Source organism: Alcanivorax hongdengensis A-11-3 (assembly GCF_000300995.1).
Classification (GTDB): Bacteria; Pseudomonadota; Gammaproteobacteria; order Pseudomonadales; family Alcanivoracaceae; genus Alcanivorax; species Alcanivorax hongdengensis.
The window spans coordinates 1-44,506 of sequence record NZ_AMRJ01000026.1 but is presented as its reverse complement, the minus strand read 5'-3'; the positions used below and the strand labels follow the sequence as shown (position 1 = coordinate 44,506).

Annotated in this window: 53 protein-coding genes; 26 read left to right on the top strand and 27 right to left on the bottom strand. The window is 61.5% G+C overall.

What is annotated here, in order from left to right; all coding sequences use genetic code 11:
- The first annotated feature begins 420 nt into the window (after positions 1-420).
- The 8 genes from A11A3_RS13865 to A11A3_RS13840 all read left to right on the top strand — a co-directional run bounded on the left by A11A3_RS13865 (position 421) and on the right by A11A3_RS13840 (position 4,722).
- Positions 421-795 carry a hypothetical protein gene (locus A11A3_RS13865; protein ID WP_008929946.1) on the top strand — a complete coding sequence of 125 codons (375 nt, stop codon included), beginning with the start codon at positions 421-423 and terminating at the stop codon, positions 793-795.
- A gap of 102 nt (positions 796-897) precedes the next feature.
- On the top strand, positions 898-1,545 hold the full coding sequence (locus A11A3_RS13860; RefSeq protein WP_008929945.1) for a hypothetical protein: 648 nt from the start codon (positions 898-900) through the stop codon (positions 1,543-1,545).
- 78 nt (positions 1,546-1,623) lie between these two features.
- The gene (locus A11A3_RS17525; RefSeq protein WP_083851772.1) at positions 1,624-1,854 is read left to right on the top strand and encodes a hypothetical protein; all 231 of its coding nucleotides are present in this window, start codon (positions 1,624-1,626) and stop codon (positions 1,852-1,854) included.
- A gap of 96 nt (positions 1,855-1,950) precedes the next feature.
- Positions 1,951-2,613 carry a hypothetical protein gene (locus A11A3_RS17800; protein WP_157375721.1) on the top strand — a complete coding sequence of 221 codons (663 nt, stop codon included), beginning with the start codon at positions 1,951-1,953 and terminating at the stop codon, positions 2,611-2,613.
- Positions 2,614-2,665: 52 nt separating this feature from the next.
- A complete protein-coding gene (locus A11A3_RS13850) occupies positions 2,666-3,172 on the top strand; it encodes a hypothetical protein (protein ID WP_008929943.1) in 507 nt (168 codons plus the stop codon).
- A gap of 352 nt (positions 3,173-3,524) precedes the next feature.
- Complete coding sequence (locus tag A11A3_RS17795) at positions 3,525-3,983, top strand: hypothetical protein (protein ID WP_157375719.1); 459 nt, start codon at positions 3,525-3,527, stop codon at positions 3,981-3,983.
- Positions 3,984-4,060: 77 nt separating this feature from the next.
- The gene (locus tag A11A3_RS13845; protein ID WP_008929942.1) at positions 4,061-4,414 is read left to right on the top strand and encodes a hypothetical protein; all 354 of its coding nucleotides are present in this window, start codon (positions 4,061-4,063) and stop codon (positions 4,412-4,414) included.
- Positions 4,415-4,455: 41 nt separating this feature from the next.
- Positions 4,456-4,722 (top strand): hypothetical protein, encoded by a 267-nt coding sequence (locus A11A3_RS13840; RefSeq protein WP_008929941.1) that lies wholly within the window; start codon positions 4,456-4,458, stop codon positions 4,720-4,722.
- A 210-nt stretch (positions 4,723-4,932) separates the two neighbouring features.
- On the opposite strand, the gene A11A3_RS13835 is transcribed toward A11A3_RS13840, so the two are convergent.
- From A11A3_RS13835 to A11A3_RS13820, 4 genes are all read right to left on the bottom strand, one after another.
- Positions 4,933-5,829: an MBL fold metallo-hydrolase gene (locus tag A11A3_RS13835; RefSeq protein ID WP_083851771.1), complete on the bottom strand. Its 897-nt coding sequence runs from the start codon at positions 5,827-5,829 to the stop codon at positions 4,933-4,935.
- A gap of 42 nt (positions 5,830-5,871) precedes the next feature.
- Positions 5,872-6,801, bottom strand: coding sequence for a 3-hydroxyisobutyrate dehydrogenase (mmsB, locus tag A11A3_RS13830; RefSeq protein ID WP_008929939.1), 930 nt, complete (start codon positions 6,799-6,801; stop codon positions 5,872-5,874).
- Positions 6,802-6,993: 192 nt separating this feature from the next.
- A complete protein-coding gene (locus tag A11A3_RS13825) occupies positions 6,994-8,145 on the bottom strand; it encodes an acyl-CoA dehydrogenase family protein (RefSeq protein WP_008929938.1) in 1,152 nt (383 codons plus the stop codon).
- A gap of 161 nt (positions 8,146-8,306) precedes the next feature.
- A complete protein-coding gene (locus A11A3_RS13820) occupies positions 8,307-9,803 on the bottom strand; it encodes a CoA-acylating methylmalonate-semialdehyde dehydrogenase (RefSeq protein WP_008929937.1) in 1,497 nt (498 codons plus the stop codon).
- 99 nt (positions 9,804-9,902) lie between these two features.
- Here A11A3_RS13820 and A11A3_RS13815 point away from each other — a divergent pair, with 99 nt between their 5' ends.
- Positions 9,903-10,805, top strand: a complete 903-nt coding sequence (locus A11A3_RS13815; protein WP_008929936.1) for an AraC family transcriptional regulator — start codon at positions 9,903-9,905, stop codon at positions 10,803-10,805.
- 4 nt (positions 10,806-10,809) lie between these two features.
- Here the strand turns inward: A11A3_RS13815 and A11A3_RS13810 are convergent, their stop codons facing one another.
- The 6 genes from A11A3_RS13810 to A11A3_RS13785 all read right to left on the bottom strand — a co-directional run bounded on the left by A11A3_RS13810 (position 10,810) and on the right by A11A3_RS13785 (position 16,058).
- Positions 10,810-11,517 (bottom strand): DUF1963 domain-containing protein, encoded by a 708-nt coding sequence (locus A11A3_RS13810; protein ID WP_008929935.1) that lies wholly within the window; start codon positions 11,515-11,517, stop codon positions 10,810-10,812.
- A gap of 162 nt (positions 11,518-11,679) precedes the next feature.
- Positions 11,680-12,663 carry an HlyD family secretion protein gene (locus A11A3_RS13805; protein WP_008929934.1) on the bottom strand — a complete coding sequence of 328 codons (984 nt, stop codon included), beginning with the start codon at positions 12,661-12,663 and terminating at the stop codon, positions 11,680-11,682.
- A 59-nt stretch (positions 12,664-12,722) separates the two neighbouring features.
- Entirely contained in the window at positions 12,723-12,923 is a 201-nt protein-coding gene (locus A11A3_RS13800; RefSeq protein ID WP_008929933.1) for a DUF1656 domain-containing protein, read from the bottom strand.
- Positions 12,913-15,000 (bottom strand): FUSC family protein, encoded by a 2,088-nt coding sequence (locus tag A11A3_RS13795; RefSeq protein ID WP_008929932.1) that lies wholly within the window; start codon positions 14,998-15,000, stop codon positions 12,913-12,915. The genes A11A3_RS13800 and A11A3_RS13795 overlap by 11 nt, the downstream gene beginning before the upstream one ends.
- The gene (locus A11A3_RS13790; protein ID WP_008929931.1) at positions 14,997-15,503 is read right to left on the bottom strand and encodes a MarR family winged helix-turn-helix transcriptional regulator; all 507 of its coding nucleotides are present in this window, start codon (positions 15,501-15,503) and stop codon (positions 14,997-14,999) included. Before A11A3_RS13790 ends, A11A3_RS13795 begins: the two co-directional genes overlap by 4 nt.
- A 216-nt stretch (positions 15,504-15,719) precedes the next feature.
- On the bottom strand, positions 15,720-16,058 hold the full coding sequence (locus A11A3_RS13785) for a hypothetical protein (protein ID WP_008929930.1): 339 nt from the start codon (positions 16,056-16,058) through the stop codon (positions 15,720-15,722).
- A gap of 120 nt (positions 16,059-16,178) precedes the next feature.
- Here A11A3_RS13785 and A11A3_RS13780 point away from each other — a divergent pair, with 120 nt between their 5' ends.
- A complete protein-coding gene (locus tag A11A3_RS13780) occupies positions 16,179-16,961 on the top strand; it encodes an ATP-binding protein (protein ID WP_008929929.1) in 783 nt (260 codons plus the stop codon).
- On the opposite strand, the gene A11A3_RS13775 is transcribed toward A11A3_RS13780, so the two are convergent.
- On the bottom strand, positions 16,958-17,983 hold the full coding sequence (locus A11A3_RS13775) for an alpha/beta hydrolase (RefSeq protein WP_008929928.1): 1,026 nt from the start codon (positions 17,981-17,983) through the stop codon (positions 16,958-16,960). The two genes, A11A3_RS13780 and A11A3_RS13775, sit on opposite strands and share 4 nt — an antisense overlap.
- Before the next feature lie 13 nt (positions 17,984-17,996).
- Complete coding sequence (locus A11A3_RS13770; RefSeq protein WP_008929927.1) at positions 17,997-18,587, bottom strand: outer membrane beta-barrel protein; 591 nt, start codon at positions 18,585-18,587, stop codon at positions 17,997-17,999.
- 115 nt (positions 18,588-18,702) lie between these two features.
- On the opposite strand from A11A3_RS13770, the gene A11A3_RS13765 reads away from it, so the two are divergent.
- Positions 18,703-19,638: a homoserine kinase gene (locus A11A3_RS13765; RefSeq protein WP_008929926.1), complete on the top strand. Its 936-nt coding sequence runs from the start codon at positions 18,703-18,705 to the stop codon at positions 19,636-19,638.
- Here the strand turns inward: A11A3_RS13765 and A11A3_RS13760 are convergent.
- Positions 19,635-20,735 carry a cellulase-like family protein gene (locus A11A3_RS13760; protein WP_008929925.1) on the bottom strand — a complete coding sequence of 367 codons (1,101 nt, stop codon included), beginning with the start codon at positions 20,733-20,735 and terminating at the stop codon, positions 19,635-19,637. The genes A11A3_RS13765 and A11A3_RS13760 overlap by 4 nt on opposite strands.
- A 133-nt stretch (positions 20,736-20,868) precedes the next feature.
- Here A11A3_RS13760 and A11A3_RS13755 point away from each other — a divergent pair, with 133 nt between their 5' ends.
- A complete protein-coding gene (locus A11A3_RS13755; protein WP_157375717.1) occupies positions 20,869-21,228 on the top strand; it encodes a hypothetical protein in 360 nt (119 codons plus the stop codon).
- Positions 21,229-21,239: 11 nt separating this feature from the next.
- Here A11A3_RS13755 and A11A3_RS13750 read toward each other — a convergent pair whose 3' ends face one another.
- Positions 21,240-22,109 (bottom strand): metal ABC transporter solute-binding protein, Zn/Mn family, encoded by an 870-nt coding sequence (locus tag A11A3_RS13750; RefSeq protein WP_008929923.1) that lies wholly within the window; start codon positions 22,107-22,109, stop codon positions 21,240-21,242.
- A gap of 67 nt (positions 22,110-22,176) precedes the next feature.
- On the opposite strand from A11A3_RS13750, the gene znuC reads away from it, so the two are divergent.
- Genes znuC through A11A3_RS13735 form a run of 3 tightly spaced genes read left to right on the top strand, consistent with a single transcriptional unit; the run spans position 22,177 to position 25,040 of the window.
- On the top strand, positions 22,177-22,944 hold the full coding sequence (gene znuC, locus A11A3_RS13745; RefSeq protein WP_008929922.1) for a zinc ABC transporter ATP-binding protein ZnuC: 768 nt from the start codon (positions 22,177-22,179) through the stop codon (positions 22,942-22,944).
- The gene (gene znuB / locus A11A3_RS13740) at positions 22,937-23,719 is read left to right on the top strand and encodes a zinc ABC transporter permease subunit ZnuB (protein ID WP_008929921.1); all 783 of its coding nucleotides are present in this window, start codon (positions 22,937-22,939) and stop codon (positions 23,717-23,719) included. The genes znuC and znuB overlap by 8 nt, the downstream gene beginning before the upstream one ends.
- Before the next feature lie 37 nt (positions 23,720-23,756).
- Complete coding sequence (locus A11A3_RS13735) at positions 23,757-25,040, top strand: MATE family efflux transporter (RefSeq protein WP_008929920.1); 1,284 nt, start codon at positions 23,757-23,759, stop codon at positions 25,038-25,040.
- Here A11A3_RS13735 and A11A3_RS13730 read toward each other — a convergent pair.
- The 6 genes from A11A3_RS13730 to rd form a co-directional block, all read right to left on the bottom strand.
- Positions 25,014-26,111 carry a GGDEF domain-containing protein gene (locus A11A3_RS13730; protein WP_008929919.1) on the bottom strand — a complete coding sequence of 366 codons (1,098 nt, stop codon included), beginning with the start codon at positions 26,109-26,111 and terminating at the stop codon, positions 25,014-25,016. The genes A11A3_RS13735 and A11A3_RS13730 overlap by 27 nt on opposite strands.
- A gap of 227 nt (positions 26,112-26,338) precedes the next feature.
- Positions 26,339-26,749 (bottom strand): VOC family protein, encoded by a 411-nt coding sequence (locus A11A3_RS13725; RefSeq protein ID WP_008929918.1) that lies wholly within the window; start codon positions 26,747-26,749, stop codon positions 26,339-26,341.
- Positions 26,750-26,851: 102 nt separating this feature from the next.
- Entirely contained in the window at positions 26,852-27,499 is a 648-nt protein-coding gene (locus A11A3_RS13720; protein WP_008929917.1) for a hypothetical protein, read from the bottom strand.
- Positions 27,500-27,663: 164 nt separating this feature from the next.
- Positions 27,664-28,041: a hypothetical protein gene (locus A11A3_RS13715; RefSeq protein ID WP_008929916.1), complete on the bottom strand. Its 378-nt coding sequence runs from the start codon at positions 28,039-28,041 to the stop codon at positions 27,664-27,666.
- Between the two features lie 99 nt (positions 28,042-28,140).
- A complete protein-coding gene (locus A11A3_RS13710; protein ID WP_008929915.1) occupies positions 28,141-29,289 on the bottom strand; it encodes an NAD(P)/FAD-dependent oxidoreductase in 1,149 nt (382 codons plus the stop codon).
- Positions 29,290-29,355: 66 nt separating this feature from the next.
- Positions 29,356-29,520, bottom strand: a complete 165-nt coding sequence (gene rd / locus A11A3_RS13705) for a rubredoxin (RefSeq protein WP_008929914.1) — start codon at positions 29,518-29,520, stop codon at positions 29,356-29,358.
- 207 nt (positions 29,521-29,727) lie between these two features.
- Between rd and A11A3_RS13700 the strand changes: the two genes are divergently transcribed.
- The 6 genes from A11A3_RS13700 (at position 29,728) to A11A3_RS13675 (ending at position 34,307) form a co-directional block, all read left to right on the top strand.
- A complete protein-coding gene (locus A11A3_RS13700) occupies positions 29,728-30,258 on the top strand; it encodes a chorismate--pyruvate lyase family protein (RefSeq protein ID WP_008929913.1) in 531 nt (176 codons plus the stop codon).
- Positions 30,259-30,311: 53 nt separating this feature from the next.
- Entirely contained in the window at positions 30,312-31,187 is an 876-nt protein-coding gene (gene ubiA, locus A11A3_RS13695; protein ID WP_008929912.1) for a 4-hydroxybenzoate octaprenyltransferase, read from the top strand.
- A gap of 169 nt (positions 31,188-31,356) precedes the next feature.
- Entirely contained in the window at positions 31,357-32,061 is a 705-nt protein-coding gene (gene phoB, locus A11A3_RS13690) for a phosphate regulon transcriptional regulator PhoB (RefSeq protein WP_008929911.1), read from the top strand.
- A 67-nt stretch (positions 32,062-32,128) separates the two neighbouring features.
- A complete protein-coding gene (phoR, locus tag A11A3_RS13685; protein WP_008929910.1) occupies positions 32,129-33,439 on the top strand; it encodes a phosphate regulon sensor histidine kinase PhoR in 1,311 nt (436 codons plus the stop codon).
- Between the two features lie 6 nt (positions 33,440-33,445).
- Complete coding sequence (locus A11A3_RS13680; protein ID WP_008929909.1) at positions 33,446-34,030, top strand: LOG family protein; 585 nt, start codon at positions 33,446-33,448, stop codon at positions 34,028-34,030.
- Positions 34,031-34,130: 100 nt separating this feature from the next.
- Positions 34,131-34,307: a DUF1328 family protein gene (locus tag A11A3_RS13675; protein WP_008929908.1), complete on the top strand. Its 177-nt coding sequence runs from the start codon at positions 34,131-34,133 to the stop codon at positions 34,305-34,307.
- Positions 34,308-34,349: 42 nt separating this feature from the next.
- On the opposite strand, the gene A11A3_RS13670 is transcribed toward A11A3_RS13675, so the two are convergent.
- The 4 genes from A11A3_RS13670 to A11A3_RS13655 all read right to left on the bottom strand — a co-directional run bounded on the left by A11A3_RS13670 (position 34,350) and on the right by A11A3_RS13655 (position 37,873).
- Positions 34,350-34,892: an NADPH-dependent FMN reductase gene (locus A11A3_RS13670; protein ID WP_008929907.1), complete on the bottom strand. Its 543-nt coding sequence runs from the start codon at positions 34,890-34,892 to the stop codon at positions 34,350-34,352.
- A 453-nt stretch (positions 34,893-35,345) separates the two neighbouring features.
- Positions 35,346-36,206 carry a pirin family protein gene (locus tag A11A3_RS13665; protein ID WP_008929906.1) on the bottom strand — a complete coding sequence of 287 codons (861 nt, stop codon included), beginning with the start codon at positions 36,204-36,206 and terminating at the stop codon, positions 35,346-35,348.
- Between the two features lie 51 nt (positions 36,207-36,257).
- On the bottom strand, positions 36,258-37,259 hold the full coding sequence (locus A11A3_RS13660) for a glutathione S-transferase family protein (RefSeq protein WP_008929905.1): 1,002 nt from the start codon (positions 37,257-37,259) through the stop codon (positions 36,258-36,260).
- A 26-nt stretch (positions 37,260-37,285) separates the two neighbouring features.
- Positions 37,286-37,873, bottom strand: a complete 588-nt coding sequence (locus tag A11A3_RS13655; RefSeq protein ID WP_008929904.1) for an FMN-dependent NADH-azoreductase — start codon at positions 37,871-37,873, stop codon at positions 37,286-37,288.
- 119 nt (positions 37,874-37,992) lie between these two features.
- On the opposite strand from A11A3_RS13655, the gene A11A3_RS13650 reads away from it, so the two are divergent.
- The 3 genes from A11A3_RS13650 to dsbG all read left to right on the top strand — a co-directional run bounded on the left by A11A3_RS13650 (position 37,993) and on the right by dsbG (position 40,085).
- Positions 37,993-38,895, top strand: coding sequence for a LysR family transcriptional regulator (locus A11A3_RS13650; RefSeq protein WP_008929903.1), 903 nt, complete (start codon positions 37,993-37,995; stop codon positions 38,893-38,895).
- A 95-nt stretch (positions 38,896-38,990) separates the two neighbouring features.
- Entirely contained in the window at positions 38,991-39,509 is a 519-nt protein-coding gene (locus tag A11A3_RS13645) for a DUF4136 domain-containing protein (protein WP_008929902.1), read from the top strand.
- A 12-nt stretch (positions 39,510-39,521) separates the two neighbouring features.
- The gene (gene dsbG, locus A11A3_RS13640) at positions 39,522-40,085 is read left to right on the top strand and encodes a thiol:disulfide interchange protein DsbG (protein ID WP_008929901.1); all 564 of its coding nucleotides are present in this window, start codon (positions 39,522-39,524) and stop codon (positions 40,083-40,085) included.
- A gap of 181 nt (positions 40,086-40,266) precedes the next feature.
- Here the strand turns inward: dsbG and A11A3_RS13635 are convergent, their stop codons facing one another.
- The 3 genes from A11A3_RS13635 to pyrR are packed head-to-tail and all read right to left on the bottom strand — an operon-like array spanning position 40,267 to position 43,068.
- Entirely contained in the window at positions 40,267-41,556 is a 1,290-nt protein-coding gene (locus tag A11A3_RS13635; protein ID WP_008929900.1) for a dihydroorotase, read from the bottom strand.
- Complete coding sequence (locus A11A3_RS13630) at positions 41,549-42,562, bottom strand: aspartate carbamoyltransferase catalytic subunit (protein ID WP_040297225.1); 1,014 nt, start codon at positions 42,560-42,562, stop codon at positions 41,549-41,551. The genes A11A3_RS13635 and A11A3_RS13630 overlap by 8 nt, the downstream gene beginning before the upstream one ends.
- On the bottom strand, positions 42,559-43,068 hold the full coding sequence (pyrR, locus tag A11A3_RS13625) for a bifunctional pyr operon transcriptional regulator/uracil phosphoribosyltransferase PyrR (RefSeq protein WP_008929898.1): 510 nt from the start codon (positions 43,066-43,068) through the stop codon (positions 42,559-42,561). The genes A11A3_RS13630 and pyrR overlap by 4 nt, the downstream gene beginning before the upstream one ends.
- Positions 43,069-43,174: 106 nt before the next feature.
- On the opposite strand from pyrR, the gene A11A3_RS13620 reads away from it, so the two are divergent.
- Positions 43,175-43,720, top strand: a complete 546-nt coding sequence (locus A11A3_RS13620) for a hypothetical protein (RefSeq protein ID WP_157375715.1) — start codon at positions 43,175-43,177, stop codon at positions 43,718-43,720.
- Positions 43,717-44,310 (top strand): transglutaminase-like domain-containing protein, encoded by a 594-nt coding sequence (locus tag A11A3_RS13615; protein ID WP_008929896.1) that lies wholly within the window; start codon positions 43,717-43,719, stop codon positions 44,308-44,310. The genes A11A3_RS13620 and A11A3_RS13615 overlap by 4 nt, the downstream gene beginning before the upstream one ends.
- Positions 44,311-44,506 lie beyond the last annotated feature (196 nt).

Here is a 44,506-nt window from a genome sequence, read left to right as displayed (position 1 = left end):
GAAATGAGGTCTTTTCGATCATACAAGGCCAAGCAAGCGGGGACGCCTTAACAGGCGCCCCTGTTGGCAACGTTAAAAATTGAGGGGCCAGGGCGCTTCAATGCAATTTACTCGAGGAGATAAGTTGAGGCTCATTTCTATCGGTGAGGTAGGAGTAGTAGTTCATACATGGAGAAACAAGGACCTAGATTGCGTGGATTGTCATGTCGCTTTCTATGGTGATGAATTTCCCCTGCATGAGCCGGCGGAACCTCCGTATGTGTTGCGCTATTTGGAGTCCTCGCTCGAAAAAGTTGACGAATAAAGCTCCGGCGTTGGTTTTTTAACAAGTTGCTGTTGTCGGAAAATCTTTCCACCGCTTCGCGGTTCCAAAATTACTGCAAAGCTCTGCGTTAGCGAGATATTGATCGGGAGAATCGGTTGGAAGTTATTGCTCTGGAAAACCCTCTGTCCGGGGGCGAATCCATCGAAATTATCAACATAGATTTTGATGTAGAGCTATTGACGGTCACTGTCCGGATTGACGGTGATAAGCTGGACGTTACTTTCGATGCGCCGGCAGGTTTCAGAGTATTAGATGAAGGGGATCTGCTGGAGCACTGGCCCGACTGTTCCACCCCAAATGGGTGGTTGTACGAGATTGCCGGGCAAGGCTGGCTAGAACAAGAGCGCCATAGGGGTGGATTTCTCAGTGGTCACAATCCAGAGATTAAAGAGTACTTCATTGCTGGGGTGAATTATTGCATCAGTGTGTTTGCTTGGGAGAAGCCTGATGTTCAGGAGAGCACTCGCTAACTAGTCGGTCAACCGGACGCCAAAATCGTGGCGTTTTTGATTCCCTTTGCTGGCGCTCCGGCGCCGGTTACCTCAGCGTTAGCTGTAATCGAGAGTAAATGCATGGACGAGAGAATTAACCCATTCAAAAAGGCAGGAATAATTCTTGTCGTAATAGGGATTTTGGATATCGGCTTTATGGCCTACTGCATATCCAATAATATGAGCTACTCCTCAAGCTTTAATATTTTCTCCATTATTGCGGGCATCTTCTTGATTCGTGGCGGTGTAAAAACAGCCAGAACGGTGCGCTGGCTTAGCGTATTTTTTGCCACAGCTTTTATCGGGGTTTTATTGGCAACACCAATAACCACTCCCCTGGGTCTGCTGGCAACACAGATCAAGTTAAGTCCAGTAACAACAATAGGCACATATTTATTCTCTATAGCTTTTGTTGCTTTTCTAGTCTGGGTTTACCTTCAACTTTCCAGCGTGCAATCCTTGGAATTGATTTCGCAGGCAGGTTACAACGTGGGAAAGCCGAAATCTGCTTTTATCGCCGCAGTCGTGCTATTGGCCGCTTTCGGCGGTCTTATGTCAGCGTTAATGAACGGCGAATCGGCTGAAAGGGCCAAGTCACTTGCCAAAGAGCAACTTGGTTCTAAGTTCAATTATAAAATTTCAAGCATTACCACGTCCGGCAACTCTGGCAGTGCCATTGTAACTGCATATAACAGCATTGAAATTCGCAATGTCCAAGTTCAGTGGTAAATTACAGCTAACAAGTGCAGTCATTAGGCGTCCACTGCGTGGCCGCCCATGCTGCAAGCGTATGCGTGAGTAAGAGTCATGCATGTATTATATGAATTGCTGGAAGTTTTGGACTCTGAGCGGATCTTTTACTCCTTAGGGCGTTACAGAAGCGGTACTGTCACAGTTCATTTGGCTGTGCCGGGAGAGCGTATCGAGTTTGATGTGGAATCACATGGGAGCATTCTTGTTTCTAGATTTATAGGCAATGAGGGTGAAATTCTAACTTTAGAAGAAGCCCTGAATGTTATTGATTTATGCAAGGGCTAATACACATAACAAGCCGCTCAAAGGCCGCTGCGTGGCAAGGACCTTCGTTCCGGCGCTTGCGCCTCCAATGCGGTCCTTTAGCGGGGCGTTACTCCGGTGAAACGTAAAAAAATGAAACCTAGATTAAAAACAGAAGAGTCCCCGTTTTTGGTTTATGGCTGCGTAATGAGTTTTTTTGGGACTCTTTACGCATGCTTTGCACCGAATGGCATTTTATGGCCTAACTTAATCAGCAGGGCTTACTATTTGGTAATAGACAAAATTGACGGTCTTTTTTGGGCGCCGTTCGGGATTTATATTAGGTATTCAGATATTGGAGCCTACGCATTCCTTGAGAGAGCGGAAACTCAAAACCATCTAGTTTTTTCTGTAGGGATGCTCGCCGGACTAATTTTCTGCTGTGTATTAGATTACCTGTTCCGAACATCAGAAAGAAAAGTACTATTTCTATTGTCGATTGCGGTTATTTCTTTTGGATCAACTGCTTACGGAATTGCCGATGGATTTAGAGATGGCGTAAGATTGATGTCTTATAAAGTTGGTATTGGGCTTGCGAGTGAGCTGGATAGGTCAGCGGAGAAAATCTCCAAAGCCATCTCCGCGGGGAACTTGGATGAGGCGCGTAAAGAGATCGCTTATTACAGGAAAATGCTTTCATCGGTAACAGAAGAATTGGCGAAGGTGCCAGAACCGTTGACCATACAAATTATGATGTTAGAGGAAAAGCTGGAAGAACAACATAACAAGGCAAACCCGTAGCGGACGCTGACGCGCTACTGTTGCGACGTTATGTTGAAGGCGCTGTAGCCAGATGAACATGAAGCTGAAATATTTATCGACACTTGAAGAAGCCGTAGAAACACAAATACTATGGCTCAGAGATCTTAATACAGTCGCAAAGTGGCGGTTGTGGGGTGCCTTTTACTGGGCTCTAGTGGCTGCTTTGGTTTATGCATTTGCAACTGGCCCCACGATTAATAAGTTAGCGATCGGGCTTGTTCTTGGAAGCTTCCTCGGCGGAAACCTTGTTTTTAACGCTGAGGGCGCTTTGAGGAAGAAACTAAAGAAAATCATCCTGAAGAAATCTGGTGAATTTGAGCCCTCTCAGGTCACAGTAATTTTGTCTGACTCAAGTATTGAATATTCAGCAAGGGGCATAACGTTAGAGTTTGATCGTAGCAAGTTGACGAGTGTAGTGAGCTCAGAGATAGGCTTGGTCGCTACCTTCAATGACGGAAACCTTCTTTATATCCCTGAACTAGCACTCTCGAATGAAGATGATAAGGAGGGCTGGTTTGTCGCAATTAAGGCGAGGTAAGAAGCACATGACAATGTGGCGACAATCGGACTTGTAGTTCCCCCACTTAAATTGACATCTTGCATGCTCTGCGATGAAAGCCAAAGGCCAAAAATCCCTAAAATCAAAATCAGGAAACCAAACAGGAGCGCCCCCCCTTGCCTCAGATGGCAAAAGACAAGAGCGGACGCCAACTTTTCCGGCCACGATCATGTCTCTGCTCACCAATTCTATTTTGGTAAAATCTTTGTAAGACATTCGCCATTGTCAGAAAATGAATTGATAGGCAGTATTTAATGGTCATTAAGTCCATCATTCTCAGAAAATCGCCGGGATTTTTTATTTTCATAGCTTCCTCAACAATCACTAAATCATGAATGTTTTTCTTTGCCTTTACTACGTCACCGGGTCTACTCTTTGGCTAGCTGCACTCATCAACAATTATGACAAATTCATTAACCATGGCCCCTTCTTTATTTTTTCATTTTCACTGGGTCTTTCTTTTTTTATTCTTGGATTTTATGTCGCTTTCAAGGCGCTCAAAGGCCAAGGGGAAATGCTGGGCCTTTTTTACCAATTACCCCAGATTTTTTCCTTGGCAAATGGCCTTGTTTTCTTCCGGTTTTACTCAGGTGTATTTTTTACTATTGCACACTATCCTGGCATTACTTACACAACGAAAGGCGTTATGGGTTCGTGGCACCTTTATTTAATCCCACCCGAGAATTTTCATTACTGGCACATCAACGTTATTGCCGTTGCCCTGGCAGCACTACATTTTCTTCGGGCACGCAAAACGTCACTAAAGCATAGAGATCCCATACCAACATAGCTTTCATTTTTTACATATCAAGAATTCGGCTTCCCGACCCGCTCCACTGACAGCCGCATCAGAAGACAGGAACACCCATGAATCATGACGCCGACGAAATAGAAACCGCTGAAACATTCCTCACCGAGATGCTGGAAGCCGACCGAGTCGGTCATTATTCCTCGTTCATCCAGCATTTTGACCCTGCCGAGCTGGAAGGTTTTGACGAGAAAGCATTTCTTGACGATGTGGCACTTATGCGTGACGAGCTGGGTGCCTACCAATCCCGTCATTTTCTCGGTTCGTTGCAAGGCTTTCAGCATGAGGATCGGCCACAGAGCCGGCGCTTTGTGTGGCGCGCCGTCTACGAAAAGAATGAGGCGCTGATCATATTGGGCATGCACCGCAAGGATGGGGAATGGGTGGTTAACGAAAGCGTGGTTTCAAAGTAACCCCGGCCCTGACTGCCCACAACGGGAGGGAGTGCTCGCCCATGATGATTGCCCTGATTACGGTTTATCTGATTCTTTCCTGTCTGGCGTCCATCAGAGTCTGGAAGTCCGTTTATCATGGTAATGCACAAAAGGGGGTACAGCTGGCCCTTGTCTGGCTGCTCCCCATTATGGGCGCCATTATCGTGTGGCTCTTTCATGGTGCCCTGAAGGGGCCACAGACCACGCACCAGCATGAGGTTGGCGGCGGCGCCTCGGCGTCCCCACACCGCCTGGCGGCTGACAGCAGCACAGATACGACGCCCTAGTGCGACGCCCCCTTGACCATCAATGCAGACGGCAGAGGGGTTGAAACTCACGTTATAGCCCTTACCCTCACGCATCCCGGCGGTTCTGCCGGGGTTTTGACATAACGCCACGACATGCCTGTCACTGCCACGGCCTGGCCGATGGTGGCGATACGCCCTGCGTGCCTGCCACCCGCATGAGCCGGATCGACTATGGCAACCAGGAGATGATCAGTACTGACAGGGAAAATACAAGTCGCCCAGCATGGGCGTGAGTAAAGGCTCGGCCCCGGCCTGACGAATTTCTTCCATGAACCCGGGCAGATCAACGCCTGGAATCTGGTCCGGCTCGGCATGCAACGGGGTCAGCATGGTGTCCCAGTGGCAGGGCACCACCCAGCGCGGGCGCAGGCGCTGCACCGCATCGCGCACATAATGCGGACGCGCCTTGCGACCGATGGCGCACAGGCACAATACGTCGCACCGATGGCCATCCAGTTGCTCGTTGATAAAGTCAGCGCTGTCGATATGCGCCACCGTCAGACCGCCGGTGCGTACTATCCAGTTCAGCACCAGTCCGTGACGCAGGTGCCGCATCCGCGGCGGCCAGGGCGGTGGCGCCGTAATGTCGCCTGGGAAGGGAATACGCCCCATCAGGCGACCATGCCGTGAGGGCAGCCCATGCACAGACCAGTCACCACAGGCGATATCTTCATTGCCGGCGGTTTCCCGCAACTGTCGATCCGGCAGGCCCGCCGCATGCCCCACCATCATGGTTGAGCGCGAGCCGATAAGGCGGGCACCGGTCTGCAAACACAGGTCCGGTGCATCAAGAATATGATCATGGTGAGCATGGCCGATCAGCACCTCATCGGCATGGGGAATCACCCGACGGATCAGTGCGGTATCCGGAATCAGCCTGGCAGCCAGACTGCGCATGGCACCAGGCCGGCTCAGGTAGGGGTCAAGCACGACGGTACGCCGGGCATCGCTCAGCACAAAACCGGCGGTGCCCAGGTAGCGCAGCTGCAAATGCCCGGCTGCGCCGCTGCGAGCGGTGAGCACGCCCCGGTAGTACCAGTCCGCCGGCACCGGGCGCAGGCCCGCCAGACGCTTCAAGCCTGCCATGGCGGCAACGGGAATCGTAACTGAGTCATCATGGGCAGCATTTCACCCGGATTGTCGCTGAAAGCCTAGCGGCAGGGAGGAATTTGGCTCCTTATGACGGAAAAATATCTGAATGCTGGAAAAATCCTTTTCGGCATAGCCATGGTTGCCATGGGCGGCGTAGAGGCTCTTGGCCAGGTTGCCCATGGGGGTGGCGGACTGGGTGCTGAGCGCGGCCTGCAGGGCCAGGCCCAGGTCCTTGTTCATCAGCTTGACGGCGAAACCGCCTTCGTAGTCCTTGGAGGACGGCACGTTGTCCATGACGCCGGGCCAGGGGTTGTACTTGTCCAGCGACCAGTTGTCGCCGGAGCTGGCTTTCATGATGTCTGAGAGCACCGCCGGATCGAGACCATGGTCGACGCCCATCTGCAGGGCTTCGGCGGTGCCGATCATGTGGATGGCCAGTAGCATGTTGTTGCAGATTTTCGCCAGCTGGCCGGCGCCGTTGTCGCCGGCCCGGAATACCTGGGCACCCATGCACTCCAGTACCGGGCGGGCCCGGTCGATGGCATCTTCGTCACCACCACAGATGAAGGTGAGTGTGCCGGCCCTGGCGCCGCCAACCCCGCCGGAAACCGGCGCGTCGATCATCGCCCTGCCCTGCTCTCTGGCGATGGCGGCCACCTCACGGGCGGTATCCGCATCGATGGTGGAGCAATCGATGATCAGGGCACTTTGATCAATGTATTCCAACACCCCGTCATTACCGAGATAGAGACCTCGCACGGCGCCGGCGGACGGCAGCATGCTGATTACCACCTCGGCGCCCTGCACCGCTTCGGCGGCACTGGCGGCGGCTTTGGCGCCGTCCTTGACGGCGGTTTCCAGCAAGGCTGGCACCAGATCAAAGGCCACCACCTCATGGCCGGCCTTGACCAGATTGGCGGCCATGGGGCCACCCATGTGACCGACGCCGAAGAATCCGATTTTCATGGTTGTCTCTCCCTGCCGCTTTTCCAAGCGGATATTGTTGTGCGTTTAGAGACGGGTCGGACGTCTGAGGTCGGACGTCAGACGCTAAACCCAGTTACACATTGCTTTGTCGTCCGACGTCCGACCTCCGACGTCAGACTTTTACCTACCACAACCGGATCGCCTGCAGGCAGGCTCCTACGGTATGCACGTTCAAAGGAAGGAAAGGTCCTTCAAAACATTGCGCGCCACGATCACGCGCATGATTTCGTTGGTGCCTTCCAGGATCTGGTGCACCCGCGCATCGCGCAGGTAACGCTCCAGCGGGTATTCACGGATATAGCCATAGCCGCCGTGCAGTTGCAGCGCCTGGTTGCAGACGTTGAAACACAGGTCCGTGGCCAGTCGCTTGGCCATGGCGCAGAGCATGCTCTTGTCGCTGTGATTGTGATCCAGTTTCCAGGCCGCCAGGCGCACCATTTGTTGTGCGGCTACCAGCTCGGTGGCCATGTCCGCCAGGGTGAATTGCACGGTTTGAAAATCGGCAATCGCCTGGCCGAACTGCTTGCGCTCCTGCACGTATTGCTGGGCCTGTTTGAGCGCTGCCTGGGCAGCGCCCAGGGAACAGCTGGCGATGTTGATGCGCCCGCCATCCAGGCCGGCCATGGCGATCCTGAAGCCCTGCCCTTCTTCACCGATCAGGCAGTCAGCGGGGATGCGGGCGTCTTCCAGAATCACCGCGCGGGTGGGCTGGCTTTTCCAGCCCATCTTGTCTTCGTTGCGCCCGTAGCTGATGCCCGGCGTATCCGCCGGCACCGCAAAGCAGGAAATGCCACCGGCCCCCGCGCCGCCGGTGCGCGCCATCAACACCAGCACATCGGTATCGCCGGCGCCGGAGATAAACGCCTTGGCGCCGTTCAGCACGTACTCGTCGCCATCTCTTTTGGCGGTGGTGGCCAGCGATGCCGCATCGGAGCCGGCGCCGGGTTCGGTCAGGCAGTAGGACGCCAGTTTTTCGCCGCTCATCAACGCCTGCGCCCAGCGCGCCCGGGTGGCGTCGTTGCCGAAGCGGGTGAGCATCCAGGTGGCCATGTTGTGGATGGTGATAAAGGCGGTAGTGGACGTGCAGCCCTGGGACAACTGCTCAAAGATCAGCGCCGCATCCAGCCGGCTGAGGCCCATGCCGCCATGCTCTTCATCGCAATACAGGGAACAGAAACCCAGCTCGCCCGCTTCACGGATGACGGCCTTGGGAAACACACTTTTCGCGTCCCATTCGGCGGCAAACGGCGCCAGCGCTTTTTCAGAAAACTGCCGCGCCGTTTCACGAAAAGCCAGCTGTTCTTCAGTAAAAGAAAAATCCACTTTCCTATCCCTTTAAAGACGCTTTACCACAGAGGCACAGAGGGAAAACCTTCAAGGTTTTTCAGCGCTATTGTTACACCGAAAATCCATAGGATTTGCCAACACTTTTCCAAAAAATCAAACGCAAATCTCTGTGTCTCTGTGCCCTCTGTGGTGAAAAATCATTTCAGGTGAATACTCATGTTCGGGCCGCTGGCCGGGATATCGGCATCGAACCAGCGGCTGGTGACGGTCTTGGTCTCGGTGTAGAAGCGCACCGCCTGTTTGCCGTAGGCGTGCTGGTCGCCGTAGAAGGAGCCCTTCCAGCCGGTGAAGCTGAAGAACGGCAGTGGCACCGGAATGGGCACATTGATACCCACCTGCCCCACTTCCACTTCGTGCTGGTATTTACGTGCGGCGGCGCCGCTGGCGGTAAAGATGGAGGTGCCGTTGCCGTAGGGGCTGCTGTTGACCAGCGCCAGCGCCTCGTCCAGCGAATCCACGCACACGCAGCACAGCACCGGGCCGAAGATTTCTTCGCGATAAATACTCATGTCCGGGGTGACATCGGTGAACAGGGTCGGGCCGACCCAGTTGCCATCCGGCAGGCCGTCCACGGTGCAGTCGGAGCCATCCAGCAGGCAGGTGGCGCCCTCCTCCTTGCCCTGTTTGATCAGGGTCAGCACCCGCTGTTTGGCCTGGGGGCTGATCTGCGGGCCATAGGCGGCATCCGGGTCATTCCAGGCACCCGGGCGGATGCCGGCGAACTGTTCTTTCAGCTCGTCAATCCATTGCTTCGCATCGCCCACGAACACCGCCACGCTGATGGCCATGCAGCGCTGGCCGGCAGCTCCACAGGAGGCGCCCACCAGGCTGCTGATCACCTGATCCTTGTTGGCGTCGGGCATGATCACCATATGGTTCTTGGCACCGGCAAAACACTGGGCACGCTTGAGGTGTTCGGTGGCGGTGCGGTAAACGTGCTGGCCCACCGGCACGGAACCGACAAAGGACACCGCCTTGATATCCGGGTGAGTCAGCAGGGTATCCACCTGCTCCTTGCCACCGTGCACCACCTGCAACAGACCCGGCGCGGCGCCGGCTTCCAGGAACAGCTCGGCCAGCCGGTTGGGGGTCATGGGGTCCTGCTCGGAGGGCTTGAGCACGAAGGTGTTACCGGCGGCGATGGCCAGCGGGAACATCCACAGCGGGATCATGGCCGGGAAGTTGAACGGGGTGATGCCGGCGCATACGCCCAGCGGCTGGGTCCAGGAGTGGCTGTCGATGCTGCGCGCCACGTTTTCCACGGTTTCGCCCATCATCAAGGACGCAATATTGGCGGCCTGCTCGGCCACTTCGATACCGCGCCAGACATCGCCCTTGGCATCCTCGAAGGTCTTGCCGGTTTCCTGGCTGAGGATTTCGGCGATGTCGTCCTGGTGTTCCTTGAGCAGCGCCTGGTAGCGCAGAATCAAGCGGGCCCGCTCGGACACCGGCACCTCCTTCCAGCTCTGGAACGCGGTCTTGGCGGCGGCGATGGCCTGCTCCATTTCCTGCCCGGTGGCGGCCGGTGCCTCGCACAGCACCTCCTGGGTGGCCGGGTTGGTGACCGGAATCCAGGTTCCGGTCTGGCTGGCGACGAATTCGCCGTTGATCAGCAGGGGCAGTTGACGGGCCATGGGGCTCTCCACAATTGATTCCAATTGTCGCAGTTGTAGCACAGCCCGCCGCCGGTGCAGATGGTCACTTTTGCAACAGGATGGATTATATTGCGGTTTATGAGCTTACGTGCCGATGGCCCCGCCGAACCCTCCAGCTGGCCGCTGCCGGAAACCGGCCAGCGTACCCTGATTCCGCCACAGGTGCTGACCCAGATCAGCGACCACCCCCTGTGCCGTGGCTGCATGCCCCATGGTGTGGGCTTTTACCCCCACGCCCGGGGGCACCGTATGGCCCGCCAGGCGCCGGCGGACGACCTGCTGATCTACTGCGTGGCCGGGCGCGGCAGCGCCACCCTGCAGGGCCGGGAGGTGGCTGTCAGTGCCGGTGATCTATTGCTGTTTCCCGCCGGCGAGTCACACCGCTACCAGGCCGATGGCCGTGAGCCCTGGAGCATCTACTGGGTGCATTTGGGCGGCGCAGAGGTGCCCCGCTATTTCGCCGAGCTGGCCGGCCATGGTGGCCCGGCGCGGGTGACGGTGGGGGTGCATTCACGGCTGGCGGAAGAATTCCAGGCCCTGCTGGCGGCGGCCACCGGGGTCCAGAGCGAGCACCTGGTCTATGCTGCCAACCTGCTGCGCAGTCTGCTGGCCTATGCGGCACTGATGCGCCACCGCCAGCAGGTGCGCCATGCCAGCCTGGATGTGACACGGGTAAACAGCTACCTGCAGACCCGCATCAGCGAACGCCTGTCACTGGATACCCTGGCTGCCGCCACCAGCGCGCTGTCGCGCTATCACTTTATCCGCGAATACAAGCGCCAGACCGGCCAGACGCCGATGCAGGCGTTCCAGCGCATGAAGGTCAGCCGCGCCTGTTATCTGCTGGATATTTCCGACCTGACGCTGGGCGATATTGCCCAGCAACTGGGCTATGACGATCCCTATTATTTTTCCCGGCTGTTCAAGCGGGTGATGGGCGTGGCCCCGCAGCGTTATCGCCGGGAACGGGGCAAGGGGTAGGGGATTAGCGACTCTGCCAGAGAATGGTGGCGACCTGGGGGTGGCGCGGGCACTGGCAGATATGAGCGCAGCCGTCGTCGCCGAACATGAAGGGCAGGGTGCTGAGTGAGTCCAGCTGCAGCACAAAGCGCATGGGCCGGTCGCAGCAGGGGCAGGGCGGGCCGGCATCCGGACGCTGGCCCAGCGGCCAGCCAAGCAGCTTGTCACCACTGCGGGCGGCGCCAAAACGGCCCAGCAATTCCAGCTCGTCATCGGCCAGGGTCGGCAGCTGGGTCGGCCCGGGGTAGTCCACCTGGCGATCCCAGCCGGTCAGGGATTTCTCGATAAAGGCATCCGGGATCGCCGCCGGCAGGGCATCAAAGCCATGGCAGTGTTCGCGGGGGATCACCCGGCACAGGGTGGCCTCGGAAAACGGCAGGTTGGACTGCTCGACGATCTCGCACTCTTCATCCATGTTGGTGCAGTAGAACACCTGCAGCACACCGTCGCCGAAGGGCTGGCTGGCGGCCGCCGGCAGGTCACGGGAATCCAGTTGCACAAACAGCTGCATGGGCTGGTGACAGTGGCCACAGCAGGGCCAGCTTTCGCCCTCCATCAACAGGGGCGCGCCACCGAATTTGGACAGGGCACCGGGCACCGCCGGGCCGCTGCGGGGGCGCCAGCTGGGGCGTTGATAGAACGCCAGTTTGTGTCTCAGTTCTTCCGGCAACATGACCTTTCTCTTTACCCTTTTTCTGCAGCATGAAAGGGCGCTGCGAGCCCTGCAAACAAGGATTGGGACTTACGTCGCAGATTGCAGCCATGGCCCGCTATCAGGTGGGAAATCACCGCCGGACGGCATGCAAAATCATACTGCCTGCCCATTTTCAGGGCATCAGCGCAGCACCACCGTGGCGGTCATGCCGGCGGCCAGCACCGTGCCCGCGGGCAACGAATCGCTGTCGATCCGCACGCGCACCGGCACCCGCTGGGCCAGTCGCACCCAGTTGAAGGTGGGGTTCACATCCGCCAGCAGATCAGCGCCGGTGGGGTTGTCCCGGTCGGCGATACCGCGGGCAATGCTCTGCACCTGGCCATGGGCGTTGACGCCATTCATCAGGCGGATATCCACCCTGTCACCCACATGCACGCCGGGCAGTTTGGTTTCCTCGAAATAACCGTACACCCAGAACGAATCACTGCCGATCAGGGCCAGGCGCGCGGCACCGGCCTGCACATAATCCCCGGGGTAAATATCCAGGTTGGTGACATACCCATCCTGGGCGGCGCGCACCCGGGTGCGCGACAGGTTGAGCTCGGCCAGTTGCAGGGCGGCGCGGGCCTGCTCCAGAGTGGCCAGCGCCTGTTGCTGGCTGGCCGTGGCCCGTTGCCGAGAGGCCCGGGCGGCTTGTAGCTGGGCATTGGCCACCGCCGCATTGCTGCGGGCATTGGCCCGCGCCTCGCGGGAGATGGCATCCTGCATGCGCTGGCGGCGCTCGGACTCCGCCTGGCGCATGTCCAACTCCGCCGCCGCCCGGCGGGTACCGGCCTCGGCGGACGCGATATCGGCACCGGCGGCCCGGGCTGCCGCCTCAGCGGCATCCAGATCCGCGCGCGCCTGGTCCACCGCATTGCGGTAGCGGGACGGATCAATCACGAACAGCAGGTCACCCTTTTTCACCGCCTGGTTATCCTGCACTGCCACCTCGGTGACCAGCCCGGAGACATCCGGCGCCACCTTCACCACCTGGGCGCGCACCCGGCCATCACGGGTCCAGGGCGAATACATGTAATGACGCCACAGGGCCGCTGCCAGCAGGGCGGCGGCCAGCACCAGCACACCGGTGATGGCAAAACGCAGGGTCGATTCCTTGTTCATGCTTTTCTCTCCGTTACCTGGGTGTTGAAAAAGCCTCTTTGAGGTTTTTCAGCACCCTGTTACTGCATGGCCAACAGGCCAAGGCCACCGAAGCAGCAGACAAACAGGGCCAACCGGAACAGCGGCGGGTGCCAGACATAGCGGTACAGACCATAACGGCCAACCAGCCAGTCCAGCCCCCACTGCAGCAACAGGCTAAGCAAAAACACCAGCAGCAGACTGGGCATCAGGGCATCCAGTACGGCAATTTCACGGGGCAAGAGACACCTCCGGCAACACAACAACGTCGCTGGCGACGCAATCCGCCAGCACCGAATTTCGATCCAGTAACGCCAGGCGCAGCAGGTGCAGCTGGGCCAGCACGTACCTGTCATGACACGCGTCCAGGGCCCACGACAGCCGCTGCACGGCCAGCCGATAACGGCTGTCACTGGGCGCCTGGTAGAGCCGCGCCAGCGCCTGCACCGCCGCCTCCACGTCGGGCTGCGGGGCGGGCAGGGTAGCCAGGCGTTCGCGCACTTCGATCAGCGCCCGGCCGGTTTCATTAACGGCCAGCGCCCAGCCGAGAAAGCGCCGGTCGCCGGCCCCGCCATGCACCACCATCTGCATCATCAGGTCACGGCTGGCACTTTCGAAACGGGCCTTGAGCCCGGCCAGCGGCGCCGTGGCGGCGCGCACCACCTGCTCGCGCAACCGCCCCAGCAAACGCTCGCGCAACCACTGGTTGCTGGAGGCATTGCCAAACAGGCTGAACATCACGCCCACCACCAGCACACCGGCCATTTGCGACAGGGCCTCGTTGATGAAATACACCGGGTCGAAGCTCATGCCGTTGTGCAGATTGAGAATGTAGGTAAAGCCCAGCACCCAGCCCATGCCCAGCCCTGGCCGCCAGGGGCGCGCCATCAGGTACAGGCCCGGCAACAGAAAGGGCACGATGCCGGCCACCATCAGGCCGAAACCGTCCATGCGATTAAGCACGAAGAACAGGCAGACAAACGCCAGCGACATGCCCACCGCAAAACCGCCGGTGATATTGCGCACGATGGCCCCCGGGTTGGGTGCGCTGGCGAACAGGCCACTGAAAATCGCCGTCAGCAACATGGCGGTGCCGCCGTGGGGCCAGGCGCTGACAATCCAGAACACCCCCATGATCAGCAGCACGGTGGCCACCCGCACCCCGGACAACACCGCCCCCAGGGCATCATTGCCGGCGCTGAATACCACCTGCTCGTGGCGCTGCAACAGCGGCGGACGGCGATGCCCGGTGAGCACCGCGAAGGCCGCCACGTAATCGTGCAGCTCCAGGGTGACGCGCTCCAGCAGCTCGGCGCCGGTATCGAAATCCAGCCGCGTGGCGCGATCCTCGCCGGCCAGGCGCTGACGCAGGCGCGTCACGGCCTGGCCCAGCTCCGGGCGCAGCGCCGCCAGGCGAGCCTCCAGCGCGGCCACCTGCCCGGCATCGCTGCCGGTGTGTTCGCCAATGGCCCGAGCCAGCCTGTCGCACAGGCCCATCAGATGGTCACGCACTGGCCGACCGGCCTCACCCTGCAAGCGGTTCATCAAATGGTGCAGCGACTGGTAGCTGGTGGACACGGCCATGAAGTGCTGGTTGAGCCGCTGCAGGCGCGGGCTGTGCACACGGATGCCGCTATCTTCAAACACCACCGAGGCACGCAGGTTCTCCAGTTGCACGGTGTCGGCCACAAAGCGCATGTGCGCCTTTTCCAGCTGGCTGCGATCAAGCACGCCACCAAGACTGCCGCTGACGAAACCCATGAACCCACTGAACTGGCTGGCCACACTCTGGCGCAGCACCGTGCCCAGCCGCTGGGGGAACAGCACATCACTGATGATGCCCACCACCACAATGCCCAGCAGCACCTCGCTGCCGCGCATCATGGCGGACTCGAACAGCAGCTGCGGCTGGTTGACCACCGGCAGCACCACAATGCCCACGGTGTAGCCCGCCAGCACAAAGCCGTAGGACATGAAATTACGGTAAAACGCCGCGCCACCGGCGCACAGGCCGATCCACAGCGCCATGCCGGCCAGCAACAGCAAGCGCTGTTGGGGAAACAGGCTCACCAGCACCACCGCCGCCAGGCAGCCCACCAGGGTTCCCAGGGCCCGGTAAAACCCCTTGGCCAACACCATGCCACTGTGCGGATGGCTGAGAATCGCCACGGTCATCATGGCGGTGGCCGGCTGTTGCAGGTCCATGCGCATGGCCAGCCACACGGTGACAAACATGGCGAGCAGGGTTTTCGCCACAAACAGCCAGTCCAGCCCGGCCTCCCTGAGCACTGCCGCGTGCTGTTGGAGCGCGGCTTTCACGGCGCCTGTTCCAGGGTTTCCACCCGGGCCAGCAGCCGCTTGAGCAGCCGCTCCAGGGTGGCCATTTCCTCGTCGTTGTAGATACCGGCGTAGAAATCCAGCAGCCCGGCCATGGACGGCAGAAAGCGTTCGATCAGGGCCTCGCCCTCGGCGGTCAGCGACAGCATGACCTTGCGCCGGTCCTGGCCGTCCGGCACCCGCTGGATCCAGCCGCGCTCGCACAGGGCATTGCACACACGGGTGACATTGGCGGATTTTTCCGCCGCCGCATCACGCAGCTCGGTGGGGGTGATGACACCGTCGTCGCTGCCGTAGAGCATCATCAGCACGTTGTAGTCGGTGTGGTTAAGGCCGTACTCACGCAGGGCCGCGTTGGCGGCGCCATGGACCCCGGCGCCCAGCGCCTTGATCAGCCGCACCAGCTTGGCGGATTCGCGGGGAAAGGCCGGGTGGCGCTGGCAGGTACGATTGATGCGTTTTTCCGTGGCGGAGAAGCGGTCCATGGCTCACCTGAATCTGGTTCATTTCGAAATTCAGTCTAGCAATATATAGTTCATAAATGAAATACTTATTTATGAACAAATAATGATCCGCCACCGAAAATGGCTAATACATTGATATATAGGGGTTTTCAGGAAACAGCAGGCGGGTGGCCCGGGCCCGGCAACGCGAGCAGCGGCATAACGCCCCGGCTGGCCGGGGCGCAATTCTGACGGGGCTTAGTCGACGCTGGTGGCCGGCGCCGGGCGGGCAGGCGCTTCGGTATCCGGGCGCAGGTTCTTCATCGGCAGCTTGGAGGGCACGGTATATTCCACCCGGTCATCGGTGCAGGCGGTACAGGCGTTGGGGAAATCACCGAGGATGCCGCCATTTTCGTCATAGCCCATTACCGGGCGATATTCCTGGGTGCAGACCTGTTGGTTCTGATTGTCATCCTGGTCCCGGTCCGGACAGCTGCTGGCGTTATCCGGCAACGCCGGTGACACCGGATGGTGGTTGCTACAGGCGGCCAGCATCAGCGGCAACCCCAGTGCCAGCAAGGCAACGACAGGCTTCATGAAGGTTCTCCCTAACAGCATCGATATTAAAACCGCTAAAGACGGTACCTCATTGTTACCGCAAGCGTCACGGCTGCGCTACCATCGCCGCACTGCCACTTTTTGTTGTGAGGCGTTTTCATGCACGAAATCGACTGGCGATCCACGGCGGCGGCCATCTGGCGCAGCCGTTCGCGGACCCTTCGCCCGGTGCGTCACCCGGACCCGGTGCGTCTGGATGACCTGCTGGGTATCGACACCCAGAAAGGCAAACTGATCCAGAACACCGAGCGCTTTCTGGCCGGCCAGCCATGCAACCACGTGCTGCTGTGGGGCAGCCGCGGCACCGGCAAATCCTCCATCGTCAAGGCGCTGCTGAATGAGTACGCACCCCGTGGCCTGCGCGTGATCGAGGTGGACAAGGATGACCTGGTGGACCTGCCGGAGATCGTCGATGACATTCGCGAACGCAGCCAGCGCTTTATCGTTTATTGCGACGACCTGTCCTTCGAGGATGGCGAAAACCAGTACAAGCACCTGAAAACCGTACTGGAAGGGTCACTGGAGCTGCCGCCGGAAAACGTGCGCATCTATGCCACCAGCAACCGTCGCCACCTGGTGCCGGAATACATGAAGGACAACGAACAAACCCGCGTGGTAAACCGGGAGCTGCATCACGGTGATGCGGTGGAAGAGCGTATCTCCCTGTCCGACCGCTTTGGCCTGGGCCTGAGTTTTTACCCTATTGATGAAGCCCAGTACTTCGCCATTGTCGATCACCTGTTCGGGCCGGTGAGCGACCGGGAATACCTGCACGTACGGGCGCGGCGCTTTTCCATGGAAAAGGGCGTGCGCTCCGGACGGACCGCACGGCAGTTTTACAACCAGTTCGTGGGGGAATTCCAGGGCCTGGCGGGCGACTAAAGCAGCGCCGCGGTTTTCTCGCAGATCTCCAGCACCGCCCGGCGGGCGGCGGGAATGGCGCCGCCCATGGTGACAAAGCCGTGTACCAGCTGCGGGTAATCCAGCGCCATCACGGGAATGCCCGCGGCCCGCAGTTTTTCACCGTATTCCAGCCCCTCATCACGCAGCGGGTCGGTGGCGGTGACCAGGATGGCCGGGGGCAGGTCGGCCAGTTCCGGGTTGCGCAGTGGCGAGACCCGATAGTCCTCGATCAGCGCCAGATCCGGCAGAAAGTGGCTGCGGAACCAGGTCAGCAGGGCCCGGTCCAGACCGAAGCCCTCGCCCAGTGTCTGCACTGATTCATGGTCCAGTGCACCGTCGGTTGTCGGGTAAATCAGCACCTGCAAGGCCGGTATCGCAAGCCCCCGGGCGGCGGCCTGCTGGCAGACCACGGCACTGAGATTGCCGCCGGCGCTGTCGCCCATCACCGCCAGGCGCTTGCTGTCCAGACCCAGGCTCTCGGCGTTGTCACACAACCAGCGCCAGGCCGCCAGACTGTCATCGGCGGGCAACGGAGACGGGTGCTCCGGCGCCAGACGGTAATCCACACTGGCCACCACCGCGCCGGTACGGTTGGCAATAAAGCGGCACAGTCGGTCGTATTCACGCACGCCGCCCACGGTAAACCCGCCGCCATGGAAGAACATAATGGCCGGGGCCGGGGTACCGGCGCCGGCCGGGCGATAGGTGCGCACCAGGATATTGCCGTCGGCCACCGGCACCCGGTGGTCACTCACCTTGCGCACCTTCTGACGCGGCACATCCAGCAGATCGATCATCTCCCCGTAGGCGCTTCTGGCGCCGGCCACGGACAGCGTGTTAAGCGCCGGGCGGGCCCCGCTAAGCGCCATCAGCAAACGCATGCGGCCATCCAGTTGCGGGCGGCTGTGGCTTTCCACCGCCGCCGCCATGCCATGCAGCAGCCGGTCCGGCAGGGCCATCAGAGTGCGCACGGCCATGCGCTCGATACGGGCAAAGATCATGCTGTGTCCTCGTTCAGAAATACCACTCCAGGCCACCTTCCACGCTGGTAATATCGATATATTCCCGGGTGGTGTAATGCATATACTGCAAGGTCAGGCCGATATTGTATTCGGTACGCAACCCCGCACCCACGCCCCAGGCAAAAGTGGTGTCATCGTTGCGTTCCACATCGGAGCGACAAACACCAGCATTACAGTAACGGCGATCTGTCTTGACCTTGGTGTCGGCCAAACCGGCAAACCCCTGCACAAAAAGACTGTCTATCCGGGGCAAGGCGACCGGTGACTGGAAGGGCAAGCGGCCGGTCAGCAGAAGCGCCCCCACATGATCAAGGGTGTAGTCCACTTTGCGGCCGTTATTGCCGCGCCAGGTATCCGGGGAAGGGCCAACACCGGCCCGCAATTCCACGCCCCAGTGCTCATCAAGCATACCGCCCAGACGAACATTGACGCCGGCCGGATTCACAGCGCCATCGTCATACTCCAGCTTCATGGCCATCAGTGAACCGCCCACGTAGGCGTTGCGACGGTCCTGATAATGCGCAATGGAATCCGCCCACAGGGACGGGCTGATCAGCAACCCCACAAGAATCAGATAACGCATGGTGCTCTTCCTGTTGTTATTGTTGGAACAAAATTGTTGCGAGAAAGTGTTATACCATTGAGCGGTATGCCCGGTCCGCCCCGAGCGCCCCTTTTTGTGCAATCGAGCCACGTCCATGTCTGTCTACACACCGCTGAGCGCCGAGCAACTGAACGACGCCCTCCACCCCTACGGCCTGACACTTGAGCAGCACCGGGCCGCCAGCCATGGTATCGAAAACAGCACCTTCCTGATTGACGCTCGCGACAGCGGCGGCCGGCCCCGGGCGCTGGTGATGACCCTGTTCGAACAGCTCAGCGCCGAGCAGCTGCACCCCTACCTGGCCCTGCTGCTGGCACTGGACAGCCAGCAGCTGCCGGTGCCGGCACCGCTCACCCACGATGGCCGGCAACCGCTGATCACCGTGGCCGGCAAGCCGGCCATCGTCATGCCGCGCCTGCCCGGCCACCATGAATTTTCCGTGGATGCCGAGCAATGCCAACAGATCGGTGGCTGGCTGGCGCGGCTGCATGCCTGTGACTGCCAATCACTGCCGGCCCTGCCCACCGAGCGCCAGCGGCTGGCGCAGCTGGCCGGGCAACTGCCGGCGCTGCCGGAACACGAGCGCGCCCTGGCGACGGCACTGCTGGCTCGCTGGCAGGCGATTCCAGCCGGCCATACCCTGATCCACGGTGACCTGTTCCGCGACAACGTGCTGTGGCAGGACGGGCGCATCAGTGCCCTGCTGGATTTCTACAACGCCTGCCTGGACTGCCCGGAGTACGATCTGGCCGTTACCCTGAACGACTGGTGCGTGGACCCGGACAGCGGCCAGCCCATGCCGGAACGGCAACAGGCCCTGCTGAGCGGTTACCGGCAACAGGGAGGGCGCCATGACCCGGAGCGTCTGAGCCTGGCACTGGCGGTGGCGGCGCTGCGATTCTGGCTGTCACGGCTGGCCGGGCCGGTGTCGTCACACAGCGAAGGGCAGGGCAGCAAGGACCCGGAGGAGTTTGCACGGATTTTCCGCCAGCGCATTGAGGCGCTCCAGCAGGCTACTGGAGCGGACTAGGCGCCAGCCAGAATCATGTTGTTGAGGTGCGCCAGGTAATCCTGCTCCTGCCACAACCAGGGGTATTCCGGGCAGGCCGCCGAGGCCGGCGTCATCATCTGCACCCCCTGGGTGGTGGCGTTGACCACCATCATTTCATGCAGGTCGCCCCAGCCCGGTGGCATGCGCCGCAGGTCCGCCGGCACCTGCACGTAGCCGCCACCAATCACCGGCTGCAGACGACGCAGCCGGGTAAAGGCCATGCGCCGCTGCAGCTGCTCTTCCAGGCGCCGCTGCCAGTGGCTGCCACCGGCCTCCAGCAGCAGATGTTTGACCGGCCCGCTAAGGCGTGACAACAACCCGGGCATGGGCACCGACTCGCCACTGGCCAGCCGATAGCGCGGGTCATCGTCCAGCCACAGGCTGAAATCGAGAAAATCCAGTTCACTGGTATCCAGCTGACGCAGTGCCTCGCTGAGCACGGTGGTGGTACTCAGGCCGAACTGTACAGACGGAAACAGCGCCTTGAGCGCCCGCGGCACTTCCACCAGATAGGTTTCCACTTGTTCGCCGGCGCGCTCGGACCAGCGCCGCGGCAGCGGTTTTTCCGGGGAACGGCGAAACACGCGCCGGGCCACGCCATGGGCATAGGGTTGGGCGGGGAACTGGTAACAGAAATCCACCCCGGCCACGTCTTTCAGGTAACCCCATTGCTTGACCAGCCCCAGGGTTTCGCTCCATACCGCGACAAAATCCGAGGGCCGGCGCACAAAGGAACGGCGGGCCCGGCTGTCGTTAATGAAACGGCTGCTGAACCAGAGTTTCAGGCCACGCTCCCGGGCGGAGGTCAGCAACGATTGCAGCGCTTCACGAATGCGCACTTCCACCAGCTCACCGCTGTCGGTAATCAGTTCGCAGCGGTCGATGTGGATACCGTTTTCCGGGGTGGCGATCAGGTGCGGGCAGGGATCGATACGCAGGGCGTTGAAACCACGGTCGCAGGTTTCATCCAGCACCCGCTCCAGGGACCCGTACTCACCGTGGCGGCCACGGCGCAGCAGCCAGGATAAATCCCAGCCGGCCATCGCCAGGGGTTGTATGTCAGCGTCCCGCGCCATCCACGTTCCTCACCAGTCAAGCGGACCAGCATACCTGTTTCGGGCACTGTCTCAATGGCTGGCTGACCGCCACCGGGCGATTGACCCAGCCGGACACATTCCCTGGCACCGCCGGCGGCGCTATGATGACCTCATGAAACCAATAATAATGGCGTTGCTGCTCACCCCGTTACTGGCGTGGAGCGCAGAACAACTTCCGGACAATGCGCCACCGGACAGCGAAGCGCCCCAGCCGAAGAAAAAGCCCTCGGCACCAACCCTGGATGGCAAGGAAATGGATTCGTTCTACCTGCAATCACCGGTGGAACTGGATACCAGTGACGAGCGCAAGGGGCTCAATGCCATCAGCAAGGACAACCGCTACCCGGACAACGGCGCCAATGACATCAATCGCCAGCGCCAGGCCGAGTCGGTGACCCCGCCGCCGCTGCCCGCCGACAACGATGTCCCCAAGGCGCCGCCGCCCACATCCATGCCCATCCGCGGCATGTAATCAGTGGCCGCTCAGGCGTCCTCACCACTGAGACATTGCCGGAAGCCGTCCACCAGGGTGTCCAGCCAGGGCACGTAGGTGGCCGGCGTGTCACCGCGGCCCAGCGGGTCCAGCGGCGTCATGCGGCAGTCGCTACAGAGTTTCTTCAGCAGTGATTGACGCGCTTCCGGCTCGACAATGGCGCAGCGGATCTTTTCCTTTTCGATTTGCCCGGCCAGCGCCACGAATCGCTGGCTGCCCGGCCCGGCGCCCAGCTGCCGGGTGACCACCACCGGCTCCGCCAGCCCCAGCGGGCCAGTGAGATACCCCCAGGGATGGTGATAGGTGAGCCAGGCAGTGCTGGCCCAGGGCTCCAGGGCTTGCTGCCAGCGGGCCTGATGCTCGGCAAGCGCCGCGTCAAAGGCTGCGGGTTGCCCCTCGGCCAGGCCGTCCGGGTATTGCTCGGCCAGGGCGGTGGCCAGCAGTGTCATGTTGCGCGGCGACAGCCACAGGTGCGGGTTGAGGGTGGCATCATGATCGTCGTCCGCGTGCTCGCCGTGCGCCTGTTCGTCATGGCCATGGCCCTGCAATCGCGCCACGCCGGGCAACGACAGCAGCGCCAGAGAATGGCCGGAACGGCGGGCGATCAGGGGCACCAGGGCCGGGTCCGCCTGGCTGCCCAGCCACACCACCAGATCCGCCTGCTGCACCATCAATGCCTGGCGCGGCGACAGGGCCAGATGATGGGGATTCTGGTTGGCCTCAAGCAGGGTCTGCACCGTCACCGACGGCCCGTAAAGGCTGCGCAACAGCTTGGCCAGCGGCTCCACACTGGCAACCATGGTCTGGCTCCATGCGGCCGAACCGACCAGCAGCAGAGCGGAAAAAATCAGTGCACGCATCTCGCACCCCGTGAACCCGTGAAGGCGGCAGTATATCATTGCCCCTTTGATTTTCAGGGGTTATCCCATGTCAGAACCGCTGGTCAGTGTGAAATCGGTGTCCGTGAGCCTGGGTGGCAACCCGGTGCTGTCCGATGTCAGCCTGACACTGACAGCGGGGCGCATCACTACCCTGATCGGGCCCAACGGCGCCGGCAAGAGCACCCTGGCGCGGCTGGTGCTGGGCCTGATTCCGGCGGATACCGGCACCATTAGCCGTCGCAAGGGGTTGCGGGTGGGCTACATGCCCCAGCAGATCAAGATCGATGACAGCCTGCCGCTGACCGTGGACCGTTTCCTGTGGCTGGCGGCCTCCGGCCCCACCGCCGCCCGCCGTGAAGCCCTGCAACGGGCCGGCGTGGCCCACCTGCGCCGGCGCGCCGTGCAGCGACTGTCCGGTGGCGAGATGCAGCGCGTGCTGCTGGCCCGGGCGCTGCTGCGCAAGCCGGACCTGCTGGTGCTGGACGAACCTGCCCAGGGGGTCGATGTGGCTGGCCAGAACGCCCTCTACGGGCTGCTGCGCGAGGTCCGCGACGAACTCGGCTGCGCCATTCTGCTGGTGTCCCACGATCTGCATCTGGTGATGGCCGCCACCGACGAGGTGATCTGCCTGCAACGCCATGTGTGCTGCTCGGGTACGCCGGAATCGGTGAGCCGCGACCCGGCCTACCACGAGCTGTTCGGCCCCGGTGCCGGCACCCCCAACCTGGCGCTCTATACCCATGATCATGATCACGACCATGATCTGCACGGTAACGCCCATCACCACCACGAAGGCCCCTGCAACCATGATTGAACTGCTGCTGCCCCCCCTGCTGGCCGGCCTGGCCGTGGCGCTGGTGGCCGGCCCCATGGGCGCCTTTGTGGTCTGGCGCCGGATGGCCTTCTTCGGCGACACCCTGGCCCACGGCGCCCTGTTGGGCGCCGCCCTGGGGCTGGCCGCCGGCATCAACATTTACCTGGCCGTGGTGGCGGTATGCCTGGGGCTGGCGGCGGTGCTCACCGGCCTGCAACGCCAGCGCCAGCTGGCCAGCGACACCCTGCTGGGCATCGTTGCCCATACCACCCTGGCCCTGGGGGTCATTGCCATCAGCCTGCAACAGGGCATTCAGGTGGACCTGTTTGCCTACCTGTTCGGCGATCTGCTGGCCGTCGGCTGGCACGATGCCGTGGCCCTGTGGAGCGGGGCGCTGCTGATCCTGGTGATGGTGCTGTGGCGCTGGCGAGCCCTGCTGAGCATCACCGTCAGCGAGGAACTGGCCCAGGTGGAAGGCGTGGCGGTGCAACGCACCCGGCTGTTGCTGATGCTGCTGCTGGCGTTACTGATTGCCGGTGCCATTCGCACCGTGGGCGTGTTGCTGATCACGTCATTGCTGGTGATCCCCGCCGCCAGTGCCCGCCGGCTGACCCATACTCCGGCCCAGATGGCGCTGGTGGCCAGCCTGTTCGGCACCGTGGCGGTGATAGCCGGCCTGACCGTCAGCTGGTACGCGGACACGCCGGTGGGCCCGTCCATCGTGGTGGCGGCCAGCAGCCTGTTCGTGTTGAGCCTGCTGCGCCGCGGTTCATGAAACGACCCGCCCCGATCAGCCCGTTCACCGGGGCCGCATGACACGCCTGAACCGTCGCATCTGGATGCTGGCCTGGCCGCTGCTGCTGTCCAATCTGACGGCGCCGCTGCTGGGGCTGGTGGACACTGCGGTGGTCGGTCACCTGAGCTCGCCCCGTTACCTGGCGGCGGTGGCGCTGGGCGGCAACTTTTTCATGTTCCTGTATTTCTCCTTCAACTTCCTGCGCATGGGCACCACCGGCTTTGCTTCCCAGGCCCGCGGTGCCCGCCGTGATACCCGGGTAATACTGCTGCGCGGCCTGCTGTTGTCCGCCAGCCTGGGCGGGTTACTGATCGTGCTGTCACCGCTGCTAAGGGATACCGGCCTGTGGTTGCTGGGCGGCAGTGAGCCGGTACAGACACTGGCGCGGGACTATATCGATATCCGCATTCTCGGCGCGCCGGCGGCGCTGGCCAATTTTGCCCTGATCGGCTTTGCCATCGGCACGCACAATACCCGGGTACCGCTGAAAATGACGCTGCTGATGCACAGCAGTAACGCCCTGCTGGATGTGCTGCTGGTACAGGTATGGCACCTGGATGTGCGCGGCGTGGCCAGCGCCAGTGCCTGCGCGGAATATATCGGCCTGGCCGGCGGGCTCTACTGGTTGCGCGCCGCGCTGCGGCCCCCGCCCCGGCCCGAACGGCTCTGGCACGGCGGCGCCGTGCTGGCGCTGATGGCAGTGAACCGGGATATCTTTATCCGCAGCCTGGCGCTGCTCAGCACCTTCTTTTTCTTCACCGCCCAGGGGGCCCGCCTGGGCGATACGGTACTGGCCGCCAATACGGTGCTGATCACCTTCCTGCTGTTGCTGAGCAATCTGCTGGACGGCTTTGCCAACGCCGCCGAAGCCCTGGTGGGGGATGCCCGGGGGCAGAACGACCGGGATGCCTTTGCCCGGGCGGTGAAAACCACCGGCCTGTGGACGGTCGGTTGTGCCGGCCTGGCCCTGTTCGCCTTTGCGCTGGGCGGCGCGCCGCTGATTCACCTGCTCACCGACCTGCCCGCCATTCGCGATAGCGCCACCGACTACCTGCCGTGGATGGTGTTGCTGCCGGTCACCGCCAGTGCCGGTTTCTGGCTGGATGGCATTTTCGTGGGCGCCACCTGGGGCACCGCCATGCGCAATACCATGCTGGCAGCGGTGCTGGTGTTTTTCGGGCTCTGGTGGCTCACCCGAGGCTGGGACAATCAGGGACTGTGGCTGGCCCTGAATGGCTTCATGGCCAGCCGGGGCGTGCTGATGGGCGCCGTGCTATGGCGCCGACTTGGCGCGGCCTGACCCGTTGGCGGGGGAGGTCGCGGCTTTTTTCTTGTCGGTCTTGTCCAGATACATGCGCCGGTCCGCGCTCTTGAGCAGCACATCGGCGGATTCGTAATGCTCCGGGCCGGTCTGCACGATGCCCATGCTGATACTGACGCCGGGCAGGCGCTCGGCCAGCAGTAACCGCACCCGCTCGCAGAAGCTGGTGCGGGACTGTTCCTCGGTGCTGTTGGCCAGCACCACACAGAACTCATCGCCGCCGTAACGCACGCAGGTGTCTTCTCCCCGGGCGGTTTCCATCAGCACCCGACCCAGGTCACAAAGCACCCGGTCCCCGTAGGCATGGCCACGCAGGTCATTGAGTTCCTTGAAATTATCCACATCCACAAAGATCAGGGAGAGTGGCTCATTACGGCGCTGGGCGGCATGCAGCGCCCGTTGCAGGCCCTCGTGCAGGTAACGGCGGGTGGTCAGGCCGGTGAGGGCATCGGTGCGCAGCTGGCCATTGCGCATGGCCACGGTTTCCTCCAGCGCGCGGGCGTATTTTTCGGTACGGTTCTTCACCGCCTCGATTTCCGACAGCATGCTCTGAATGTAGGTCTCGAACACCAGGGTCACGTCGAAATAGATCAGCTTGTCCAGGGCCGTCAGGGCCGCTGCCCGCTGCTCACTGTCTTCCAAGGCATCGATGATGCTGCTGACCAGCAGCCGGCGCAGCAGGTAAACCGCCGACAGATAGAGCTTGAGTTCCACGCCAATGCGTTTGTGTACCAGGCCGATACGCAGGCGGTTGTTGGTGTATTCCAGGTCGTAGACGCCGGCAAACAGGTCGAGAATGTAGCGGCGCTGGGCGGATTGCAGACGATCCAGGGTATCGGCATCACCGATCAGGGCGGCGATTTCCAGGTTGCTGGTCTGGATGCCGTAGAAGGTATCGACGATGTCGTCGAGCTTTTCATCCACCAGGGGGCGACATAGCAGCAGGGCGTCCACGTCGTCCTGGTCGAATTCCAGTAAATGTTTGCGCGAACCGATATCAATCTCGGTAATGCGCATCTGCTCAAGCAGCGTTTTCAGGCTTGAATGCATGCCGACCCCCGCACCCGCTGTGCTCTCCCTGTCGATGGTTGTGCTGCGACGGCCTCTCCCTGGGCCCTCTGCCACATCCTTATTCTTGATAATACGCCGCTACCACAAGCAGGCCATAGCCCGGCCAGCCCAACCGGGCTGTTTCACCCGGGGATCGGACAAACGGTCTGAAAAGCGGGGTTTTCCGTATCAAAAAAGCCACATAAACAGGCAGTTGGCGCCACTCATCAGGCCCAGGGATCGTAACTGCCGATATTCCAGAGGTGGCCCTGGGGGTCACGGAAGGTGAAATGCTGACCGCCATAATCCTGGCTGCGCAGGGCGATGATCACCTCGCCGCCCTGTTCCTTGACGCGCTGGTAGACTACCGCCGGGTTGGCCACCACCACATAGGGGCTCTGGGTCTCGGCCCCCACCTCGTCGGGCTGGCGGATCTGCTGGCCGTATTCGTTGTCCTTGATACCACCCAGCATAATCATGCCATTGCCCAGCACCAGCTCGGCATGGGCCACGTCGCCGCTTTCATCCAGATACACGGCTTTTTCGCTGAAACCGATCACCTCACACAGCCAGCGAATGGCGGCATGGGCGTCGCGGTACATCATGGTGGGGATGATGGCGGGGGTAATGCTGGACATGACGGCCTCCTGCACGCTGGGCGGGGTATTCCCGACCCCGGCAGGCCAGCATAGGCCGGTCATCCCTGCGCCTCAAGCGGCACAGGGTGACCAAAATCACGACTAGCGCTTGAGCTTCAGGGCCCCGTCCTTGTCGAGCTGACGCACCAGGGTGGAAGCATAGCCCTTGGCGCCCTTCTCCACGTTGACCGGATTCATCACTTTCGACTGGGCCATCCAGACCGGCTTGCCGGTCTGCACGCTGTAGAGCTGACTCTGCAGGTAGTAGTCGCGGGTATTCTGGTAGTAACCGGGCTGGTAGATGGCGTTGTAGTTGTAGCCCACATAGGGGCCATAGCCCAGATACATGGGCGCGGCGGTCATGGGTACGTAATCCACCTGGGGTGGCACGTATTCGTCACGCTCGTCGATCTTGAGCAGGGAGACCACCAGCACGCCATCGGCACCACTGGCGCGCACGCTCTTCTCGACCTCGGCACGGAAGTTCTTGGCCTTGTCCACATCGGCCGGCAGGGTCTCATGGCCGAGAGTGGCCATCACCGCCCGCTTGCCCAGACTCTCCTTGACCGCATTTTCCACCGCCGCAGCATTAACCGGGTTGTTGGCCAGTGATAACACATAGATATGGTTGAAGGCCGGCTTGTCCTCGCCGGTCTTGACCTGCCAGGTGGAGTTGACTTCGGTGGTCGCGGCACAGGCCGCCAGCAACAGCATGGCACCCAGTGCCAGAAAACCTTGAACCCGCCGCATGGAATATCCCTTTTTATGCATGTGGAAGACAGGCTCCAGATTACTGGGGCTGTCCTCCCAGGCCAAGTAGACGGAGAACATTTATCAGGGAAGGGAAAGGGGCAATGGCGCAGCGCCGGGCATCGCCAGGCGCCGCCTTGAGAAAACCCTGCGCGAAAGCGGCGTTATTTCTTGCCGCCGGGCATGATGAACTTCATTAGCGTCATGAACCACATCAGCTGGCCCGGGTCCCCCTCGATCTTGATGTCGCCGGCCTGCATGCCTTCCATGAAGGCCATCTGGTTCTTGCCGGCCACCTGCAGGGTGTGGAACGCGTAACCCGCGTCCTTGAAATTCAGGGTCACGGTGGGCTGCGGGTGAATGCCGCGCCGGGACACCACCTTACCGGGGGTGAAGTGAAAACTACGCGCCGGCTTGCCGGCAAAGGTACGCCACTGCATCACCACATTGCGGTTTTCCAGCTGCTTGCGGAACCCCTCATTGCGCCAGGCCAGCCAGCGCAGGCGCCAGCCCAGAATCAGCAGTACCAGAGCAAATTTCATGCGGTCTTCCTTCCCGGTTTCCTGTTGCGACCCAGCCTTTGTACCACAGTGTCCGGGGTGCGCGGGTGGCCGGGCCACCCGCCACCACGGGCCGGCGGGTTACGGCATGATGGCCGGCAGCTCCTTGTTGAGCTTCATTTTTTCGCTGACCGCATCGCCGGTGAGGGCGTAGCCAAGCAGGCTGCCGTCCTTGCCGCGGAACAGGGCCTTGACGGTGTTGCCGTCGGCTTCCACGTCCCAGTCGCCCTCACTGCCTTCCGCCGCCGGGCACACCACCACCGGGCAGGCCGGGGTCTTGATGGTCACCGGCATGACGCCGTAGCTCACCTCGGTGGTGTCGCCGGCCAGGGTCTTGGCCAGGGCCCGGGCGCTGGCCATCAACGGCAGTACGTAGGGCAGCACGTGGCCCTGAACTTCGGCGCAGTCGCCCAGGGCGTAGATGCCCTCGGCGCTGGTGCGCAGGGTCTTGTCGGTGAGGATGCCGCGGTTGGTCTTGAGGCCGGCTTCCTTGGCCATCTCGATACGCGGGCGCAGGCCGATGGCGGACAGCACCACATCGGATTCCAGCTGAGAACCATCGGACAGCTCGGTTACCAGGGCACCGTTATCGCCGTGATGCACGGCCTTGGCCAGCGGGCCGAAGTGGAAGGTCACGCCCAGATCCGCCAGGCCACGACCCACGGCTTCGGACGCCGGCTCCGGCAACAGCAACGGCAGACAACGGCCCATGGGCTCCACCAGGGAAACCTGGTAGCCACCGTTGGACAGGTCATTGGCGAACTCACAGCCGATCAGGCCACCCCCCAGGATGGTGACGGTCTTCTTGCCTTCCAGGGCCGCGCGGAACTTGCTGTAGTCCATCAGATCATTGACCGAGAACACCTCGCCCACGGCATCGCCTTCCAGCGGCGGGGTCCAGGTGTCGGCGCCCAGCGCCAGCACCAGCTGGCTATAGTCCAGGTGGTCATCGGGCAGCAGTACCCGTTTGTTGTCCGGGTCGATGCCGGCCACATGGACACCGGTGCGCACGTCCACATTGAACTGCTCGGCCACTTTCTCGGCGGTGGCCATGCACAGGTCATCAGCGGTTTTTTCCTTGGTGAAGCCGGCGGACAGCATGGGCTTGGAGTAGTTACGGCCGTCGTCAGCGGTGAGCATGACGATGGGCGTTTCCTTGTCCAGCTTGCGGAATTCCTTGACGGTGTTAAAGCCGGCCAAGCCGGTACCGATGATGACGATCGGGTGCATCAGCAATCCTCTCCAGTTAAATTGGGCGGGCAGGGGGCAGGGCGGTGAGCAGCCCTGGCTGGCGGCTTAGATTTCCACCATTTCGAAATCTTCCTTGCCCACGCCGCAGTCCGGGCAGACCCAGTCTTCCGGCACGTCGTCCCAGGCGGTGCCGGGAGCGATACCCTCATCGGGCAGACCTTCGGCTTCGTCATAGATGAAACCGCAAACTACACATTCCCACTTCTTCATTGCGAACAACCTCTCGGTATCGCAGTAAGCGCTCGCTTACTGCCTATAAAACAGCCTGTTTATCGGGGGGCGTTAACCTATCGGCGCCGGCGGCAAAAATCAATCACAATGGCGACCGTCCGGTCCTGACAGACCGGCCAAGCCTTGCCCGAATGGCGGCGATAGGCCATAGTCCTGCCGCCTTCGATGCTGACCGGATTTACCCCGATGCCGCCTGCCGCCCTGCACCCTGATACCCTCTGGCGCCCGCTGGAACAGCTGGTTCTGACGCCGGTGCTGCGCGACTGGATGGCCGACCCGGGCTCGCTCACCGCCCGCCTGCAGCGCCATGGCCGCTTTCGAGTGCAACCGGGCCGGCACGCCATCACCCCGCCCTCGCAGGAGGAACGGCAGCTGCTGGGCCTCCCCGGCCGGCAGGCGGCGCTGATCCGCGAGGTCACCCTGCTGCTGGACGATACGCCGGTAGTGGCAGCGCGCAGCGTGCTGCCGCTGTCCAGCCTGCGCGGCGCCAACCGGGTGCTTGGCCACATGGGCAGCCGCTCGCTGGGCAGTGAACTGTACCGTCGACCGGCGGCCCTGCGTGATCAGGTCTGGGCCCGCTACGGCGCCCCCCACAGCGGCGAGGCGCCCTGCTGGGGGCGCCAGTCACGCTTTATCAAACGCGGTCACCCGCTGCTGGTGGCGGAATATTTCCTGCCGGCGCTGTGGCAAAAAACCGGCGACCGGCCCGGCGGTTGAACGCTCCGCCGTTCCCCCCGACAATGTGGTCGCCCACGACAACCGGACGTGCCATGTTTGCCTTCGTAGAACAGCGTTATCCCGCCCTGTGGCCCTATATCCAGCTGATGCGCCTGGATCGCCCGATCGGCACCCTGCTGCTGATGTGGCCCACACTCTGGGCCCTGTGGATCGCCGGCAATGGCACCCCCAGCCTCAAGAACATCGTCATTTTCGTGCTCGGCGTCTTTCTGATGCGCGCCGCCGGCTGCGTGATCAATGATTTTGCCGACCGGGATTTCGACGGCGATGTGGAACGCACCCAGGGCCGGCCACTGGCCACCGGCGCCCTGACCAGCAAACAGGCCCTGCTGCTGTTTTGCGGCCTGGGCCTGGCGGCCTTCGTGCTGGTGCTGTTTCTCAATGAGCTGACCTTCTGGCTGTCCTTCGGTGGCCTCGGGCTGGCGGTGCTGTACCCCTTCACGAAGCGCTTTACCTTCATGCCACAGCTGTTTCTGGGCGCCGCCTTCAGCTGGGCCATCCCCATGGCTTTTGCCGCCGAGACCAATACGGTGCCGGAAATCGCCTGGCTGCTGTACGTGGCCAATCTGGTCTGGACCGTGGCCTACGATACCGAATACGCCATGTGCGACCGGGAAGACGACCTGAAGCTGGGTATCAAGAGCACCGCCATCCTGTTCGGTGACGCGGACCGGCTGATGATCGCGATTCTTCAGGGGCTGACCCTGCTGGCGTTGATCATGGTCGGTCGCCGGCTGGATTTCAGCTGGCCCTGGTACGCCGGCCTGGCAGCCATGGCGGTGACCTTCGTGTTCCAGCACGGCCTGATTCGCTACCGGGAGCGCTGGCCCAGTTTTTTTGCCTTCCTGAATAATCACTGGAGCGGCGCGCTGGTGTTTGCCGGCCTGTATTTCCAGTATTTTCTCTGACATTTCCTTTCTTATCCCGGGGGTTCGTAACCTTTGAGCCCCCGCGCCAACGCCTGCCGCCGTGACAAGTGCTTGCAAAACCCGCAAAAATCGGCGCAACTTGTCATATGCGTGTCATAAAAAGGCAATCTAATGGGACCTGCTGATAGACAGGCAAGGAAGGAAAGCCATGTCCCGTAACCGAATTCTGATTGTTGACGACGAGCCGGCCATCCGCGAGATGGTGGCCGTGGCGCTGGAGCTGGCGGACTTTGATGTCCTGGAAGCCGAGAATGCCCAGCGCGCCCATGAACTGATCGTGGACGAGCGCCCGGATCTGGTACTGCTGGACTGGATGCTGCCCTCGGTCACCGGTATCGAGCTGGCCCGCCGGCTCAAGCGTGATGACACCACCAACGAAATCCCCATCATCATGCTCACCGCCAAGAGCGAAGAGGACAACAAGATCCAGGGGCTGGATGTGGGCGCCGATGACTACGTCACCAAGCCGTTTTCCACCCGTGAGTTGATCTCGCGTATCAAGGCCGTACTGCGCCGTGCCTCGAGCACCGCCGCCGAGAAGGCCATTGATGTGGAGGGCCTGTGCCTGGACCCGGTCAGCCACCGTATCAGCGCCAATGACGAGCCGGTGGAGATGGGCCCCACGGAGTACCGCCTGCTGGAATTCTTCATGAGCCACCAGGAACGGGCCTACTCGCGCACCCAGCTGCTCGATCAGGTGTGGGGCGCCAATGTCTATGTGGAAGACCGCACCATCGATGTACACATTCGCCGTCTGCGCAAGGCCCTGGCTCCACACGGCTTTGATCGCTTTATCCAGACCGTGCGCGGCACCGGTTATCGCTTCTCGGTGAAAGCCTCAAAAGCCGGCTGAAACGGCAAAATGTGGTAGGGTGCAGACATTACTGCACCCACAACCCTTGCAAGGCAGATCGCCCGACATGAATGCCAGCCTGGCCAAGGAAGTCAATCGCATCATCGGCCTGATCGGGCTGTCACTGTTGGCAGCCATTCTGGTCGGTCATTTCTGGCCCCTGATTGTCGGCCTGCTGGGCTATATTATCTGGAGCACCCGCCAGCTGTTCGGCCTGTACCGCTGGCTGACCCAGGAAGACCACACCGAGCCACCGGACAGCAACGGCCTGTGGGGCGAGTTCTATACCCGCCTGGAACACCTTTTCCAGAAGGAACGGCGCGCCCAGGAAAACCTGCAGGGCATCATCCACCGCGCCCAGCAATCGGTGAACGCCCTGGAAGATGTGGTCATCCTGATTGACCAGCATGGCTATCTGGAATACTGGAACCAGGCCGCCGAGCGCTTCATGGGCTTTCGCGCCAGCCAGGATCTTGGCCAGCCGCTGACCAACCTGGTTCGCCACCCCAAGTTCACCAGTTATCTCGCCAAGGGCGATTTCCGCGAAGCGCTGGAGATCCCCTCACCGGTGGATGACAACCGCATTCTGCAGTTTCGGGTCACCGAGTTCGGCGTCGGCGAGCAGTTACTGATGGCCCGGGACGTGACCCGGCTCCATCACCTGGAACAGATGCGCAAGGATTTCGTTGCCAACGTCAGCCACGAACTGAAAACCCCGCTCACCGTGCTCAAGGGCTACCTGGAAACCCTGCTCGATACCATCCCGGAAGAACAGGGCCGGCTGCGGCGGGCGCTGGTGCAGATGGACAGCCAGTCCAACCGCATGGAAGCGCTGGTCTCCGACCTGCTGCTGCTGGCACGCCTGGAGGGCACCGAAGCCAACAACCTGAACCAGGCGGTGGCGGTGCATGGCATGCTCAATCGCATGCGTGAAAATGCCCTGGCCCTGAGCGCCGACAAGCACCACCGGATCGAGCTGGACGTGCCGGAAGACGCGCGCCTGCTGGCCAACCCGGCGGAGCTGGAAAGTGCCTTCGGCAACCTGATCACCAACGCCGTCAAATACACCCCGGCCGGCGGCCACATCGTGATACGCTGGTGGCAGGATGACAAAGGCGCCCACCTGTCCGTGAGCGACAATGGCATCGGTATCGACCCGGCCCATATCCCGCGTCTCACCGAGCGTTTTTACCGCCCGGACAACAGTCGGGTCACCCAGACCGGTGGCACCGGCCTGGGCCTGGCCATCGTCAAGCATGTGATGATCCGTCACAACGGCCGTCTGGAAATTCGCAGCGAACTGGGCAAGGGCAGCACCTTCACCTGTCACTTCCCGCCGGCGAGACGGGTCAGCCACCCTGCTGCCATCGCAGGCTGAATTTTTATGCAAACACTCTGCGTCTACTGCGGCTCCAGCCCCGGCAACGGCAGCCGCTACATACAGGCCGCCGCCGACCTTGCCAGCGAACTGGTGGCCCGTGACATCACGCTGGTTTATGGCGGCGCCAGCGTTGGCACCATGGGCGCACTGGCCAACGCCATGATGAGCCGGGGCGGCCGGGTAATCGGTATCATTCCCGATGCACTGATGCACCGGGAAATCGGCAACGACCATGTCACTGAATTGAAAATCGTACGCTCCATGCATGAGCGCAAGGCCGCCATGGCCGAGCTGGCCGACGGATTTATTGCCTTGCCCGGAGGCATGGGTACGCTGGAAGAAATTTTCGAAATTCTCACCTGGGCGCAACTCGGTTTTCATCACAAACCCTGCGCCCTGCTCAATGTGGATGGTTACTACGACCACCTCACCACGTTTCTCGACCATGCCGTAACGCAGGGTTTTCTCAAACCCTGGCATCACAAGTTGCTGCAGGTACACAACGACCCGGCCAGCCTGCTCGACAGCTTCCGTGACTATCAGCCACCACAGGTGACTACCTGGATTCGCAAGCAGGAACAGCTTTAGGCCACATTGTCAAAAACCGTCAAATGGCGCTTGCCATCACGGCATGGGTTTTCACGGCTGGCAGGATGATAAGTCCCTGAGCCAACAAAGAGGACTTCTCATGCTTGGATGGGCACTGATATTTTTTATTGTCGCGATCATCGCTGGCGTGTTCGGTTTCTCCGGTATTGCTGCCGGCGCCGCGTCCATCGCAAAAATCATTTTCTTTATTTTTATTGTACTGCTGGTAATCAGCCTGATTGCCAACGCCGTGCGCGGCAGAGGCCCGAAGATATAACCGGCCGGGCACCCCTTCCGGGGTGCCTGCTCATGAAAACGGTTATGACAGACGCTGATGCCATTCCTGCAACGCCTTTAACTGGGCGGCAATCATCTCCCGGGATTTTTCGTCCCTGAGGTCGCCGTTTTCATCGCATTTCTCATGGGCGGCGGAGACGAACACCTCCGGCTTGTTAAGCGGATGCATGTCCAGAAAGATCAACACCTGGCGCAGATGATACTGGCTGCGACTGGTGCCCATGCCCCCCATGGAGGCGCCCATGATCGCCGCCGGCTTGCCGGCGAAGATGCCACCGGGCACCCGTGACAACCAATCGATGGTGTTCTTCAACACACCGGGAATGGAATAGTTGTATTCCGGCGTGGCAAACAACACCGCATCGGCGGCCTTCACCTTGTCCGCCAACGCGGTCACCGCCGCTGGCCGGTTATCGCCATCCTCATCACCGTTATAGAGCGGAATCGCGGAAATATCCGCATCGATAATGTCCATACCCGCCGGCGCCAGCTCCCGGGCGGCACGCACCAGACCGTGATTAAAGGACCCTTTGCGCAAACTGCCGGCAAACGCGATGACTTTCATTGTGTGACTCCCTGTGACATTGAACCTGTCCCTGAGCTTCACCAAAAGAGACGGCCTTGGCAATCAACGATTGTGTAACAGCGGTGGCGGCATAAAAAAGGTTTCTCGCGGATTAGGGGGAAATCGGCCTGGTCCAACGTCTGAGGTCGGACGTCGGACGCGATAGGCTGAAACCCCGAACCCCAAAAATCTTCACCGGCTCGTCCCCTGTGGCAATGCTGTTCGCTTTAGATGTTAAGCCCCTCTCCCCTTGCGGGGGAGGGGTTGGGGAGGGGGGCATAGGCGTGCGCGTGCAGGAGGTGCCTCGAAATCTCAGTACTGCGCCAACTGTCGGGGTTGAGATTGGCGTCCGACCTCTGACGTCCGACCTTATACGTTTTCCCGCAATTCCGCGAAGAACCACAAAAAAGCCCCGGCAGAGCCGGGGCAGGGTTGGGGTCTTGGAGACGCGGATTACAGCTGTGACGGTTCCGCTGTCAGGGTACCATCGCGATAGTCACTCAGGGCCTGATTGATCTCGTCCTGGGTGTTCATCACGAATGGCCCGTACTGGGCGATCGGCTCACCAATAGGTTTACCGGCCAACAGCAATAACCGGGCACCGGCGTCGCCGGCCTGGACGGTGACACTGTCACCATCGCCCAGGGTGGCCAGGTGATCGGTCTGCACACTGTCGTCACCGATGCGCAGCTGGCCTTCAAACAGATAGATGAAGGCGTTGTAGCCGCGTGGTGTCGGCACCGTCAGGGCTTCACCCGGGCGCAGGACGATGTCCAGATAGAGCGGGTCGGTACTGCCGCCTTTCACCGGGGCACTAAGCACCGCATTGCCCAGTGTCACTTCACCGGCGATGGCTTTCACCTGACCGCCACTGGTCAGATCCAGGCGCGGCATGTCGCTATCAGCCACATCCCGGTAACCGGCCGGCTTCATTTTTTCCGCCGCCGGCAGATTGATCCACAGCTGGAAACCGCGCAGCAGGCCGTTTTCCTGTTGCGGCATTTCTTCATGAATAATGCCGCGCCCGGCGGTCATCCACTGTACGCCGCCCTGCTTGAGGTCGCCTTCGTTACCCAGGTGATCACGATGGCGCATATGCCCCTCGATCAGATAGGTAACGGTCTCGAAACCACGATGGGGGTGCGCCGGGAAACCGGCGATGTAGTCATCCGGGTTCTCCGAGGAAAACGCATCCAGCATCAGGAACGGGTCCAGTCGCACCATCGGGTTATAACCCAGCGCGCGCTTGAGACGTACGCCGGCACCATCGGATGTATCCAGTGCACGAAGGGTGTGAAGAATGTTGCGTTCCATGGGAACCTCCTGCCCTTGCGGGCGCTCACTGACACCCCATTGCGTCAGTGCTTACTGCTCGATATGTCGCTCGCCCAGCCGCTCACGGCCGTGCGCTGTCTGCCAGTCCAGCTGCGGGCCGATGGAGATGATCCCGTGGGGATTCACCGTCGGGTGGCTGCGGAAATAGTGATGGCGAATATGCGCCATGTTCACCGTTTCCGCCACGCCGGGCAGCTGGTAGATATCCTTCAAAAAGCCCTGCAGGTTCGGGTAATCACTGATGCGCCGGCGGTCACACTTGAAGTGGGTGACATAAACCGGGTCAAAACGCACCAGGGTGGTCCACAGGCGAACATCCGCTTCGGTCAGCGTATTGCCCACCAGGTAGCGTTGCCCCGCCAGCCGTTGCTCCAGCGCATCGAGCTGCTGGAACAGGGCATCCACCGCCTCGTCATAGGCCGGCTGACTGGTGGCAAAACCGGCCTTGTAGACGCCGTTGTTGACCCGGTGGTAGACCGGCTCGTTGATGGCGTCGATCTGTGCCTGCAGGGCCGGCGGGTAATAGTTGCCCGGCGTGGCGCCCAGCGCATCAAAGCTGCTGTTGAGCATGCGGATGATGTCCGCCGACTCGTTGCTGACAATGGTTTCGCGCTGCTTGTCCCACAGCACCGGCACGGTGACCCGGCCGGTGTAGCGGGCATCCGCCTTCAGGTAAAGCTCATAAAGCTTGCTGAAGCCGTAAAGGGCATCGCCGGTGGCGCCGTCAAAGTCATCGCGTAGTTCCCAGCCGTTTTCCAGCATGTGCGGGTGCACCACGGACACGCCGATATGTGTCTGCAAGCCTTTAAGAGCCCGCATTACCAGCGCACGATGGGCCCAGGGGCAGGCATAGGACACATACAGGTGGTAGCGCCCGCTTTCTGCCGCGAAGCCAGCCTGGCCCTCGGGGCCAGCGTTACCCTCCGCGGTCACCCAGTTGCGAAACTGGCTCTGCGAACGCTGGAAACGCCCACCGGTACTTTTGGTGTCGTACCATTTGTCCTGCCACTGACCATCTACCAGCAATCCCATTGATTTCTCCCTGTATTCGCTACGGCTTACTGCAGTGCCGCCCGGGCTTCACCCATGGCTTTCTCTTTGCTTTCGTCACCCATGTTCAGCCCCTCCGCATAAACGAAGCTGACGCTGGTGATGCCGACAAAGCCGAAGAACAGCTTGATGTACGGGGTCACCGTATCATTGTCGGTGCCGGCATAGATGCCACCACGGGCGGCCAGCACGGTAACCGGCTTGTCGTCCAGCAGACCCTGCGGGCCGTTCTCCGTGTAGCGGAAGGTGATGCCGGCACGGGCCACATGGTCAATCCAGCTTTTCAGCTGGCTGGGGATACCGAAGTTGTACATCGGCAGGCCCAGTACGATCTGATCAGCGGCCCTGAGCTCCTCGATCAGCGCCAGGGAGTAGTCATCAACGGCCTGCTGCTCCGGGCTGCGCTGCTCGGCGGGGGTGAAGAAGGCCCCCACGCGCTCGCCGTCCAGGTGCGGGATACGGTCGGCGGACAGGTCGCGCACCACGATCTCGGCCTGCGGATGCTTCGCTTTCAGGCGTTCCACCTGCTCATTGACCAGGGTGGAGGAATTACCGTCGTCACCGAAAACGCTGCTTTTGATTACCAGAATATTCATAGCCCCAACTCCATTGTCTGGCAGCCGTCGGGCTGCGTTGTGTTGATGGGTCTATTCTTGATTCAGTAAATAAGATATAAAACCGGATAAATTTGTCCTTTTAGCTCAGGAAATTCGATATGTCGGCCAAGATTACCCTGGACCAGTGGCAGGCCCTGATTGCCGTGGTGGACGAAGGCGGCTATGCCAACGCCGCCGAAGCCCTGGACAAGAGTCAGTCGGCCATCAGTTACGCGGTGCAGAAAATCGAAACCGAACTGGGCGTGCGGGCCTTTGGCCTGGAAGGGCGGCGCGCCAAACTGACCGAAACCGGCCACCTGCTTTATCGCCAGGCCAAGGTACTGGTGGAAGAAGCCACCCGCATCGAGAAGGCCGCCATCCAGCTCAGCCAGGGCTGGGAACCGCTGGTGCGCATTGCCGCCGATGCCCTGTTTCCCCAGCACTGCATGCTGTCAGCGCTGGACGCCTTCGCCGCCCACAGCCCGCTGACCCGGGTGGAGTACACCGAAACCGTGCTGTCCGGTGCCAACGAGGCCCTGCTGCGCCACGAGGCCGACCTGGTGATCACCGGGCGGGTGCCGCCGGGCTTTATCGGCGAGCTGCTGATGCCCATGCGCTTTGTGGCGGTGGCCGCCGCCGATCACCCGCTGCATCAGCATGACAATCTGAGCCTGGAAGACCTGCGCCAGCACCGCCAGATCGTGATTCGTGACTCCGGCAGCCAGCGGGTGGATTCCGGCTGGCTGGAGGCCGAACAGCGCTGGACGGTCTCCCATCCGAGTACCCGCATTGCCGCCATCCGCCGGGGCCTGGGCTTCGCCTGGGTACCGGAAAGCGAGCTGGGTGACAGCCTGCTCACCGGCGAGCTGAAGATCCTGCCGCTCAAGGAAGGCCGTGAACGGGTGATCGGCCTGCACCTGGTGGTGGCCGATGGCCAGTACGCCGGGCCAGCGGCCCGCTACATGGCCGAGCGCATTCGTGACGCCGCCCGGGAACCCTGCCCGGATGCCGGCATCGAATAACACAGCGGCGCCTTGCGGATTTTTCACTTCACACTGACACCGCAGGCCGAGCAATCCGCTATGCTGATATGACGCGACATTGGCAGGAGAAAACGATGCGTTGGTTACCCCTGTTGTTTGCCCTGTTACTGACGGCCTGCGCCAGCCCGGTGGTCACCGATAGCCAGGCCGGTACCGATTTCCGGCAATATCACAGCTACACCTTTGTCAGCGACAAACCCGATGCCCCCAAGACCCTGGACGATCAGCGCATTGAAACGGCGCTGGACCAGGCACTGGCCAGCAAGGGGCTGAGCCCGGCGGCCAGCACCGATCAGGCAGACCTCGAGGTCAAACACTTCTACCAGCAGGAGCAGCGCATCGAGGGCAGCAGCGTGCAGGTGGGCTTCGGCTTCTTCCGCGGCCCGCTGGGTGTCAGCACCAGCACGCCGGTGGAGGGGGAAACCACCCGCCAGTACCAGCTGGTGGTACAGCTCATTGATCACCAGAGTGGCAAGGTGGTGTGGCAGGCCACCAGCCGCGACCGGCTCGATGACATGAGCACGGAACGACGCACCCAGCATCTCAATGATGCGGTGGAGGCCATGTTCAAACGCTATCCCCCTGAATCGTAAACCGGAGTTACCATGAAACACCTGGCCATGGCCCTGTTCGGCCTGCTGTTACCCCTGGCCGGCCTGACCGCCGAGCGCCCCGCCGTGCTCGACAAACTGGCCGCCAGCACCTGGGTGGCCGAAGGCCCGGCGCAGCCGGAGCGGGTGGCCTACATGTTCACCGACATGGCCTGCCCCTACTGCGCGAAGATGTGGGCCGAAATGCAGCCCATGCTCAATAACCCGGCCAACACCGTGCAGGTGCGCCATATCATTGTCGGCCTGATCAACCCGGACACCAGCTTCAGCCAGGGCGCCGCCGTGCTCGCCGCTGACGATCCGGCTGCGGCCCTGGCCAGGCACGAGAGCCGCTTTCGCGAGGGCGGCATCCAGCCGCTCAATCCGGTCCCCGACGCCCAACGCCAGGCGATCCAGGCCAACACCCGCCTGATGATGGCCATGGGCCTGGGCGGCACACCGACCATGGTGTTTCAGGACAGTCAGCAGCGCTGGCGCTTTGCACCGGGCCTGATGGACAAGCGCGACCTGCGCAACGAGGTATTCCAGCTACCGGGGGACGCGATGTCGTCGGAATAAAAAGGCCGCATCCCGTGCGTAATGCTGTTCACTTAAGCGGAGCAAATCTGGCTCAACCCTTTCTGGCAGGTCCCCTCTCCCCAACCCCTCTCCCGCAAGGGGAGAGGGGCTAAACGCTTAAGTGAACAGCATTACATCCCGTGCGGCCTTTTTGTTGTGGCTGGCTGTCACGTAACCGGCATCAATCGGTCAGCCAGCTGACCTTGCCATGGCAGACGGTGAGCTTCACCGCACCTTTCAGGTGTGCCCTGCGCCAGGGGGAGTTGCTGCCGGCGGACAGCCAGTTCTCGGCCATATCCCTGTCAGCCCCCGCATCCAGCACGCAAAGGCTGGCCGGGCGGCCGGTTTCCAGCTGGCCGGCCTGAATCCCCAGGCAGCGGGCCGGGGACGCGGTGATCGCCTCCAGCGCCCGGCTGAGCGTGAGCTCGCCATCCTCCACCAGCGACAGCACCAGCGACAGCAGGGTATCCACCCCGGCCATGCCCGGTTTGGTGGCCGGAAACGGCGCTGCCTTGCTGGAGGACCCGATCGGGGTGTGCTGGGAGCAAATGGCGTCAATGGTGCCGTCGGCCACCGCTGCCAGCAGGGCCTCGCGATCCTCGGCGCTACGCAGCGGCGGGATCAGGTGGCAATGGCTGTTGAAGCCTTCCAGCGCGGACTCGTCCAGCAGCAGGTGCTGGATACTGACATCGGCGGTGACCGGCAGGCCACGGCGCTTGGCGGCGCGCAGCAGCGGCAGGGAGTCGCGGCTGGAAATCTGCTGGAAATGGGCCCGCACGCCGGTGGCTTCCACCAGCAACAGGTCGCGGGCCAGGTCTACACTTTCCGCCACGGCGGGAATGCCCGGCAGGCCCAACCGGGTGGCCACGGCCCCCTCGTGGGCACAACCGCCGGCGCTCAGGGACGCATCCTGGGGCCGGAACATGACCGGCAGATCGAAGGTGGCGGCATATTCCAGGCAACGCTTGAGCACCAGCGCATCGGCCACCCGTGCCCCGGCATTGCCAACGGCAATACAGCCGGCCTTCGCCAGGGTCACCATCTCCGCCAGCTGGCTGCCCGCCAGCCCCTGGGTCATGGCCGCCACCGGCATCACCCGGGCAAAGCCGGCCTGACCGGCCTGCTCACGGATCAGGCGTACCACGGCGGTGGAATCCACCGGCCCGCAATCCGGTTGCGCGGCGATATGGGTAATGCCACCGGCGGCGGCGGCCCGGGTTTCGCTGGCGATATCGCCGGCACGGCCGCTGCCCGGCAGTGACAGGTGCACACAGGCATCCACCAGCCCCGGCACCACCCAGTGCCCTTCGGCCTCGACAATATCGGCGCCGGGGGCATCCAGGCTGGCACCTATGCGCACCAGCCGGCCGTTTTCGACCAACAGGTCGGCCACATCATCACGACCACTGGCCGGGTCGATCACCCGGCCCTTGCGAATCAGCAGATTGGCTTTGGACGGCGACTTAGCCATGGGCACCTCCCGCCAGGGTCTGGGCGGCACTGCTGTCCTGGCCGCTGATCGCCATGGACATGACGGCCATGCGCACGGCAATCCCGAAAGTCACCTGCTGCAGAATCACCGAGCGGGGGCCGTCCGCCACTTCCGAGGCGATTTCCACGCCCCGGTTGATGGGGCCCGGGTGCATGACGATGGCATCGTCCCTGGCGAAACGCAGCTTGTCATTGTTGAGCCCGTAGAGGCGAAAGAATTCCGATTCGCTGGGCAGCAGGGCGGAATCCATGCGCTCGCGTTGCAGGCGCAGCATGATCACCACATCCACATCCTTGAGCCCCTGGGCCATGTCGGTGAACACCGTGGCGCCGAGCGCTTCGGCGTCCACCGGCAGCAGGGTTCGCGGGCCGATCAAGCGCACTTCCTCGGCGCCCAGGGTATTGAGCGCATGCACCTGGGAACGGGCCACCCGCGAGTGCAGGATGTCACCGACAATCGCCACCCGCAGCCCCTCGAAGGCGCCCTTGTGGTGGCGGATGGTGTACATGTCGAGCATGGCCTGGGTGGGGTGGGCATGGCGGCCATCGCCGGCATTGATCACCGCCACGCTGGGCGTCACCTCGTTGGCAATGAAGTAGGGCGCCCCGGAGTCCTGGTGGCGCACCACGAACATGTCCGCGGCCATGGCCTCCAGGTTGCGCAGGGTATCGAGCAGGGTCTCGCCCTTGCTGGTGGCGGACTTGGCAATATCCAGGTTGAGCACATCGGCACTGAGGCGCTTGGCCGCCAGCTCGAAGGTGCTGCGCGTGCGCGTGCTGGACTCGAAGAACAGGTTCACCACCGTCTTGCCGCGCAGTAGCGGCACTTTCTTGATCGCCCGGCCGCCCACATCCACAAAGCTGGCGGCGGTATCCAGAATGTCTTCCAACAGGGGGCGGGGCAGGTGTTCCGTGGTAAGGAAATGGCGAAGCTTACCGTCGTCGGTAAGTTGTACGCGGGAGGATGGCGCAAGCGTCGGCGTCATTCTTCAGGCCTTATCTCTCGAATCTCCGCCACAAGGGGGGCGGGCCCCCGTAATTCTACCCGCTGATGGGGGGGCAATGCCAAAGTTTCCCCGCAAATATCGGCACGGATCGGCAATTGCCGGTGGCCGATATCGAACAGGATAGCCAGGGTAATGGATGCCGGGCGGCCGAAATCGAACAACTCGTTCATGGAGGCGCGAATGGTGCGGCCGGTCATCAGCACATCATCCACCAGCAGGATATGCCGGCCATCCACATCAAAAGGCAGCTTTGAGGGCCGCGTGGCCGGCTTGAGGCCACGGGTATCAAAATCATCCCGGTAGAATGACGGGTTCAGGGTGCCCATGGGCAGCGCCGACGGCAGGCGCTGATTGAGGGCCTCGGCCACCCAGGCACCACCGGATTCGATCCCCACCAGCAACGGCTCGCGACCGGTCATCCACTGGCCGATCTGCTCGGCCATGGTATCCAGCCGCTGTTGCAGCTGTTGTTCATCCCAGCTCAAGGCACTGCCTCCCTATGCGTATTAAAGCGTTAGATTAACAGAAGCTTTTGCACATAAGGCAAGGGGCGGCCAAACTGTGTGCAAAACCAGCCGGGCCCACTGCCACATGACCGCCACCGTGACCTACATGACGCCCCCCGATGCCACCCTCGCCATTGGTGTGCCGCAACGGCTCAGCCGCAAGCTGTGCGTGCTGTTTCTGCTGGCGAGCCTGGGCAGCGCCGGGCTGGCGCTCAGCTGGTCGAGCTGGGCCGGCCAGGCGCCCGATCTCCTGCGCCTGCTGCCGGCGGCCATGGCGCTGGTGTTCCTGGTCATCGGCGCCCGCCCCCGGCACTGGAAAGCCTGGGTGTACTTCAAGGTGGACTACAACGGCCTGTGGTTCCCGGCCCGCATTCCGCAACCCAAACAGCAGGCCTGGCTGCGCGTACCCTGGGTTGATGTGAAGCAGATGCAGGTGTTACCCGGCGCCGATGGCCGCGATGCCCTGGTGCTGGAACTGGCCATCGACAGCGCCCAGCAACAGCAGTTCTTCGCGGAGGTCCACCAGCAACGAAACACTCTGCTGGACGGCAACACCTTTTCGGTGGCCTACCGCAGTTTCTTTGTGCCCCCCAACGCCACCCTGCAGCAGCTCAAGGCCCTGCAGTCATGAGCGAGCTGGATATCTATCTGGCAAACAGCGAACACATCGACTGGCAGCACCCGACGCTCCGGGCCAGGGCCGCCGAGCTGGCCGCGGGCCGCCAGGACGACGCGGCCATTGCCCAAGCCTGCTTCACCTTCGTACGGGACCATATCCGCCACAGCTGGGACTACCAGGCCAACCCGGTCACCTGCAGCGCCTCGCAAGTGCTTGAACACGGCACCGGCTACTGCTATGCCAAAAGCCACCTGCTCGCCGCCCTGCTACGCGCCAACCAGATCCCCGCCGGCCTGTGCTACCAGCGCCTGACCATCAGCAACGACCAGCCACCGTTCTGCCTGCACGGCCTGAACGCCATCTACCTGAAGGACCATGGCTGGTACCGGGTGGATGCCCGCGGCAACAAGGACGGAGTGGATGCGCAATTCACTCCCCCGGTGGAGCAACTGGCGTACCCGATAATCAATGAAGGCGAAGCGGACCTGCCGGAAATCTGGGCCGAACCGCTACCTGTGATTGTCAAAACGCTGGAGAAATACACCACCTACCAGGCAGTGGCGGAGAACTTGCCGGATATTGCCATTGGCGCTCAGCGCTAAATTCCGCGGAGACCGCCAGCAGCCCCCACAACCTCGGAGCATGTCAGCGGCTGAAAAATAACAGGACACCCATCAACCTAGACTCACGGGAAAATCATCCCAGAGCGCAAGCCACTTTTGACTCGCGATCCATCAATCTTCCCGTCGCTTGGACAAAGACCTTAACGAGGGTGTTCAAAACTCTGTGTCACAGCCA

Bases quoted from the DNA above. Each gene is read 5' to 3' on its own strand.
- A11A3_RS13860 (WP_008929945.1), top strand. From the start codon at position 898: ATGGACGAGAGAATTAACCCATTCAAAAAGGCAGGAATAATTCTTGTC.
- A11A3_RS17525 (WP_083851772.1), top strand. From the start codon at position 1,624: ATGCATGTATTATATGAATTGCTGGAAGTTTTGGACTCTGAGCGGATC.
- A11A3_RS13850 (WP_008929943.1), top strand. From the start codon at position 2,666: ATGAACATGAAGCTGAAATATTTATCGACACTTGAAGAAGCCGTAGAA.
- A11A3_RS17795 (WP_157375719.1), top strand. From the start codon at position 3,525: ATGAATGTTTTTCTTTGCCTTTACTACGTCACCGGGTCTACTCTTTGG.
- A11A3_RS13845 (WP_008929942.1), top strand. From the start codon at position 4,061: ATGAATCATGACGCCGACGAAATAGAAACCGCTGAAACATTCCTCACC.
- A11A3_RS13840 (WP_008929941.1), top strand. From the start codon at position 4,456: ATGATGATTGCCCTGATTACGGTTTATCTGATTCTTTCCTGTCTGGCG.
- A11A3_RS13835 (WP_083851771.1), bottom strand. From the start codon at position 5,829: ATGGCAGGCTTGAAGCGTCTGGCGGGCCTGCGCCCGGTGCCGGCGGAC.
- mmsB (WP_008929939.1), bottom strand. From the start codon at position 6,801: ATGAAAATCGGATTCTTCGGCGTCGGTCACATGGGTGGCCCCATGGCC.
- A11A3_RS13820 (WP_008929937.1), bottom strand. From the start codon at position 9,803: ATGGCCCGTCAACTGCCCCTGCTGATCAACGGCGAATTCGTCGCCAGC.
- A11A3_RS13815 (WP_008929936.1), top strand. From the start codon at position 9,903: ATGAGCTTACGTGCCGATGGCCCCGCCGAACCCTCCAGCTGGCCGCTG.
- A11A3_RS13810 (WP_008929935.1), bottom strand. From the start codon at position 11,517: ATGTTGCCGGAAGAACTGAGACACAAACTGGCGTTCTATCAACGCCCC.
- A11A3_RS13805 (WP_008929934.1), bottom strand. From the start codon at position 12,663: ATGAACAAGGAATCGACCCTGCGTTTTGCCATCACCGGTGTGCTGGTG.
- A11A3_RS13790 (WP_008929931.1), bottom strand. From the start codon at position 15,503: ATGGACCGCTTCTCCGCCACGGAAAAACGCATCAATCGTACCTGCCAG.
- A11A3_RS13785 (WP_008929930.1), bottom strand. From the start codon at position 16,058: ATGAAGCCTGTCGTTGCCTTGCTGGCACTGGGGTTGCCGCTGATGCTG.
- A11A3_RS13780 (WP_008929929.1), top strand. From the start codon at position 16,179: ATGCACGAAATCGACTGGCGATCCACGGCGGCGGCCATCTGGCGCAGC.
- A11A3_RS13775 (WP_008929928.1), bottom strand. From the start codon at position 17,983: ATGATCTTTGCCCGTATCGAGCGCATGGCCGTGCGCACTCTGATGGCC.
- A11A3_RS13770 (WP_008929927.1), bottom strand. From the start codon at position 18,587: ATGCGTTATCTGATTCTTGTGGGGTTGCTGATCAGCCCGTCCCTGTGG.
- A11A3_RS13765 (WP_008929926.1), top strand. From the start codon at position 18,703: ATGTCTGTCTACACACCGCTGAGCGCCGAGCAACTGAACGACGCCCTC.
- A11A3_RS13760 (WP_008929925.1), bottom strand. From the start codon at position 20,735: ATGGCGCGGGACGCTGACATACAACCCCTGGCGATGGCCGGCTGGGAT.
- A11A3_RS13755 (WP_157375717.1), top strand. From the start codon at position 20,869: ATGAAACCAATAATAATGGCGTTGCTGCTCACCCCGTTACTGGCGTGG.
- A11A3_RS13750 (WP_008929923.1), bottom strand. From the start codon at position 22,109: ATGCGTGCACTGATTTTTTCCGCTCTGCTGCTGGTCGGTTCGGCCGCA.
- znuC (WP_008929922.1), top strand. From the start codon at position 22,177: ATGTCAGAACCGCTGGTCAGTGTGAAATCGGTGTCCGTGAGCCTGGGT.
- znuB (WP_008929921.1), top strand. From the start codon at position 22,937: ATGATTGAACTGCTGCTGCCCCCCCTGCTGGCCGGCCTGGCCGTGGCG.
- A11A3_RS13735 (WP_008929920.1), top strand. From the start codon at position 23,757: ATGACACGCCTGAACCGTCGCATCTGGATGCTGGCCTGGCCGCTGCTG.
- A11A3_RS13730 (WP_008929919.1), bottom strand. From the start codon at position 26,111: ATGCATTCAAGCCTGAAAACGCTGCTTGAGCAGATGCGCATTACCGAG.
- A11A3_RS13725 (WP_008929918.1), bottom strand. From the start codon at position 26,749: ATGTCCAGCATTACCCCCGCCATCATCCCCACCATGATGTACCGCGAC.
- A11A3_RS13720 (WP_008929917.1), bottom strand. From the start codon at position 27,499: ATGCGGCGGGTTCAAGGTTTTCTGGCACTGGGTGCCATGCTGTTGCTG.
- A11A3_RS13715 (WP_008929916.1), bottom strand. From the start codon at position 28,041: ATGAAATTTGCTCTGGTACTGCTGATTCTGGGCTGGCGCCTGCGCTGG.
- A11A3_RS13710 (WP_008929915.1), bottom strand. From the start codon at position 29,289: ATGCACCCGATCGTCATCATCGGTACCGGCTTGGCCGGCTTTAACACC.
- rd (WP_008929914.1), bottom strand. From the start codon at position 29,520: ATGAAGAAGTGGGAATGTGTAGTTTGCGGTTTCATCTATGACGAAGCC.
- A11A3_RS13700 (WP_008929913.1), top strand. From the start codon at position 29,728: ATGCCGCCTGCCGCCCTGCACCCTGATACCCTCTGGCGCCCGCTGGAA.
- ubiA (WP_008929912.1), top strand. From the start codon at position 30,312: ATGTTTGCCTTCGTAGAACAGCGTTATCCCGCCCTGTGGCCCTATATC.
- phoB (WP_008929911.1), top strand. From the start codon at position 31,357: ATGTCCCGTAACCGAATTCTGATTGTTGACGACGAGCCGGCCATCCGC.
- phoR (WP_008929910.1), top strand. From the start codon at position 32,129: ATGAATGCCAGCCTGGCCAAGGAAGTCAATCGCATCATCGGCCTGATC.
- A11A3_RS13680 (WP_008929909.1), top strand. From the start codon at position 33,446: ATGCAAACACTCTGCGTCTACTGCGGCTCCAGCCCCGGCAACGGCAGC.
- A11A3_RS13675 (WP_008929908.1), top strand. From the start codon at position 34,131: ATGCTTGGATGGGCACTGATATTTTTTATTGTCGCGATCATCGCTGGC.
- A11A3_RS13670 (WP_008929907.1), bottom strand. From the start codon at position 34,892: ATGAAAGTCATCGCGTTTGCCGGCAGTTTGCGCAAAGGGTCCTTTAAT.
- A11A3_RS13665 (WP_008929906.1), bottom strand. From the start codon at position 36,206: ATGGAACGCAACATTCTTCACACCCTTCGTGCACTGGATACATCCGAT.
- A11A3_RS13660 (WP_008929905.1), bottom strand. From the start codon at position 37,259: ATGGGATTGCTGGTAGATGGTCAGTGGCAGGACAAATGGTACGACACC.
- A11A3_RS13655 (WP_008929904.1), bottom strand. From the start codon at position 37,873: ATGAATATTCTGGTAATCAAAAGCAGCGTTTTCGGTGACGACGGTAAT.
- A11A3_RS13650 (WP_008929903.1), top strand. From the start codon at position 37,993: ATGTCGGCCAAGATTACCCTGGACCAGTGGCAGGCCCTGATTGCCGTG.
- A11A3_RS13645 (WP_008929902.1), top strand. From the start codon at position 38,991: ATGCGTTGGTTACCCCTGTTGTTTGCCCTGTTACTGACGGCCTGCGCC.
- dsbG (WP_008929901.1), top strand. From the start codon at position 39,522: ATGAAACACCTGGCCATGGCCCTGTTCGGCCTGCTGTTACCCCTGGCC.
- A11A3_RS13635 (WP_008929900.1), bottom strand. From the start codon at position 41,556: ATGGCTAAGTCGCCGTCCAAAGCCAATCTGCTGATTCGCAAGGGCCGG.
- A11A3_RS13630 (WP_040297225.1), bottom strand. From the start codon at position 42,562: ATGACGCCGACGCTTGCGCCATCCTCCCGCGTACAACTTACCGACGAC.
- A11A3_RS13620 (WP_157375715.1), top strand. From the start codon at position 43,175: ATGACCGCCACCGTGACCTACATGACGCCCCCCGATGCCACCCTCGCC.
- A11A3_RS13615 (WP_008929896.1), top strand. From the start codon at position 43,717: ATGAGCGAGCTGGATATCTATCTGGCAAACAGCGAACACATCGACTGG.